The organism is Streptomyces rubellomurinus (assembly GCF_000961885.1).
GTDB classification, from domain to species: Bacteria; Actinomycetota; Actinomycetes; order Streptomycetales; family Streptomycetaceae; genus Kitasatospora; species Kitasatospora rubellomurina.
The window spans coordinates 1-57,671 of the sequence record NZ_JZKH01000041.1 but is presented as its reverse complement, the minus strand read 5'-3'; the positions used below and the strand labels follow the sequence as shown (position 1 = coordinate 57,671).

Genomic DNA, 57,671 nt, shown 5'->3' with positions numbered 1-57,671 from the left:
CCCGCGCGCCGCCGTCGCCGAGGTGCTGCGCGAACTGAAGGCCCTGGTCGAACGCTCCCGCTGGAAGGTCAGCTTCCCCGTCGAGGTGCGCTTCGCCCCCGCCGACGACCTGTGGCTGTCCACCGCCTCCGGCCGGGACACCGCCTACATCGCCGTCCACCTCTACCGGGGCACCGCCGACCAGGGCTACTTCACCGGCGTCGAACAGCTGATGACCGCCCACCAGGGCCGCCCGCACTGGGGCAAGCTGCACACCCGCGACGCCGAGTACCTGGCCGGCGTCTACCCGCACTTCGCCGACTTCACCGCCCTGCGCGACGAGGTCGACCCGCGGCGCGTCTTCGGCAACGACCACCTGCGCCGCGTCCTCGGCGAGTAGTCAGGACGCGGCGGTCGGCGCCGGCGCCACCGTCCGGTCCGCCGGCGCACCGGACGGCACGGGCGGCTGCGGGGTGGCCTCGCCGGTGGGCTTCCCGCCGCCCGCGGACGGGGAGGCGCCGGCGGACGGCGACGCGCTCGGGCTCGGGTTCGGGTTCGGGTTCGGGCTCGCCGTGGGCGACCCGCCGGGGTCGGTGCTCGGGGTGCCGCTCGGCTCCCGGCCCGGCCGCGGGCTCGCCGGGGCCGAGGCGCCGCCGGACGGCGCGTCCGCCGGGCCGCGCCCGCCGCCCCCGGGGGAGGACGGCCGCTCGGCCGGGGCGTCCTGCGGGGTCGAGGACCTGGGCGTCACCGTGCCGCCGAAGGACGTCCCGTTCCCGGACTCGCCCTTCACCGTCGCGGACACCGGCTGCCCGGTGGCCAGTTCGAACGCCGTGATCGGCACCATCGCCAGCACGAACACCAGGCCGGACACCGCGGCGTAGGACTTCCACGTCCACCGCCGCCGGGCCCGCACCACCTGCGGCTCGTTCCACTCCGCCGAGATCGCCGGTGGCACCTCGGGCTCGGCCGGCACCTGGCGCAGCGTGTTCGCGGTCTGGTTCGGCCCCCGGTCCACCGCGTCGCGCAGCTGCTCGCCGGTCCGCCGGAACAGGTGCTGGAACACCGCGCCGCCGGTGGTCGCCCCGACGCTCACCACCGCGGCGCCCATGATCGTGCCGTACACCCCGAGTTCGGAGGCCAGCACCGCCCCCACCACCGCGGCCAACGCGCTCGCCGCGACCTGAGCCACACTCAGATCGATCCGCTTGCGCTCGTCCTTGCCGCCCTCCTCGGCGGGGCTCCGCTCCGGCATCAACATCCCTCGGTCCGTACGACTGTCCCTTCGAACAAGTCACTCCATCTTGCCCAAAGAAGGACACAAGGGGCGAAAATGCGGTTCTCCGCCTCCGGATTGTGTGAAGATGATCACCGTTCATCCGCCGGTGGTACGCCACCGAAGGCGCGCGCTCTTGAGATTCCCGTGAATCGCGGGAGACTTGAGCGGCGAGCCGCCCCTCCGGATGCCACGAATGGAGTACTGTTCGTAAGGCCTGAGCCTTGGATCGACTTGTCGACTGCGCCTACACCGGCAGCTTGACGAAGAGCCACGGAACAGGCACGCACGGCGACGCCGGTCCCGGATCGTCGCGAACACTCCGTGTGCGAGGACGGCCGGGACACCCAGGCGCGACGTCGACGGATGACGTGGCAAAAAGGCAACCGTGCCACAGCGGCATGCGCGGGCGTGAGCCCGACACGCCGGGGAACTCAGCAAGGTTGTGGCCAGTCGCCAACGGGCAGGCCACACTCAGTACGGGAGCAGCGACGCAGGTGACGTCGGCAGGCACCACCCGGGAGGTAACCGTGCCCGAACTGCGGGTTGTGGCCGTCAGCAACGACGGGACACGGCTGGTGCTCAAGGCTGCCGACAGCACGGAGTACACCCTCCCCATCGACGAGCGGCTGCGCGCCGCCATCCGCGGCGACCGGCCGCGCCTCGGCCAGATCGAGATCGAGGTCGAGAGCCACCTGCGCCCCCGGGACATCCAGGCCCGGATACGAGCCGGTGCCTCCGCCGAGGAGGTCGCCCAGGCCGCCGGCATCTCGGTCGACCGGGTCCGCCGCTTCGAAGGCCCGGTCCTCGCCGAGCGCGCCTTCATGGCCGAGCGCGCCCGCAAGACCGCCATCCGCCGGGGCGGCGAGACCACCGGGCCGCAGCTCGGCGAGGCCGTCGCCGAGCGGCTCGCGCTGCGCGGCGCCGAGAAGGACACCGAACGCTGGGACTCCTGGCGGCGCGACGACGGCACCTGGGAGGTCATCCTCTCCTACCGTGCCGACGGCGAGGGCCGCAGCGCCTCCTGGACGTACGACCCGCCCCGCCGCCTGGTCCAGCCCAACGACGACGAGGCCCGCGCGCTGATCGGCGAGAACGTCGAGCGCGAGGAGGAATCGGTCTTCCCGTTCATCCCGCGGATCGCCCGGCTCCCCCAGGACCGGCCGCCCCGCCCGATGATCGACCGGCCCTCCGCCGACCGCATCATGTCGGCCCGCGAGGTCCGCGAGTCGCGCGAGGCCACCGCCGAGTCCCGGGACTCGCTGACCAGCCTGCTCGACGTCGTGCCCGCCTTCCGCGGCGACCTCGCGGTCGGCGGCCCCACCCCGATCGAACCGGTGCCCGCCGAGGTCGCCGAGGAGAACGAGGAACCGGCCGCGGCGGCCGCCGCCCCGGCGGTCGGCGCGGGCTCGGCCTACGCCGACATCCTGATGCCGCGCGCCGTCGCCCCGCACCGCGAGCGACTGGTCGGCACCACCGACCGGCAGGCCGAGGCGGACGGCGTCCGGCCCGGCCGGCGGGCCACCGTGCCCAGCTGGGACGAGATCGTCTTCGGCAGCCGGCGCAAGAAGCAGGAGTAGCAGGACGAACGGTGAAGGGGCGGGAGGCCATCGGCTTCCCGCCCCTTCACCGTTCACCGGTCCCGCCGTTCACCCGTCCCGACGTTCACCGGTCCCGGGGTCAGCCCGGCTGCTCCGTCACCGCCACCGGGCGGCTCTCGTCGCTCGACCACTCGCTCCACGAGCCCGGGTACAGGGTGGCGGACAGGCCCGCCGCCTCCAGCGCCAGGATCTGGTGCGCCGCCGTCACGCCCGAACCGCAGTACACCGCCGTCTCCCGCTCCCCCGCGCCCAGCGCGCGGAACCGGGCCGCCAGCTCGACGGCCGGCCGGAACCGCCCGTCCGGGCCCACGTTCTCGGCGGTCGGCGCCGACACCGCGCCCGGGATGTGCCCGGCCTTCGGATCCACCGGCTCCGTCTCGCCCCGGTAGCGCTCGCCCGACCGCGCGTCCAGCAGCAGACCGGCGCGGGCCCAGGCCGCGGCGCCGTCCGCGTCCACCGTGGGCAGCTGCCCCGGCACCGGCTTGAAGTCGCCCTCGGCCGGCTCCGGCAGTTCGGCCGTCACCGGCAGGCCCGCCGCCCGCCAGGCCGCGAAGCCGCCGTCCAGCACCCGGACGTCCCGGTGCCCCGCCCAGCGCAGCAGCCACCACGCGCGAGCCGCCGCCATCGAGGCCGCGCCGTCGTACACCACGACCGGGCGGTCGCCGCTCACCCCGAAGCGGCGCATCGCCGCGCCGAACTCCTCCGGATCCGGCAGCGGATGCCGCCCGCCCCGGCCGGGGGCACCGGGCGGGGCCGCGAGGTCCCGGTCCAGCTCGACGAAGTGGGCACCGGGCAGGTGCCCGGCGGCGTACTCCTCGGCGGCGGTCGGGCCGCCCGGCACGGCACCGACCAGCTGGTAGCGCACGTCCAGCAGCACCGGCGGGCGGGCCGAGCCGAGCGCCCGCGCCAACTCGGCCGCGGAGATCAGCGGAGAACCGTCGTTGAAGGTGGTCATGCCGGCCATTGTCGCGCAGCACCGGGCCCGGGGCGTGCCGTCCGGACCCCTTCCGGGCGGGGCGCACCCGACGCGCCGCTCTTTGTGCGCTCTTTGCCGGACTTTCCGCGCGGCCCGAGGGTTGGGCGCGCGCCAGGGTGGAAGCATCACCCTCGCGCGCGAGGATTTCCGCGCGCCAACCACCCACGAGGAGGCCCGCATTGCCCGCGGTGGAACTCCGACTGGCCCAGGGCACGCCCTGCTGGGTCAGCCTGCTGACCGACGACCTGCCCGGCGCCCGCGCCTTCTACGGCGACCTGCTCGGCTGGACGTACACCCCCGGCCCCGGCCAACTCGGCGCCTACGTACGGGCCGAGCTGGACGGCGAACCGGTCGCCGGTCTCGGCGTCTCCACCGCCACCGGCTTCCCGGTGCAGTGGACCACCTACTTCGCCGTGGACGACGCCGACCGCACCGCCCAACTCGTCCGGGAATGCGGCGGAACCGTCGCCGTGGGGCCCCTCCAGGCCGAGCGCGCCGGGCGGATGGCCATCGCCGCCGACGTCTCCGGCGCCGTCTTCGGCCTCTGGCAGGGCGAGGAGCACCCCGGCCGGGAGGCCGGCAGCACACCCGGCGAGCCCGCCTGGTCCGAACTGCTCACGCCCGACACCGAAGGCGCCGCCGCCTTCTACGCCACCGTGCTCGACCGGCCCGTCCGGCCCGGCGCCGAGGAGTCCGCGCTGCTCGTCCACGGCCGCCCGGCGGCGGGCCTGCGGCACCACGCCGACCTGCGCGGCCACCCGCCGCGCTGGCGCACCCACTTCGCCGTCTCCGACGCCGCACTGACGGCCCGTCAGGCCGTCGCGCTAGGCGGCCGCGTCCTGGTCGAGCCGCACCGCACCGCGCGCGGCCGCGCGGCCCGACTGGCCGACCCGCAGGGCGGGCACTTCTCCGTCCTGGAGACCGGCTGAGGGCCTGCCTCCTAGACCTGCTGGTCCTCGAAGGGCAGCACGTCCGGGGAGAGCACCGAGGCGCGGGCGGTCGCGGCGGTCAGCCGGCGGCGGTGGTGGCGGCGGCACAGCACCTCGTAGCCGACCTCGTCCTCGCTCACCGAGATGTCGCCGATCACCACCTGGGCGCCCTCGACCACCATCACCCCGCCGACCGTCCGGGCGTTGTGGGTCGCCCGCGCGCCGCACCAGCACAACGCCTCCACCTGCAGCACCTCCACCCGGTCGGCCAGCTCGATGAGCCGCTGCGAACCGGGGAACAGCCGGGTGCGGAAGTCCGTGGTGATGCCGAAGGTGTAGACGTCGATGTCGAGTTCGTCCACCACCCGGGCCAGCTGGTCGACCTGCTCGGCGGCGAAGAACTGCGCCTCGTCGCAGATCAGGTAATCCACCCGGCCGCCCGCCGAGAGCCGGTGCACCACGTGCGCGTGGAAGTCGAAGTCGTCCGTCACCTCGACCGCCTCCGCCCGCAGGCCCAGCCGACTGGAGATGGTCGCGGCACCGGCCCGGTCGTTGCGGGTCAGGATGACCCCCTGCCGGCCGCGCGCCGTGTGGTTGTGGTCCATCTGCAGCGCCAGCGTCGACTTGCCGCAGTCCATCGTGCCCGAGAAGAACACCAGTTCAGCCATGGGTGGAGCAAAGGCCTTTCACATCAAGGGGGTTCGGGCGCAGGGTCGCGGACACGGTCAGCCGCGGACTTCGAGCAGCGGCACGAACTGCTCGACCGGGGTCATCGAGCCGTGCAGGCCGATCATCGCGGACTCGCCGGGCTCGTTGCGGGAGGCGATGATCGCGATGTCGTCGCGCGCCGCGGCGACCACGTCGCCGATCCGCCCGTACACCCGCTCGTCCACCACCGGGCCGAACCAGCCCGCGGCGATCGCCTCGTCCCGGGTGGCCACCCACATCCGGTCGCCCAGCACCTCGCTCCACACCGTGTGCACGTCGGCCGCCGCACCCGGCACCGCGTACACGTGCCGGGCCCGGCCCTCGCCGCCCAGCAGGGCCACGCCGGCGCCGAGCTCCCAGTCCTCGTCGAAGTCGATCCGGTCCTCCGGCGCGATGTCGATCATGCCGTGGTCGGCGGTCACGTACATGGCCGAGCGCGGCGGCAGCTGCTCGGCCAGCCGGCGGGCCAGCCGGTCCACCGCGTCCAGGGTCATCCGCCACTCGTCGGAGTCCACCCCGAAGCGGTGGCCGGCGCCGTCCAGCTCGCTGACGTAGGTGTACACCAGCGCCCGGTCGTGCTCGGCCAGCCAGGAGGCCGCCAGGTCCATCCGCTCCTCGCCGGTGGTCCGGCCCAGGAAGCTGCCGCCGGACAGCGCCACCCTGGTCAGCGGCGTCTGCGCGAACAGCGGGGAGGACACCTGCGCGGTCGCCACCCCGGCCTCGTGCGTGCGCTCGAACACCGTGGGGTACGGCTGCCAGGCCTGCGGATCGGTGTGCGGCTGCCAGCGCAGCTGGTTCATCAGGTAGCCGGCGCCCGGCACCGCCACCGTGTACCCCGCCAGCCCGTGCAGGCCGGGCGGGGTGCCGGTGCCGACCGAGGCCAGCGAGGTCGCCGTGGTCGACGGGAAGCCCGCGGTCAGCGGACGGCCGGTGCCGCCCAGCGAGCTGCCGACCAGCGAGGACAGGAACGGCGCGTACTCCGGGTGGCGCAGCAGCAGCTCCCAGCCCAGGCCGTCCACCAGGAACACCACCGCCCGGTCGGCCGGGGCGATCGGCAGCGTCGCGGTGAACCCCGGCACGCCGAGGCCCGCCGCCACCGAGGGCAGCAGGTCGCACAGCGAACCGCTGCCGTAGGGGGGCGCGGGGGCCGTGGCGGGGTCAAGGATCTCGAAGGCGTCGTAGCCGTCGGCGGAAGCGAAGGACATGGAACCGGATTCGTAGCGGGCGGAAGCTCTGGCGGTACGGCGACCGGGCAGCGCGGCGATCGGACGGGCCGCGACCGGGCGGGCCGCGACGGGCCGATCGGGCGGCGCGGTGGTCAGGCCCGGGGGCCGTTGTCGATCGTCGCGTCGGACAGCGCCCGGGCGAAGGCCAGCGCCTGGGCCACCGTCTCCGGGCCGTCACCGGCCTCGCTCACCCGCAGTGAGAGGTCGTCAGCCGTCGCCGAACCGGTGTAGCCGTGGTCCGCCTCGCAGTTCGGGTCCGAGCAGCCGGCCGGCTCCAGGTCCAGGCGCTGCACCGCTCCCCAGCCGATGGTCAGCACGACCTCGCGCGGCAGCGTCCCCGGCGTGTACGTCTCCGGGTTCGCCACCATCCGGCTCACCACGACCGAACCGATCCGGTCCAGCCGCACACTCTCCGTCGACGTCGTGGCGTACGGCACCGCCGGGCTGCCCTCGGCGCCCGACTGCTCGTCGGTGTGGCTCACCACGAAACGGGTCGGGGTCAGCACCAGCACCGTCACGTGCCGACGCACCTCGTTCGCGTCGAAGGTGGTCTCCTGGTGCACCAGGTAGGAGCTGATCGGCTCGGGGCCCACCGAGGACTCCACCGCCTCGGACACCAGGGCCGGGTAGTAGCCGCTGCGCTCGATCGCCGAGCGCAGGTCCTGAGTGGTGGTGGTACCGGTCTTCGCCATAACTCCATCCTGGCATGGTCCGCCGACGAAGCGGGCGGCACGGCGCCGAGCTTCGGACAACAGGCGCCCGCGAGCGGGGCACAACCAAGGAAGGTTACAGCGTGCTCATCGCGCGCGGGCCCAGATCGCTGCGCACGGGCAGCGGCGCGATGCGCACCCGCGCCCCCAGGATCGCCAGTCCGTGCGGGGCCACGACCACCGGTTCGAGGTCCACCGAGGCGATCTCCGGCACGTCGTCCACCAGCTGCGACACCCGCAGCAGCAGCTCCTCCAGGGCGCCGGTGTCCACCGCCTCGGCCCCGCGCCAGCCGAACAGCAGCGGCGCCGCCCGCACCTCGCGGACCAGCGCGGCCACGTCCTGGTCGGTGGCCGGAACCAGCCGGTGCGCGAGGTCGCCCAACAGTTCGGCGGGGGCGCCGGCCAGGCCGAAGGAGAGGATCGCACCGACCGCCGGGTCGACCGTGGCGCCGATCACGGTGTCCACGCCGCGCGGCGCCATCCGCTGCACCACCAGCTCGGCCTGCGCCGCTCCGCCGAGCAGCGAGTCCAGCTCGCCGTGGGCGCGGCGCAGGCCCGCCTCGTCGGTGAGGTCCAGCCGGACGCTGCCCAGGTCGGGGCGGTGGCGCAGGTGCGGGGCGGTCGCCTTCAGGGCCACCGGGTAGCCGAGCGCGGCCGCCGCCTCGACGGCCGTCCGCTCGTCCGGGGCGGGCAGCGTGGGCGAGACGTCGATGCCGTAGCGGGCCAGCAGCGCGCGGGCCTCGGCGTCCGGCAGGGTGATCCGGGCACCGCCGGGCTGGGTGCGGGCGGCGGTCGCGGCGCGGGTGCTCAGCGCCGCCTCGACCAGGGCGCGGGCGCCCGGCTCGTCGATCCGGTCCAGCTCGGGGACACGCGCCGTCTCCTCCGCCTCGGCGGTGCGGCGGCGCCACTGCGCGTAGTGCACGGCGTTCGCGAGGGCGCGCACCGCGCGCTCGGGCGCCGCGAACGCCGGCACGCCGCCGGGGCGCAGCCGCACCGGCAGATCGGTCAGCGCCAGGTGGGCGAGCACCAGGGGCTTGCCCAACTCCCTTGCGCGGACGCCCGCTTCGAGCAGGGCGGCGGCGATCTCGGGATCGTCCGAGCCCATCTCGGGATCGTCCGGGCCGGTCAGCCGGCCGCCCATGAAGGCGTGCGCGGAGGTGCCGATCGGCGGGATGGCGACGGCGATCACCGCGTCCACGGCGGGGTCGGCGAGCGCGACGTCCAGCGCGATCCGGAAGTTCTCGCCGGTCGCGGCCGTGGTGAGGTCGACGGGCGTGCGGGGGCGCAGGCCGGCGCTCAGGCAGGCGTCGTAGGTGAGCAGGCCCAGCGAGTCCGAGTTGCCGACCACGGCGACCCGGTCCCCGGGCGGCAGCGGCTGCTGGGCCAGCAGCTCGCCGGTGTCGTACAGCTCGGTGATGGTCGCCACCCGGATCACGCCGGCCTGCTCGAACAGCGCGTCGACGGTCGCGTCGCGCAGCCCGCTGGCGGTGACCGGGACGGCGTGCCCGGGCGGCAGGCTGCCGGTGTGCCGGGCGCCCTTGACCACCACGACCGGCTTCGCGGCGGCCAGCCGGCGGGCGATCCGGGTGAACTTGCGCGGGTTGCCGAAGGACTCCAGGTACAGCAGCACCACCTCGGTGGCCTCGTCCTCCGCCCAGTACTGCAGGAAGTCGTTGCCGGAGACGTCCGCCCGGTTGCCGACCGAGGCGAAGGAGGAGACGCCGAGGCCGCGCCGGTGGGCCGCCTCCAGCAGGGCCACGCCGATCGCGCCGGACTGGCAGAAGATGCCGAAGCCCCCGCGCTCCGGCAGGTGCGGGGCGAGCGAGGCGTTCAGCGGGAGGTCCGGGTCGGTGTTGATCAGGCCGAAGGCGTTCGGGCCGATCACCCGCATCCCGGCCGCGCGGGCCTGGCGCACCAGCGCGCGCTGCCGGTCCCGGCCCTCCGGGCCGGTCTCCGCGTACCCGGCGGTCAGCACCACCAGGCCCTGGACGCCGTGCGCGCCGCACTCGGCGACGGCCGCCGGGACGGCGCCCTCCGGGACGGTGATCACGGCCAGGTCGACCGGCCCGGGAATGTCCAGAATCGAGCGGTGCACCGGGATGCCGTCCAGCTCGGTGCCGGGCGGGGCGTTGCGGTTCACCGCGTACACGGCGCGGGGGGCGTCCTTGGGCTCGTAGCGGCTCTCGAACTCGGTGTCGAAGCTGCCCAGCAGGTCCCGCAGGACGGCTCGGCCGACGGTCTGCGGGTTGCGCGAGGCCCCGATCACCGCGACCGAGCGCGGGGTGAGCAGCCGCTGCACCGAGCGGGCCTCGGCGCGGTGCTCGCGGGCGCGCATCACGGCGAGCGAGCGCTCGGTCTGTTCGAGGTCGAACTCCAGGTGCACCACGCCGTCCGCGAAGCTGCGGTGCTGGGTGTAGCCGGCGTCGGTGAAGACCTTCACCATCTTGCGGTTCTCCGGCAGCACCTCCGCCTGGAAGCGCCGGATGCCGCGCTCCTGCGCGACCGCGGCGATGTGCTCCAGCAGGGCGGAGGCGACGCCACGGCCCTGGTGGGCGTCCTGGACGAGGAAGGCCACCTCGGCGTCGGTGCCGGTCTCGGACGGGCGGCCCTCGGCGTCGATCCGGTCGTAGCGGACGGTCGCGATGAAGCGGTCCCGGATCACCACGGCCAGGCCGACCCGGTTCACGAAGTCGTGATGGGTGAAGCGGCGGACGTCCTTGTCGGAGAGCCGGGGGTAGGGGGCGAAGAAGCGGAAGTACTTGGACTGCTCGGAGACGTGGCCGTAGAACTCGACCAGCCGCTCGGCGTCGCCGGGAGTGATCGGCCGGATCCGCGCCGTACCGCCGTCACGCAGCAGGATGTCGGCTTCCCAGTGCTGCGGGTAGTCCGGCTGGTCGGGGGTCGCTGCCGCGGAGTCGTCCACGATCGTCAGGTTATCCGGCGGCGAGCCGAATGGCGCCGGACGCGTGCTCGCGGCAGGGTGGACGAGGCGTGGACAGGGCCTGCGACCGGGCCTTATGCCCCGAAAAGAAACAATCACAACTCCTGAACGCGGCGGCTCACGGGGGCCGCCTGCGTGCAACACTGGTCTAGACAACACGGCCGCTTTCCCCCCGGCTCCCCCCAGAGCACGGCCGTGACCAGCTTCACCGGAAAGGCACGTCTCATGGCTGAGCGCCGCGTCACCATCGGTTGGGCCGAGGGCCTGCACGCCCGTCCCGCCTCCGTCTTCGTCCGGGCCGTCACGGCCACCGGCGTGCCGATCACCATCGCCAAGCCGGGCGGCAACCCCGTCAACGCCGCCTCGATGCTCGGCCTCCTCGGCCTCGGCGCCCAGGGCGGCGAGGAGGTCGTCCTCGCCTCCGACGCCGAGAACGCCGACGACGCCCTCGACCGCCTCGCCAAGCTCGTCCAGGAAGGCCTCGACGAGCTCCCCGCCGCGGCCTGAGGCCCCCAGCACGCACCCGGTCGGGGTGCCGCCACACCGTGGCGGCACCCCGACCGGCTTTCGGTCAGCCCTTCACGCAGACCACCTGCTTGAGGTGGGCGACCACCTCGACCAGGTCCTTCTGCTGCTCGATGACCTTGTCGATGTTCTTGTAGGCGCCCGGGATCTCGTCCACGACGCCACTGTCCTTGCGGCACTCCACGCCCGTGGTCTGCTCGGCCAGGTCACGCGTGGTGAACCGCTTCTTGGCGGCGGTGCGACTCATCTTGCGGCCGGCGCCGTGCGAGGCGGAGTTGAACGCCGCCTTGTTGCCCAGGCCGCGGACGATGTAGGAGCCGGTGCCCATCGAGCCCGGGATGATCCCGTAGTCGCCGCTGCCGGCCCGGATCGCGCCCTTGCGGGTCACCAGCACGTCGACACCGTCGTACCGCTCCTCCGCCACGTAGTTGTGGTGGCAGCTGATGACCTCGTCGAACACGACCTTCGCCTTGGCGAACTCGCGGCGGACGACGTCCTGGAACAGCCCCATCATCAGGGCCCGGTTGTGCTTCGCGTACTCCTGCGCCCAGAAGAGGTCCTGGCGGTAGGCGTTCATCTGCGGGGTGTCCGCGATGAAGACCGCGAGGTCGCGGTCGACCAGGCCCTGGTTGTGCGGCAGCGACCGGGCGACGCCCATGTGGTGCTCCGCCAACTCCTTGCCGATGTTCCTCGACCCGGAGTGCAGCATCAGCCACACCACGCCGGTGGAATCAACACATACTTCTATGAAGTGATTTCCTCCGCCAAGCGTTCCCATCTGCTGCATCGCCCGCTCGCGGCGCCACTTGACCTCGTCCGCCACCCCGTCGAAGCGGTGCCAGAAGTCGTCCCAGCCCGCCGCGCGGAAGCCGTGCAGCTTGGTCGGGTCGACCGGGTCGGTGTGCAGGCCGCGGCCGACCGGGATGGCCTGCTCGATCTTGGAGCGCAGGCGGGACAGGTCGTCCGGAAGGTCCTTGGCGGTGAGGGAGGTCTTCACCGCGCTCATCCCGCAGCCGATGTCGACGCCGACCGCCGCCGGGCAGACCGCGCCCTTCATGGCGATGACGGAGCCGACCGTCGCGCCCTTGCCCAGGTGGACGTCGGGCATCACGGCGAGGCCGTGCAGCCAGGGCAGGGAGCTGATGTTGCGCAGCTGCTGCATGGCCGCGCCCTCGACCGTCGCCGGGTCGGTCCACATCCGGATCGGGACCCGGACGCCGGGTACCTCGGTGTACGTCATGGTCGAACGACCTCCATAGGTCGGGTGGTTCACACGAAGGAGTGCCGCGCGCATCGAATCCCGGTGCGGCTCGGGGAAGTTCAGGGGGTGGGCGCGCTCAGGCGGCCGGGGCGGAGCAGGGGAGGTACGACCGTGGGGAGCGTCGTATGGTTCGCTCGACCCGCATGGTGACCGCCTCCCTTCGCTGCATCCGCGATTCGCACGCTCTGTGCGTCGGGGAACATCTATCCACGGAACGGCTCGCACCCGCAACGGATTTAGCAGCGCTCGTGGTCAGGAATGCGTCCGGCCCGGCGGAGCGGGTGCTCCACCGGGCCGGGAAGAGGGCGCGTCAGCTGACGACGGTGACCTCGCCGATGCCGAGCGCCCGCACGTCGTCGGCGATCTCGGCGGCGTCGCCGACCAGGACGGTGACCAGGCGCTCCGGCGGGAAGGCCGCGACGACGGCCTCGGTGGCGGCGGCGGTGGGCAGTTCGGCGAGCTGCCGGTAGACCTCGGCCTGGTAGTCGTCCGGCAGGTGCTGCTCGACCTGGTCGGCCAGGGTGCCGGCGACCGAGCCCGCGGTCTCGTACTTCAGCGGCGCGACGCCGACCAGGAACTGCACGGCCTCGTCGCGCTCGGCGTCGGTGAGGCCCTCGGCGGCGAGGGTGCGCAGGATCGTCCAGGTGTCCGCCAGCGCCGGGGCGGTGGAGGCGGTGTCGACGGAGCCGCTGATGGCGAGCAGCGCGCGCCCGCTGCCGTCCGCGGCGGAGCGCAGCGGCTGGGCGAAGGCGCGGACGCCGTAGGTGTAGCCCTTCTCCTCGCGCAGGACGCGGTCGAGGCGGGAGGTGAGGGTGCCGCCGAGGCAGTAGGTGCCGAGGATCTGGGCGGCCCAGGCGGGGTCGTGGCGGTCGGGGCCGATGCGGCCGATGAGCAGCTGGGTCTGCACGGAGCCGGGGCGGTCGACGATGAGGACGCGGCCGCGGTCGTCGGCGGTGACGGGGGCGAGTTCGGCGGGCTGGGCGGGGGTGCCGGTCCAGGTGCCGAGGGTGCTCTCCAGCAGGGCGGGCAGGTCGGTGCCGGTGAGGTCGCCGACCACGACGACGGTGGCGGTGGCCGGGCGCACGTGGGCCTGGTAGAAGGCCTGGACGGCGGCGCGGTCGATCGACTTGACGGTGTCGGCGGTGCCGGCGCGGGGCCGGGAGAGCCGGTCGGCGGTGTCGAAGAGTTCGGCGTAGAGGGCCTTGACGGCGCGGCGGGCGGGGTTGGCCTGCTCGTGGACGATCTCGTCGAGGCGGTTGGCGACGAGGCGCTCGATCTCCTCCTCGGGGAGGGCGGGGGCGCGCAGGGCGTCGGCGAGGAGGGTGAGGCCGCGCTGGAGCCGGGAGGCGGGGACCTCCAGGGAGACCCGGATGCAGGGGTGGTCGGCGTGGGCGTCGAGGGTGGCGCCGGCGCGTTCGAGTTCGGCGGCGTACTCCTCGGCGGTGAGGGTGTCGGTGCCTTCGCTGAGGGCGCGGGCGAGGATGGCGGCGACGCCGTCGAGGCCTTCGGGTTCGGCGGCGAGCGGGGCGTCGAGGAGGACCTCGACGGCGACGAGCTGCTGGCCGGGCCGGTGGCAGTGCAGGACGGTGGTGCCGTTGCCGAGGGTGGCGCGCTCGGGGGCGGGGAAGGCCCACGGGCTGGGGGTGCCGGGCTGCGGCTGGGGGTGGAAGGTCATCGCGGGGACGTAGTCGGTGCTCATACGGCGGCACCCTCCTCTTCGGTGGCAGCGGTGTCGTCGGAGGCGTCGGAGTCGTCGGTGGCGTCGGTGCCGACGACGGCGTCGGCGGTCGGCTCGTAGGCGAGGACGGCCCGGTTGTCGGGGTGGAGCCGGGCCTCGGCGACCGCGCGGACCTCTTCGGCGGTGACGTCGAGGACCTTGGGGAGGGCGTCGTTGAGCAGCTTGGGGTCGCCGAACAGGACGGCGTAGCGGCAGAGTTCGTCGGCGCGGCCGGCGACGGTGGTGAGCCGGTCGAGCCATTCGCGCTCGATCTGGGCCTGGGCGCGCTCGAGTTCCTCGGGGGTGGGGCCTTCGGCCGCGAAGCGGGCGAGCTCCTCGTCGACGGCGGCCTCGATCTGGTCGAGGGTGGCGTCGCCGGAGGTCTTGACGTCGAGCCAGCCGAGGCTGGGGGCGCCGGCGAGGCGGAGCAGGCCGAAGCCGGCGGCGACGGCGGTGCGGTCGCGGCGGACGAGCCGGTTGTAGAGGCGGCTGGATTCGCCGCTGCCGAGGATGGTGAGGGCGAGGTCGGCGGCGTCGGCTTCGCGGGTGCCGTCGTGCGGGAGCCGGTAGGCGGCCATGAGGGCGCGGGAGGGGACGTCCTCGTGGAGCTGTTCGCGGATCTCGCGGCCGATGGTGTCGGGGAGTTCGCCGGAGCGCGGGGGCTGCTTGCCGTCGTGGGCGGGGATGCTGCCGAAGTACTTCTCGACCCAGGCGATGGTCTGCTCGGGGTCGATGTCGCCGACGACGGAGAGGACGGCGTTGTTGGGCGCGTAGTAGGTGCGGAAGAACGCGCGGGCGTCGTCGAGGGTGGCGGCGTCGAGGTCGGCCATGGAGCCGATGGGGGTGTGGTGGTACGGGTGGTCGCCGGGGAAGGAGAGCGCGGTGAGCTTCTCGAAGGCGGTGCCGTACGGGACGTTGTCGTAGCGCTGGCGGCGCTCGTTCTTGACGACGTCGCGCTGGTTCTCCATGGAGGTGTCGTCGAGGGCGGCGAGCAGCGAGCCCATGCGGTCGGCCTCCAGCCAGAGGGCGAGCTCCAGCTGGTGGGCGGGCATGGTCTCGAAGTAGTTGGTGCGCTCGAAGCTGGTGGTGCCGTTGAGCGAGCCGCCGGCGCCCTGGACGAGTTCGAAGTGCCCGTTGTTGGAGACGTTGGCGGAGCCCTGGAACATCAGGTGCTCGAAGAGGTGGGCGAGGCCGGTGCGGCCTGCGACCTCGTGGCGGGAGCCGACGTCGTACCAGAGGCAGACCGCGGCGACCGGGGTGAGGTGGTCCTCGGAGAGGACGACGCGCAGGCCGTTGGCCAGGCGGTGCTCGGTGATGGCGATGCCTCGGGGGGAGGCGGGGGCCGGGTTGGCCATGCGCTCGGGTCCTTCCCGTCGTCGATGTCGGGGGTTCGTGTGGCGTCCCCCATTGTGGTGCAACGCGTGAGGGGTGCGTTCGTGTCCGCGCGGACGGGGCGTTCGCCAGGGGCGGAAGAGGGGCGCTGGCCGGGAGTGTCGGTGCGAGGGTCCACAATGGGGGCGCCGCGCCCTGTTGACGGGGCTCGCGGCCGGTTCGGACCGGGTCCGACCGTGACCGACCGATTTTCGATCGAGCACACCGCCAGCGACACGTAAGGGAGCCCCGCCGCGATGGCCCGCCGCAGTTCGCAGACCCCGCCGCCCGGAGACTTCGAGGAGCGGATCCTCGACGTCGACGTCGTGGACGAGATGCAGGGCTCCTTCCTGGAGTACGCCTACTCGGTGATCTACTCGCGTGCGCTGCCGGACGCGCGGGACGGTCTGAAGCCGGTGCACCGGCGGATCCTGTACCAGGCCAACGAGATGGGCCTGCGCCCGGACCGCGCGCACGTGAAGTGCGCCCGCGTGGTGGGCGAGGTGATGGGCCGGCTGCACCCGCACGGCGACCAGTCCATCTACGACTCGGTGGTGCGCATGGCGCAGCCGTTCTCGATGCGGCTGCCGCTGATCGACGGGCACGGCAACTTCGGTTCGCTGGGCAACGACGACCCGCCGGCGGCGATGCGCTACACCGAGTCGCGGCTGACGGCGGCGTCGATGGCGATGGTGGAGTCGATCCACGAGGACACCGTCGACTTCGGCCCGAACTACGACGGCAGCGAGCAGGAGCCGCTGGCGCTGCCGGCCGCGTTCCCGAATCTGCTGGTGAACGGCGCGACGGGCATCGCGGTCGGCATGGCGACGAACATGCCGCCGCACAACCTGTCCGAGGTGGTGGCGGCGGCGCGGCACCTGATCAAGCACCCGGCCGCGGACCTGGACACGCTGATGCGGTTCGTGCCGGGGCCGGACCTGCCGACCGGCGGGCGGATCGTGGGCCTGTCGGGCATCCGGGACGCGTACGAGTCGGGCCGCGGCACGTTCAAGATCCGGGCGACGGCGACGGTGGAGTCGGTGTCGGCCCGCCGCAAGGGCATCGTGGTGACGGAGCTGCCGTTCAACGTCGGCCCGGAGAAGGTCATCTCGAAGATCAAGGACCTGGTCAACGCGAAGAAGCTGCAGGGCATCGCGGACGTCAAGGACCTGACCGACCGCGAGCACGGGCTGCGGCTGGTGATCGAGGTGAAGAACGGCTTCGTGCCGGAGGCGCTGCTGGAGCAGCTGTACAAGCTGACGCCGATGGAGGAGACCTTCGGCATCAACAACGTGGCGCTGGTGGACGGGCAGCCGCTGACGCTGGGTCTGAAGGAGCTGCTGGAGGTCTACGTCGACCACCGGTTCACGGTGGTGCGCCGGCGCAGCGACTTCCGTCGCCGCAAGCGCGAGGAGCGGCTGCACCTGGTCGAGGGCCTGCTGGTGGCGCTGGTCGACATCGACGAGGTCATCGCGATCATCCGGTCGAGTGACAACGCGCAGCAGGCGAAGGAGCGCCTGATGGAGCGTTTCTCGCTGTCGGAGACGCAGACCGGCTACATCCTGGACACGCCGCTGCGCCGGCTGACCCGGTTCGACCGGGTGGAGCTGGAGGCGGAGAAGGCGAAGCTGACGGCGGAGATCGCGGAGCTGACGGAGATCCTGGAGTCGGACGCGCGGCTGCGCAGCGTGGTGTCGTCCGAACTGGGCGCGGTGGCGAAGCAGTTCGGCACCGAGCGGCGCACGGTGCTGCTGGAGGCGGGGGCGGCGCCGGCCGCGGCGCTGACGGTGCCGCTGGAGGTGGCGGACGATCCGTGCCGGGTGCTGCTGTCGTCGACGGGCCTGCTGGCGCGGACGGCGGACGGGGAGCCGTTCGAGGTGTCGGAGAAGCGGGCGAAGCACGACGTGATCGTGTCGGCGGTGCACGCGACGGCGCGGGCGGACGTGGGTGTGGTGACGTCGGCGGGCCGGGTGCTGCGGCTGCCGGTGATCGATCTGCCGGCGCTGCCGCCGACGCCGTCGCCGACGCTGGCGGGCGGTGCCGCGGTGGGCGAGTTCCTGCGGTTGGAGGCCGGGGAGCGGGTGTTGGGGCTGACCACGCTGGACGAGTCCTCGCCGGGTCTGGCGCTGGGCACGGTGCAGGGCGTGGTGAAGCGGGTGGTGCCGGAGTGGCCGGCGAACAAGGACGAGTTCGAGGTGATCGCCCTCAAGGAGGGTGACGAGCTGGTGGGTGCGGTGGAACTGCGCACCGGTGAGGAGGACCTGGTCTTCATCACCTCGGACGCGCAGCTGCTGCGGTACCCGGCGGGCCAGGTCCGTCCGCAGGGCCGTCCGGCGGGCGGCATGGCGGGCATCAAGCTGTCGGACGGCGCGCGGGTGCTGTCGTTCACGGCGGTGGACCCGGCGGCGGACGCGGTGGTGGTCTCGGTGGCGGCGGCTTCGGGGACGCTCGCGGGTGACGAGCAGGTGTCGTGGAAGGTGACGCCGTTCGAGCTGTACCCGCGCAAGGGCCGGGCGACGGGCGGTGTGCGCTGCCAGCGGTTCCTGCGGGGCGAGGACGGTCTGGCGTTCGCCTGGGCGGGTGCGGTGCCGGCGCGGGCGGCGACGGCGAAGGGCGCGCCGGTGGACCTGCCGGAGCGGGACCCGCGCCGGGACGGTTCGGGTACGCCGGTGACGACGCCGATCGCGGTGGTCGCCGGTCCGGCGTGATCGGGCGCCGCCCGTAGCTCCCGGGCTCGAAAGGGGAGGTGTGCCGGAGGTTTCCGGTATACCTCCCCTTTGCGTTCCCAATTGCTTCTCATGTTCCGAGGAATGCCTATCAGTTGATATTGCCGGTGCGAACTCCCTTGGTTTCCGGGTTACTTTGGAGGCTCCGAGCACGAGCGGCACCAGCCTTGAGAGGGCGGGGAGTTGGCCGAGCACTTCACGATCGACCTGGACCGGATGAGATCGGTCTCCAGGCAACTGGGCGAATGCGGCGAGCGCATGGGCTCGGCCGCGAAACGCCTGAAGGACCTCGGCAAGGGGAAGCAGCTGGGGACGGAACGCCTGGACTCCGCCTGCAAGGGCTTCGAGCACCACTGGCACGTCGGCATCGGCCGGACGTCCAAGCTCGCCCACGGCCTGCGCGAGGGCGTGGACGCCGCCCTGGACACGTACGGGAAGAACGAGCAGGGCGTCACCCAGGGCTTCACGTAGGACCCGAACCGACACCACCAACGGGGAACCGATCCATGAGCGACAAGAACTGGCCCGGCCTCGGGTTCTGCCCGGCCCCCGGGGACCTCGAAGCCATCGCCAAGATGTACGCGGACGTCGACGCCGTCGCCAACGAGCTGGCGGAACTGCGGCACGCGCTCGCCGGCATCGGCGCGGGCGGCGGCGCCTGGGAGGGCGAGGCCGCCCGCAACTTCGCGAGCAGGCTCGGGCAGCTGCCCAAGTACCTCACCCAGGGCCACGATTCGATGGCCGCCTGCTCGCGGGCCCTGAAGACCTGGCACACCCAGCTGTCCGCGATGGTCGCCGCCGGCAGGGCGATGGAGTCCGAGGCCGTCGAGCTGCGCTCCCGACTGTCCGGCACGGACGACCAACTCGTCGCCCTCGCCCGCACCCTGGACTCGTACCGGCAGGCCGGCGCGCAGCAGCCCGCCGACAACGTGATGATGCGGACCGAGAAGCAGTGGAAGGCCGCGCTGGAGGCCAGCCAGAGCGGGCACCACCAGCTCGACCAGCTGATCTCCCGCGCGCACAAGCAGCTCGACGACCACCGACACAAGGCCGAGGCCGCCGCCCGGGCGATCACGGAGGCGTCCCGGCACCACCCGCCGGACCCGGGCCTGTTCAAGCGGCTGCTGGACGAGGTGGAGCACGCCTGGCAGAAGTCCAAGGACTTCCTGGCCGACCACGCCGACACCCTGTCCAGGATCTCGGCCGGGCTCGCGATCGCCGCGCTGGCCCTGTCCTGGGTGCCCGGCGCCGCGCCCGTCCTCGGCGGGGCGGCCGCGCTGACCAGCCTGGCCGCCGGCACCGGCCACGGCATCGCCAAGGCCCGCGGCCAGGACGTGTCGTGGCTGTCCATCGGGCTGGACGGGCTCGGGGCGATTCCCGGCTTCGGTGCCGTCAAGGGCTTCGCCACCGCCGGGCGCACGGCCGCCCGGGTCGAGGGCGGCGGCAACGTCGTGACCAAGGTCGCCCGCGACTTCGCCAACGACGTGAAGGCGTCCAAGGGCGCCGGCGGGGTCGAGCGGGCCAAGGGCGCCGGCGCGGGCGTGTTCCAGATGACGGCCAACCCCCTGTCGACCAAGGGCATCATGGCCGGGCTCCGGAAGGCGAACATCGAGGTCGACCCCCGCGCCGTGACCCTGCCGGTCAAGACGGGCGGCCTGGCCTTCGGGCTGGCCGAGGACCGCAAGCGCGGGCAGGAGGTACGGGCCCCGCGCCCGCTGCGCCCCTCCCCCGAACCGTTCCTGAGCGCCGTCTCCTGAGCGCCGCCGCCCGAGTGGAGGACCGATGGCCCGGAACCCGTACGTGACCCTGCCCGTGGCCGGCGGGCAGCTGGCCGCCGTCCCCGAAGTCGCCGAAGCCGCCCGGCAGGCGGACCGGCGGTACGGGGTGAACCTGCTGGACGACGCCGCCGCCCGCGAGGTCGTCGCCCGGCACCTGCGGCTGCGCCAGGACTTCGCGTGGCACACCGAGGTCGGGGCGATGCTCGTCCTCGGCGGGATCGCGGTGGCCGCGATCGTCGGCGCCTCGCTGCACCCGCCGGCCGAGCCGAAGCAGGTGGCCGCCCTGGTCGCGGCGGTCGCCGCCGTCCCGGCCGGGCTCGCGGTCTGGGGCCGGGGCTCGTCCCGGGGCGCGGACAAACAGGCGGCCGCCGTCCGCTACACCCTGTACCTCGGTCTGCTGGACCGGGCGCGCGCCGCCGGGCTGGAGGTCCGCGTCCCCGCCGACTGGCCGGTCGACGCACCGGCCTCCCCGCCACTCCCGACGGCCGACGCCCGCCCGTACGACGGCCCCGCGCTCGACCGGACCCTCCCGGTGCTCCCGGCCGAGCAACTGCACCGCCACCCGGCGCTCGCCGAGCGGGCCCGCGCCCTCGGCGCCCCGCACGGCGTCGACTTCCTCGACGAGCGGGCCGTCCGGGCCCTGCTCACCGCGCAGCGCAGGGCCGTCCGGCGGTGGCACGGGTGGGCCCTGACCGCCGCGCTCGGCGCAGGCCTCGCCTTCGCCCTGGTCTGCGGCCTGCCCCCCGCCGCCGACGCCCACGGCCGCAAGCTGATGCTCACCTGGATCACCGCCCTCGCGGCCCTCGGCGCGCTCGCCACCCCGCCCGCCCTCTGGACGCACCGCGGCTGGCGGCGGTCCGGAGTGCGCGGGCCCGCCGCCGCCTACCTGGAGCTGCTGCGCGACGCGAAGGCGTACGGCGTGCCGGTGCCCCCGCTGCCGTCCTGGCTGACCGTGAACACCAAGACCCGCCCGTCCGACTGAGGGAGCGCCATGCCCGGCACGCCGATCGCGGCAGGCTCCGACGAGACCTCGCAGCTGCAGATCCGGTTCGTCGTCCCGCCCGCCTTCCACGACCTCCCGGTGTTCGGCACCGAGGACCAAGTGGCCGCCGAACTCTGGGAGTTGGCCTGCGAGGTGCTGGCCGCCGACCCGGCGGAGGTGCGGCTGGGCTGGGCCGCCCTGCTCGCCGAGCTGATCCCGCCGATGGGCGCGGCCGGGGTGATCTACGCCGGCGTGTGCCTGGCGGAGGTGGACGGCCGCCCGAGTTCGGCGGCGATCACCGCCTCGGTCTGCCCGCTGGTCGGCACCGACCTCCCGGGCGCGGTGGACTTCCTGCTCGCCCGGCTCGCCCGTGCCCGCCCGGGCGCGGAGGTGACCGCGATCGACCTGCCCGCCGGACGGGCGGTGGCGGTGATCGACGCCCTGCCCGCGAACGCGCCGCTCGACGACGGCCGCGAGCCGACCGTCTCGCTCATCCAGGTACACCTGCCGCTACCGAACGAGACCGAGCTGCTGACGCTGGAGCTGAGCACCCCGTGCCCCGAGGAGTGGGAGCTGTACTCGGAGCTGTTCGCGGGCGTCGTGCGCAACCTGTACCTGGAGTTCGCCGACCTCCCGTACGCGACCGGGCCCGTCGAGCCGCCCGACGAGGAGCTGGCCGCGCGCGTCCGGGCCGCCTTCGGCTGAGGCGGGTCAGGCCCGGCCCGGCCGAGGGCTGCGGGTAGCCTTGCGCCGGTGAGCACCTGTGCGAGCGCGTCGCGCGAACTGTCGGAACCGCTGGCCGCCACGGCGGCAGTGGCCAGCACCTGGCTGCTGATCGAGCAGGACGGCCCGTGGGGCGCGAAGGCGCTCGGCGAGAGCCACCTCGACCGGGCGACCGGGCGCGCGCTGGACGCGGCCGCGGCGGGCACCGGCGTGCGGGTGGGGCTGATCCGGCGGCCGGGCCGGCACGCGGACTGCCTGCCGACCACGCGGCACGAGGTCATCGTGGCGCACACCGTGCCGGGCCGCGGCTGGGTGCGCCGGGCGCAGGTCACCGACCCGGCGGAGCTGCTGGAACTGGACTTCACGGCACTGGGCAGCGGCGACCACACCGGCTTCGGGACCGAGCACGTCGGCGGCCCGGTGGCCCTGGTGTGCACCAACGGCCGCCGGGACCGCTGCTGCGCGCTGCAGGGCCGCCCGCTCGCGGCGGAGCTGGCGGCGGCCGCGCACAGCGAGGTGTGGGAGGTCACCCACCTGGGCGGGCACCGCTTCGCCCCCACCATGCTGGTGCTGCCGTACGGCTACGCGTACGGGCGGCTGACCCCGGTGACCGCGAAGGAGGTGCTGGCCGCGACGGCGGCCGGGCGGATGGTGCCGGAGTGGTCGCGCGGCTGTTCGGGCTGGGGGCGCCCGGGCCAGGCGGCCGAGCACGCGGTGCGGCTGGCGACCGGCGAGACCGCGGTGGACGTGCTGACGGTGACGCAGCGCCCGGACGGCGAGGGCCGCTGGCTGGTCGGGGTGCTGCACCAGGACGGCCGGGCATGGGAGGTGGACGTGATCGAGGCGTTCAGCTCGCCGCCGCGCCCGGAGAGCTGCGGCAAGGCGCCCGTGACGCCGTCCCGGATGGACGTGCTGTCCGTCCGGGGCGTCTGACCAGCGGGGGTGTCCGACCGGCGGGGTCGTCCGAGAGCGGGAGCGGCCCCGCGCCCGTGGGGGTGAGCGCGGGACCGCCGACCGGGCCGGCTCAGCCGGTGGCCTTGCCGACGAACTCGGTGGTGTAGGTCCTGGCCAGGTCGATGTTCCCTTCCTTGCCCTTGACGTCCGGGTGGAAGGCGGCGAGCACCGCGAGCACCGTCTTCGGCCCGTCCGCCGGCATCACGCCGTCCGTGGTGAACATCGGCAGCGTCGCCTTGATCGCGGCCGCGTACTGCTCGGCGCCGCCCTGCGCGTAGTCGGCCGGCATCTTCGCGGCGATCTCCTGGGCGCTGTGGGTGGACATCCACTTGAGGGTCTTGACGAAGGCGTTGGCGAGCTTCTGGGTGGTGTCCTTGTTCTTCTCCACCCAGTCGGTGTTCATGTAGAGCGCCGACGAGGGGTAGAGCCCGCCGAGCGCCTGCCGGGAGCCCTCGGGGGTGCGCAGGTCGTAGAGGATCTTGCCGAGGCCCTTGTCCAGGATGGTGGCGACGGTCGGGTCGGTGGTCATCCCGCCGTCGATGCTGCCCTGCTGGAGTGCGGCGATGAAGGTCTGGCCGGCGCCGACCGCGATCGGGCTGAACTCGTTGACGGCGGTGCCGTTCTTGACCGCGAGGTACTTGGTGAGGAAGTCGGTGGAGGAGCCGAGGCTGGTGACGCCGAGCTTCCTGCCCTTGAAGTCGGCGCTGGACCTGATCGCGTCCGCCTGCTTGGCGGAGACGATCTCGACCTCGCCGGGGGCCTGGGAGAACTGCACCACGGACTCGACGTGCTTGCCCTTGGCCTGCAGGTCGATGGTGTGGTCGTAGAAGCCGACCGCGCCCTGGACGTCGCCGGCCAGCAGCGCGGTGGTGGCGTTGACGCCGGCGGGCTCGCTCATCAGCTCGACGTTGACGCCGGCCTCGGCGAAGAAGCCGAGCCGCTGGGTGAGCATGGCGGGCAGGTAGATGACCTTGTCCAGGCCGCCGACCATGATCTTGACGGTCGGTCCGTCCACCTTCTGCCCGGCCGGGGCGGCGGCGCCGTGGGCGGACCGGGCGGCGTCGTTGGCGCAGGCGGTGAGCGGGAGGAGCAGGGCGGCGGCGAGGGCGGCGGCAGCGACTCTGCCGGTCGGGTTCGGGCGCATGGCGGGGGTGCCTCTCTTCGGTGGAAGGGGTGGTCAGCGGCCGTCGCCCGCGTCGGCGGGCTTCCAGCGGAACAGCTTCTTCTCGGCGAAGGTCAGCAGCCCCTCGGTGAGCAGCGCGACGACGGCGAGGATGGTCATGGCGGCGTACACGCCGGCCGCGTTGAAGGTGCCCTGGGCGGCCGCGACGAGCAGGCCCAGGCCCTTGGTGGCGCCGATGTACTCGCCGACGATGGCGCCGATCAGCGCGAAGCCGAAGCTGACGTGCAGGCTGGTGAAGATCCACGTGGTGGCGGCCGGGATGACCACCTGGAGGGTGACCTTGCGGTTGGAGGCGCCGAGGATGCGGGCGTTGGAGACGAGGTTGCGGTCGACCTCGCGGGCGCCCTGGAAGGCGTTGAAGAACACCGGGAAGAACACCAGCACCACGGCGGAGGCGACCTTGGAGGCCGGCCCGAGGCCGAACCAGATCAGGAAGATCGGGGCGAGCACGATGCGCGGGATGGCGTTGAGCACCTTGATGTAGGGCCCGAACACGTCGGCCAGGAAGCGGATCCGGCCGAGCGTGATGCCGAGCAGCACGCCGCCGATCACGCCGACCACCCAGCCGGCCAGCGCCTCGTACAGGGTGTAGCCGATCTGCTCGCCGAGCGAGCCCTGCGCGGTGCCGTGGGTGGTCCACTGCCAGATCTGGTCCCAGATCTTCGACGGCTGCGAGAAGTTGAACGGGTCGATGACGCCGCCCCGGGCGCACGCCTCCCAGAGCCCGAGGAAGCCGACCAGGACGGCCGCCCGCGCCGCGTAGACGCTCAACTTCCGGTTGCGGGACGCCCGTTGGCGGGCCTCGGTCCTGCTGATCACAGCGGCGGTGCCGGCGGCCGGCGCGGTCTCAAGCGGCACGACCCGCTCCTCTCTCCCGGGTGATGCGCACCTCTTCGCCGAGCGAGGCCCAGATCTCGCGGTACAGCTCGACGAACCTCGGCTCCAGTCGGACGGCCTCCACGGTGCGCGGGCGCGGGAGGTCGACGGTGAAGATCTCCTTGACGGTGGCCGGCCCGGCCGTCATCACGACGACCCGGTCGGCGAGCGCGATGGCCTCGTCCAGGTCGTGGGTGACGAACACGACGGACGCCGCGTTCCTGGAAGAACTCGTCCCGGCCCACAGCTCCAGCAGCTGGTCGGACATCAGGGCGCGGGTCTGCACGTCCAGCGCCGAGAACGGCTCGTCCATCAGCAGGATCGTCGGGTCGTTGACGAAGGTCTGGGCGAGCGCGACGCGCTTGCGCATGCCGCCGGACAGCTGGTGCGGGTAGCGGTCCTCGAAGGCGGCCAGGCCGACCCGGCCGAGCCAGTCCCGGGCCCGCTCCCTGGCCTCGGCGGCGGGCACGCCGCGGAAGCGCGGGCCGGCCATCACGTTGGACAGGACGGTGCGCCACGGGAAGACGGCGTCCTGCTGGAACACGAAGCCGACCTCGGCGCCGATCCCGCGGACCGGCTCGCCGTACACCCGGACGTCCCCCTCGGTGGGCTCCTCCAGGCCGCTGACCAGGGTCAGGGTGGTGGACTTGCCGCAGCCGGTCGGGCCGACGACGGCGACGAACTCGCCCTGGGCGACGGTCAGGTCGAGATCGCGGACGGCGGTGTGCAGGGCGCCGGACGGTGTGCGGAACCGTTTCGTCGCGCCGATCAGTTCGATCGCCGGGGCCGTCCTCACGCCCCCTGCCTCGCTTCGCTCGCTCATGCATTCCTCCGGGGTCGGTGCTTGCCCCGGAACGGTAGGAGCGGCCCCGGCCCCGGCGGGAGCCTTCTTCGCGTAGTGCGACTTCTCCGCATTGAGGGGTGTTCTGCTCGTTTTGCTTGCGCTACAACTGCGGGGACGCGGCTGACAGAAACACGCCGGAAACATAGGGTGTCCCGACCCCGCCCGAACCCACCCGAACCCACCTCCACCAGCCGCCGAGAGGAGGCCCGGATGAAGCTCCCCCGCTGGCCCCGCCGGGTCTTCGCCCAGCTGCTGCTCAGCCAGACCGTCGTCACGGTCGGCGTCACCGCCGTGACCGCCGGCCTGTTCCTGGCCCCGGTGAGCAACGAGCTGGACCACGACGCGATGCAGCGCGCGCTGTCGATCGCCCAGGCCACCGCCACCGACGAGGCGATCGCCCGCGCCGCCGAGGCCCGCGACTCGGCGACGGTGCAGCGCAACGCCGAGCAGATCCGGCTGGCCACCGGCGCCAGCTTCGTCGTGGTCACCGACCTGGCCGGGATCCGGCTCTCGCACACCGACCCGGGCCGGATCGGCCACCGGGTCAGCACCGACCCGGAGCCCGCCCTCAGCGGCCGCAGCGTCACCGCGATCCAGGACGGCACGCTCGGCCGCACCGCGCGCGGCAAGGTGCCGCTGCGCACGGCGGACGGCCGGATCGTCGGCGAGGTGTCGGTCGGCATCAGCGACGACTCGATCCGCCGCCGGCTGCTGAAGATGCTCACCGGCATCCTGCTGTGCGCGGGCGCCGGCCTGGCCGCCGGCACCGTCGCCACGCTCGCGCTGGCCCGCCGGCTGAAGCGCCGCACCCACAACATCGCGCTGGCCGACATCTCGGCGCTGCTGGTCGAGCGGGAGGCGATGCTGCACGGCATCCGCGAGGGCATGGTCGCGCTGGACGAGCACGGCCGGGTCCGGATCGCCAACGACGAGGCCGTCCGGCTGCTCGGTCTGCCCGAGGACAGCACCGGCCGCCCGATCACCGAGGTGCTGCCGCCGGGCCGACTGGCGGACGTACTGACCGGGCGGATCACCGGCACCGACCTGCCGGCCGTCCGGGACGACCGGGTGCTGGTGGTGAACCGGATGGCGACGGCCGGGCACGGCGCCGTCGTCACCCTCCGCGACCGGACGGAACTGGAGTCCCTGGTCCGCGAGTTGGACACCACCCGCAGCCTCACCGAGGCGCTGCGGGCCCAGGACCACGAGCACGCCAACCGGATGCACACCCTGCTCGGGCTGCTGGAGCTGGGCCGGCACGAGCAGGCGGTGGCGTTCATCTCGGAGCAGTCCGGCTCGCACGCCGTGGTGGCCGGTCGGATCGCCGAACAGGTGCGGGACCCGCACGTCGCGGCGCTGCTGGCCGGCAAGACGGCGGTGGCCGCCGAGCGCGGCGTGCGGCTGCTGCTCGCCCCGGCGGCGCACCTGCCGGACGCGGTGGTGGACGCGCGGGCGCTGGTGACGGTGCTCGGCAACCTGATCGACAACGCGGTGGACGCGGTGGAAGGGGGCGGCCGGGTGGAGGTCAGCCTGGCGGCGGCCGGCTCCACCCTGCTGCTGCAGGTCGCGGACAGCGGCCCCGGCGTGCCGGAGGAGCTGCGCGAGCAGGTCTTCGAGGAGGGGTGGACCAGCAAGGACGCGCCCGCGCACCGGCCACGCGGGCTGGGCCTGGCGATGGTGCGGCGGCTGGTCGAACGGACCGGCGGCCGGATCGTGCTCGACGCGGGGCCGCTCGGCGGCGCCCGGTTCACCGTCGAGCTGCCCGAGGCCCTGCTCACCACTCAGCTCGTGGAGGCGTGATGATCGACGTACTCGTGGTGGACGACGACTTCCGGGTCGCCGACGTGCACGCCGCGTACGTGGCCAAGGTGCCGGGCTTCCGGGTGACCGGCACCGCGCACTCGGCCGGGGAGGCGCTGGCCGCGCTGGAGCGCCGCCCGGTGGACCTGCTGCTGCTCGATCACCACCTGCCGGACGAGACCGGCCTGGCGCTGGTGCGCCGGCTGCGGGAGCGGCAGGTGTCCTGCGACGTGATGATGGTGACCGCCGCCCGGGACGTCTCCACGGTGCACGCCGCGATGCAGCACGGCGCGCTGCAGTACCTGGTCAAGCCGTTCACCTTCGCCGGGCTGCGGGAGAAGCTGGTGGCGTACGCGCAGCTGCGGCACGCGCTGGCCGCCCCCGCCCGGGAGGCCGGCCAGGACGAGGTGGACCGGCTGTTCGCTACCCTGCGCAGCGCCGCCGCCCCGGCCGGCCCGCTGCCCAAGGGCCACTCGGCACCCACCACCGACCTGGTGCTCGGGGTGCTGCGGCGGGCGGGCCGGCCGCTGTCCGCCCAGGAGGTCGCCGACGCCACCGGCCTGAGCCGCTCGACGGCGCAGCGCTACCTCAAGCAGCTGGAGCGGGACAGCCGGCTGCGGCTGACCCTGCGCTACGGCGACACCGGCCGCCCGGAGCACCGCTACGGTCTGGCCGTTCGGTGCTAGACACGGGGGAACCCCGGCGGCCCCAGGACCGCCGGGGTTCCCCGAGACGCGGCGCTCAGGCCGCGCCCGCACCGGTGAGGGCCCGCACCTCCAGTTCGGCGAAGCGGTCCGCGTCGGCGGGCTCGGGCGAGGTGACGGTGCCGAGCCAGCCGGCCAGGAAGCCGAGCGGGATGGAGACGATCCCGGGGTTCTCCAGCGGGAACCAGTGGAAGTCGATGCCCGGGAAGAGCGCCACCTTCGTCCCGGAGACGACCGGCGAGAAGAACACCAGCACGATCGCCGGAACGAGCCCGCCGTACACCGACCAGACCGCGCCGCGGGCGGTGAACCGCGACCAGAACAGGCTGTACAGCAGCACCGGCAGGTTCGCGGAGGCGGCCACCGCGAAGGCCAGGCCGACCAGGAAGGCGACGTTCAGCTGCTGGGCGAAGAGGCTGATCGCGATCGCGGCCGCGCCGATCCCGACCGCCGAGATCCGCGCCACCCGGACCTCCTCGCGCTCGCTGACCGCGTCGGCGTCGGCGCTCTCCTCGGCGGCCGGCGCCTCGGCCGAGCGGGTGCCGGGCACCGCGCCGCGCCGCAGCAGCGGGCGGCGGCGGGGGCGGCCGCGCCAGGCCCCGGCCCAGATGTCGTGGGCGAAGGCCGCCGAGGAGGCCAGGGTCAGCCCGGCGACCACGGCGAGGATGGTGGCGAAGGCGATCGCCGAGATCAGGGCGAACAGCACCACGCCGCCGGTGCTGCCGTTGCCGCCGCCGAGCACCAGGGCGAGCAGCGGGACGGCGGTGTTCCCGGCCGAGTTGGCGTGCCGGACCTCGGCCGAGCCGATCAGCGCGGTGGCGCCGAGGCCGAGCACGATGGCCATCAGGTAGAAGCCGCCGACCAGCCCGATCGCCCACATCGTGGAGCGGCGGGCGGCCCGCGCGGTGGGCACGGTGTAGAAGCGGGACAGGATGTGCGGCAGGCCGGCGGTGCCCAGCACCAGGGCGAGGCCCAGGCTGAAGAAGTCCAGCCGGCTGGTGAAGGTGGCGCCGTACTTGAGGCCCGGTTCGAGGTAGCGGTGGCCGGCACCGCTGTGCTGCGCGGCCTGGCGCATCAGCGCGAACAGGTCCCCGTGGAAGCGCGCCACCAGCAGCACGGTCAGCAGCACCGAGCCGGCGATCAGCAGGAAGGCCTTGACGATCTGGATCCAGGTGGTGGCCTTCATCCCGCCGACCGTGACGTAGACGATCATCAGTGCGCCGACCGCGATGATCGCCCAGGTGCGGGCCCCGGAGCTGTTGGTGCCGAGCAGCAGGGCGACCAGCGAGCCGGCGCCGACCATCTGGGCGACCAGGTAGAGCAGGGTCACGACGACGCTGGCACCGCCCGCCGCGGCCCGGACCTTGCGCCGGCGCAGCCGCAGCGCGAGGACGTCGGCGAGGGTGTACCGGCCGGCGTTGCGGACGAGTTCGGCGACCAGCATCAGCACGACCAGCCAGGCGACCAGGAAGCCGATGCTGTAGAGCACGCCGTCGTAGCCGTACAGGGCGATCAGCCCGGCGACGCCGAGGAAGGACGCGGCGGAGAGGTAGTCGCCGGAGAGCGCGAAGCCGTTCTGCAGCGGGGTGAAGCCGCGGCCGCCGGCGTAGAAGTCCTCGGCGGCGTCGCCCCGGCGGCCGACCCACAGGGTGATGCCGAGGGTGACCAGGACGATGACCGCGAACAGGACGATCGCGAGGTCGTGGTGGTCGCCCGTGGGCGCGACGGGCGGCGGGGTGGCGGTGCTGGTCACCGCGGTCGCGGCGCTCACCGGAGCTGGTCCTGGGTGTCCCAGCGCAGGCCGAGCGCGGCGCGGTCGCGCTTGGTCCGGGCGTTGCGGGCGTAGAGCCAGGTGAGCAGGAAGGTGGTGACGAACTGCAGCAGGCCGAGCAGCCAGGCGACGTTGAGCGGGCCGGCCACCGCGGTGCGCATCAGGTCGGGGGCGGCGGCCTGCGCGGCGACGTACAGCAGGAACCAGCCGAGGAAGGCGCCGCTGACCGGGAAGACGAAGGTGCGGTAGCCGCGGCGGATGTCCTGGAAGGCCGCGCTGGCCTGGACGGCCCGGTAGACCTCGGTGCTGTCGGGGCCGGCGGCGGCCGCCGGGGCCGGCTCGACCAGGGGCGCCGACGCGGGCGCGGGCACCGGCGCCGGTACGGGCGCGGTCGCCGGGAGCGGCGCCGACAGCGGCGCGGCCGGGAGCGGTAGGTCCGACAGCGGTACGGCCGGGAGCGGTAGGTCCGACAGCGGTACGGCCGGGAGCGGTAGGTCCGACAGCGGTACGGCCGGCGGCGCGGCGGCGGCCGGCCGGTCGGGTGCCGCCGGACGGGCGGGCGGCTGCTGCGCCGGTACCGCCGTTCGGCGGTGCGCGGCCGAGGGGTCGGACGCGCTGGCGGCGGCCGGAGCGGCCCACCAGTCGAATCGCTGCCCCTGCCCGGGACTGCTCGTCTGCTGCTGTGGCACTGCTGCTCCTGGACCGGCCGGACGTTCTGACCCGAACCATGATGGAGGCCCCCGGAGACCGTCTCCGACCATCGCCGACACCTTCACCCGATGAGGTGGTCGATGATCTGACGGACGCCCATCGGACTACTGCTGCGTACCGGTGATTCCGTGCCGGAACGCGTACGCGACGGCCTGCGCCCGGTCCCGGACGGCGGTCTTGGCGAACAGGTTGTTGATGTGCGTCTTCACGGTCGCCGGGCTGACGAACAGCCGCTGGGCGATCTCGGTGTTGGACAGCCCCTGGGCGATCAGGGCCAGCACCTCGGCCTCCCGCGCGGTCAGCCCGTCCGGCAGCTCCGCCGGCCCGGCGGCGGGCCGCCCGACGGCCGGCGCCGGCTCGGCCGGCTGCTCCGAAAGCCTTTCCAGCAGCCGGAGTTGGATCTGCGGCGAGAGCCCGGCCGCGCCCGCCCGGACGTCGGCGATGGCCTTGGCGATCTCCTCGCCGCCGGCGTCCTTGGTGAGGTAGCCGCGCGCGCCGGCCTGCAGCGCGGGGAACAGCGACTCGTCGTCGGCGTAGGTGGTGAGCACCACGACCTCGGTGCCCGGGTGCGCGGCGCGGATCCGCCGGGTGGCCTCCACGCCGTCGACCCGCGGCATCCGCAGGTCCATCAGCACCACGTCCGGGTGATGCCGCTCCACCAGGGCGACGGCCTCCTCCCCGTCCGCGGCCGCGCCGACCACCTCGATGCCGGGCAGCAGCCCCAGCAGCATCACGATGCCCTCGCGCACCACGGTCTGGTCGTCCGCCACCAGCACCCTGGTGACCGCTCCACCGGTCATGCCGGCACCCGCAGCAGCACGCGCCACCCTCCGTCCTCCGGGCCCGCCAGCAGGGTGCCGCCGAGCAGTTCCGCGCGTTCGCGCATCCCGAGCAGACCGTACCCGCTGCCGCTGGTGGCCAGCTCACCGGACGACTCCCCGCGCGGCGCCCGGCTGTTGCGCACCTCGAGCTCCACCGCGCCGTCCAGGTAGCGCAGTTCGACCGAGCAGCGGGCGCCCGGCGCGTGCTTGCGGACGTTGGTGACCGCCTCCTGCGCGGTGCGCCGCACCGCGAGGGCCGGCTCGGCGGCGAGCGGCCGGGGCGTGCCGGTGACGGTGAGCACGGCCCGCTCCCGGCCGGTCAGTTCGACCAGGAACTCCCCGACCGGTGTGAACTCGCCGCGCAGCGCGGACAGCGCCTGCCGGGTCTCGGCCAGCCCGTCCTGCGCCATCCGCCGCGCGGCGACGACCCGTTCGCGGATCTGCTCGCGGTCCGTCCCGGCGTCCAGCATCAGCCGGGCGGCCTCCAGGTGGACGAGCTGCGCGGAGAGGCTGTGGGCGAGCACGTCGTGGATCTCCCGGGCGATCCGGGCCCGTTCGGCGAGCGCGGCGCTCTCCGCCTCGGCGGCCCGGGCGGCGCGCTCCTGGGCGAGCAGCCGGCGGGCGGTGCCGCGCGCCTCGGTGTCCAGCCGGAGCAGGAAGCCGAGCAGGACGACCCCGCCGATGGTGGCGGCGATGCTGAGCCAACTCGCCCAGGAGGCCGCGGTGTACGAGCCCAGCGCGGCCGTCGCGGTGAGCAGCGCGGGCGCCGGCGGCAGCCGGACGAGGGCGATCACGGCCAGCCCGATCCACAGCAGGTCGGCGAGCGTGTAGGCCCGCCCCCAGTCGGCCACCCCGGCGGCGCCGACCAGGGCGGCGCCCAGCAGGTAGGAAACGGTCGGGCGCTGTGCCCGGGTGGCCCGGAGGTAGAGGGTGCACAGGGCGGCGGACGCGGCCAGTCCGCCCGCCGCGGCCGCCACCGCCCAGCCGGTGTACTTCCCGTTCGCGAAGGTCCCCCAGCCGACGACGGCCAGCAGGACGATCCGCCCGAGCACCGTGAGGACCCGGCGCGGTCGGCTCTCGGCCTCGCGCTCCAGGCCCTCCCGGGACGGCCAGCGGGTCCAGTACCACCCGGCCACGGATGCCTCCTCGGTGCTCACGGCGTCGGATCAGCGCAGGACGGCGGTGGCCTGCGCGGGCTCCAGCGACCGGGCCCTCCAGTTCACCACGAGCGAGCGGACCAGCAGCAGGACCGCCATGCCGAGCATCAGCGAGCTCCCCGCCTGGTGGACGCCCAGGGCCGAGCCGACCGCGTAGATCCCGATCCGGACGGCGATCATCCCACCCCAGGCGGCCAGGGTGGCCTTGGTGCCCTTGACCAGGACGGTGCCGTCCGCGTCCCGCCAGATCCGGACGGTCCAGCCCCAGACCGACCCCATCGCGAGCACGGAGACCAGCCCGGCGGCCAACAACCCGGCCGACAGCGCGGTGTGCTGGTGGTCGATGATCTGCGGGTCGCGCAGCGCGATCACCCCGAGGACCAGCGGCAGCACCCAGAAGCGGCGCTCCCCGTCCAGGCGCTGGACGCGCATCTGCCGCTGGACCACCAGGACCACCACCGCGGCGATCACAACGATGTTGACGAGACCAGTCATCGGATTTCCCCGTCCCGAGGAGAGGCGTGTTGCTGACCTCTCCGACGCTACGGATCCGGCGCTCGCCGCTGATCGGAGCCGGGGTGGACCGCAGGTGGACCCGCGGACGCGAGGGCCCTCCACCCACGGGTGGAGGGCCCTCGAAACGTCGGCGTCAGGCGTCGATGCGCGAACGGTCCAGGGTGGCCGCCGAGTCGACGATGAACTCCTTGCGCGGGGCGACGTCGTTGCCCATCAGCAGGTCGAAGATCCGCTCGGCCTGCTCCAGGTCGCCCAGGTTGATCCGGCGCAGGGTGCGGTGGCGCGGGTCCATGGTGGTCTCGGCCAGCTGGTCGGCGTCCATCTCGCCGAGGCCCTTGTAGCGCTGCACCGGCTCCTTCCAGCGCAGGTTCTTGCGCTGGAACTCCAGCAGGGTGGAGCGCAGTTCGGCGTCGGAGTAGGTGTAGTGGTACTTCTCCTGGCCGCGCTTGGGGCTGGTCAGCTCGATCCGGTGCAGCGGCGGCACCGCGGCGAAGACCCGGCCCTGCTCGACCATCGGCCGCATGTAGCGGTGGAAGAGGGTGAGCAGCAGGGTGCGGATGTGCGAGCCGTCGACGTCGGCGTCGGCCATGAAGATGACCCGGCCGTAGCGGGCCTGGTCGATGTCGAAGGTACGGCCCGAACCGGCCCCTATCACCTGGATGATCGCGGCGCACTCGGCGTTCTTGAGCATGTCGCTCACCGAGGCCTTCTGCACGTTGAGGATCTTGCCGCGGATCGGCAGCAGCGCCTGGAACTCGGAGTTGCGGGCGAGCTTGGCGGTGCCGAGCGCGGAGTCGCCCTCGACGATGAACAGTTCGCTGCGGTCGACGTCGTCGCTGCGGCAGTCGGCCAGCTTGGCGGGCAGCGAGCTGGTCTCCAGCGCGGTCTTGCGGCGCTGGGCCTCCTTGTGCTGCCGGGCGGCGACCCGGGTGCGGGCGGCCGCGACGACCTTCTCCATGACGGCCCGGGCCTGGAGCTTCTGGTCCTTCTTGGCCGAACCGAGGAAGGCCTTCAGCTCCTTGGCGACGACAGCGGCGACGATCCGGTTGGCCGCCGAGGTGCCGAGCACCTCCTTGGTCTGGCCCTCGAACTGCGGCTCGGCGAGCCGGACGGTGACGACGGCGGTGAGGCCCTCGGTGGCGTCGTCCTTGGTGATGTCGTCCTCGGCGACGCGCAGCAGCTTGGCCGCGCGCAGCGCCTCGTTGACGGTCTTGGCCAGCGAGCGCTCGAAGCCGGTGACGTGGGTGCCGCCCTTGGGGGTGGCGATGATGTTGACGAAGGAGCGCAGGGTGGTGTCGTAACCGGTGCCCCAGCGCAGCGCGATGTCCACGCCGAGCTGGCGGGTGACCTCGGTGGGCGTCATGTGGCCGAGCTCGTCGAGGACGGGCACGGTCTCCTTGAAGGTGCCCTCGCCGTGCAGCCGCAGCACGTCGCAGACCGGCTTGTCGGGGGCGAGGAACTCGCAGAACTCGGCGATGCCGCCGTCGTAGTGGAAGACCGACTCCTCGACCTGCTCGCTCTCGGTGAGCCGCTCGTCGCGCACGACGATGGTCAGGCCGGGGACGAGGAAGGCCGTCTGCCGGGCGCGGTTGTGCAGGTTCTCCAGGGAGAGCTTGGCGTCCTTGAGGAAGATCTGCCGGTCGGCCCAGTAGCGGATCCGGGTGCCGGTGCGGGTCTTGGGGACCTTGCGGGCCTTGCCGAGTCCGTTGGCGGGCTCGAACGGCGCGTCCGGGCCGGCCTCGGTGAAGATGCCGGGGGTGCCGCGGCGGAAGCTGATCGCGTGGGTGTGGCCGTTGCGGTCGACCTCGACGTCCAGGCGCGCGGAGAGCGCGTTGACCACCGAGGCGCCCACGCCGTGCAGACCGCCGGAGGCCGCGTACGAGCCGCCGCCGAACTTGCCGCCGGCGTGCAGCTTGGTCATCACGACCTCGACGCCGGAGAGCCCGGTCTTGGGCTCGACGTCGACCGGGATGCCGCGCCCGTTGTCGCGGACCTCGACCGAGGAGTCGGGGTGCAGCAGGACCTCGATGCGGTCGCAGTAGCCGCCGAGCGCCTCGTCGACCGAGTTGTCGATGATCTCCCAGAGGCAGTGCATCAGACCGCGGCTGTCCGTCGAGCCGATGTACATGCCGGGGCGCTTGCGGACCGCCTCCAGACCCTCCAGGACGAGCAGGTGCCGCGCGGTGTAGTTGGAACCGTCGTCGCCGGCCAGCAGCGCGGACGGCACGGTCGTTTCGGCACTCACGCGGCACTCTCCTCGGTGAAGTTCTGTCTCATCGGTCACATCCGGACGCATCCGGACCGTCCGCCAGTGCAGCACGCCGCACCGACATCCGTCGCCCAGTGTGCTCGCACCCCTCCGCTGGGTGCGTGGCACGGCGGGCCGGCCCCGCGCGGCTTGTACGCGCTGCGCGAACAAGGACCGCGCCCGGGTGCGGGCCCCGGGGGCGCCATCTCCTCCCGGTAGCACCGGTCCTGGCGGATCGTGGGGCCCGGCGCAGGCTCCGGAACTGCTGTGATGCAGGCTACCGGGGCCCGGGGCGGGGCTTATGCTCCAACCCGGCAGAGGATTATGCTACGCGGACCTCGCACCCGGTCCCGATCGGGCGTTCGAGCCGCGGTCCGCTCCCGGGATCCGGTACGCATGAACCACCGGCGCCCGGGGCACCTCCTCATCAACACAGCAGAATCCTCAGAGAAGAAAAGCCACGAGCGGGAACGTTTTCGACCTGGTTGGATGTTGACCCTGGTACGACAGCTCGTCGAGCTAGAGAAGAGGCGACGTGACTACTGTTCTGACCCCTGCGAGCCCGCTCACCGCGGCTGACCGCTGCGACCGCTGCGGCGCCCAGGCCTACCTGCGCGTCGTCCTCGCAAGCGGCGGCGAGCTGCTCTTCTGCGCCCACCACGGCCGGAAGTTCGAGCCCGAGCTCAAGAAGATCGCCGTGGAGATACAGGACGAGAGCGGCCGCCTGACCAGCACCACCACCGCGACGGCCGCCGACGACGAGCGCTGATCCCGGGCGCCGCACCAGCAGACAACGTCGAGCTGTGTCCGGTCGCACACCACGTGCGACCGGTGAGCCGGGCGAACGACCCCTCGGGGGCCGTTCGCCCGGCTCCGTCGTTTCCCCCGCGTTCGGCCGGCCCCGCCCGACGCGACGTCAGAACGTGACCGCCCGGTCACGGATCCGGGAGGGGCTCCGGCCCCCGGGCGTCACAGCGCCGAGCGGACCTTGTCCGTGACCGAGGAGATCCGGGTGTAGACGCCGGGGTGGGCCGCCTCGGCGCAGCCCGTCCCCCAGGACACCAGGCCGACCAGCCGGCCCTCGACCACCAGCGGGCCGCCGCTGTCGCCCTGGCAGGCGTCCTTCCCGCCCTTCTCCTCGCCCGCGCAGACCATCCCCCGGGCGTCGAACTTGCCGTCCGGCCCGCCCGGGTAGGCGTGCGCGCAGGTCTGGTCGGCGATCATCGACACCTCGACACCGCGCAGCACCGGAGAGTAGTCCCCCCGCCCGGTGGTGTCGCCCCAGCCGTAGACCTGCGCCCGCGTCCCGGGCGCGTACGGCGCGCTCTCCCCCTGGCCGATCAGATCGATCACCGGCCGGTCGCCCTGCGACTCGGTGAGCGTGAGCACCGCGACGTCGTTCATGTTCGCGGAGAACGAGTAGTCGGGGTGGACCCACACCGACCGCACCGAGACCTCCCGGCCGGCCGAGCCGCGCATGTCGTCCCGGCCGACGATCACCTGCAGGCCGGGCCGGTCCACCCGGGTGCCCCGGGATTCGTCGTAGAAGCAGTGCGCGGCCGTCACCACCTTGGTCGGGGTGACCAGCACTCCCCCGCAGAACTGGCCGGAGTGACCGCTGCCGAACTGCTGGCGGCTGGAGAGCGCCACCATCCACGGGTGGTCGGCGGTGCTCACGGCGTCGCCCCCGACCACCCGGCGCTGCGCCTCGGCCGGGCCGGCCGTGCCGAGCGCGAGCAGCGGGACGGGCACGGCGGCCAGCAGCGCCAGCACGGCGGCCCGGCGGCGCCGCCGCCCGTCACGGGCCGTGCCCCCGTCCGGGCGGGTCGGGGCGGGGGTCGGCAGGTCAGCGCGGTCCACGTCGGGCAGCACCGTGAGGCTCCAGTCGCTCGGCAGCAGGCAACCGGCACAGCGTAGGTGATCGACTACGCTGGGCGACCGCTTACCGGCACGCCTCCACCCGGACGGGCGACAAGCGCCACTCGGACGCTGACGAACCGGGCCGTCCGGGCCCGTCCGGCAGATCCCCCGGACGGGCCCGGACAGCCCGAGGGCCCGGAACCGTACGGTTCCGGGCCCTCGGGTGACGCTGTGCGGCCGATCAGTCCAGGTAGTCGCGCAGCACCTGGGAGCGCGACGGGTGGCGCAGCTTCGACATGGTCTTCGACTCGATCTGGCGGATGCGCTCACGGGTGACCCCGTACACCTTGCCGATCTCGTCGAGCGTCTTCGGCTGACCGTCGGTCAGGCCGAAGCGCATCGAGACCACGCCGGCCTCGCGCTCGGAGAGGGTGTCCAGCACCGAGTGCAGCTGCTCCTGGAGCAGGGTGAAGGAGACCGCGTCGGCCGGGACGACCGCCTCGGAGTCCTCGATCAGGTCACCGAACTCGCTGTCGCCGTCCTCGCCCAGCGGGGTGTGCAGCGAGATCGGCTCGCGGCCGTACTTCTGGACCTCGATGACCTTCTCGGGGGTCATGTCGAGTTCCTTGGCCAGCTCCTCCGGGGTGGGCTCGCGGCCCAGGTCCTGGAGCATCTGGCGCTGGACGCGGGCCAGCTTGTTGATGACCTCGACCATGTGCACCGGGATGCGGATGGTGCGGGCCTGGTCGGCCATGGCGCGGGTGATCGCCTGCCGGATCCACCAGGTCGCGTAGGTCGAGAACTTGTAGCCCTTGGTGTAGTCGAACTTCTCGACCGCACGGATCAGACCGAGGTTGCCCTCCTGGATCAGGTCCAGGAACAGCATGCCGCGGCCGGTGTAGCGCTTGGCCAGCGAGACCACCAGGCGGAGGTTGGCCTCCAGCAGGTGGTTCTTGGCCCGGCGGCCGTCCTCGGCGATGATCTCCAGCTCGCGCTTGAGCTTGGGGGCGAGCTTGTCGGCGGCCGAGAGCTTGTCCTCGGCGAACAGGCCGGCCTCGATGCGCTTGGCGAGCTCGACCTCCTGCTCGGCGTTGAGCAGCGGGACCTTGCCGATCTGCTTCAGGTAGTCCTTGACCGGGTCGGCGGTGGCACCGGCGACGGCGACCTGCTGGGCCGGCGCGTCGTCCTCGTCGTCGTCGGAGAGGACGAAGCCCTGCGATTCCTCCTCGGGCTCCGCCTCCTCGCCCGCCTTGTCGCCGGGCAGCGCGACGTCCTCGAGCAGCTCGTCCTCGCCGATGAGCTCCTCGTCGCCCTTGGCGGCCTTGCCGGCGGCGGTCTTCTTGGCGGCGGTCTTCTTGGCCGGCGCGGCGGTCTTCTTGGCGGCGGCCTTCTTGGCCGGGGCGGCCTTCTTCGCCACGGTCGCCTTCACCTCGGTGACGACGGTGGCCGTCGCCTCGGTGGTGATCTCGGCGGAGACCGTGGGGGCCGGCGCGGCGGCGGCCGCGACGGCCGGAGCCGCGACGGGCGCGCCGGGCGCGATGCGCACGGGCGGCTTGGTCGGGGCCGCGGGGGCGGCCGGGGTCCGGGTGGTGACAGCCTTGGTGGCGGTGCGCTTGGTGGGGCTCTTGGCAGCAACGCTCTTGCGCTTGGCGCCGGCCGGCTCGGCCGCGCTGACCATGAGGTCCACCCCCTCCTCAATCAGCACCTGGTTGAGGCTGCGCATGACGTTCTTCCACTTGGTGACCGGGATCTGGTCCGCCTCGAACGCCTGGCGCACGTCGTCACCGGCGATCTGCCCCTGGGCCTTGCCCCGCTCGATGAGCGCCAGCAGAGCTGCGGACTCGGCGATCTCGGGGGGAAGCGAACGGGATGTGCTGGCCGACACGAACAACCTCTCGGACGATGAGTGGACTCGAACCCGTACCGGCCGCCCGAGCGGGCGGGGAAGGAGATCGCGTGCCTGGGCGCGCGCTGTCGATTCCGACCGACTCGGGCTTGAGGACTGGGGTCTACGGGACGGCAGCAGCGCCGCGGACCAACACAGCGTTCTGACGTGTTGGCGTTATTCCGGAGCTGCTTCCGCTCAGGACACATCGCTGCTACTCGTCAAGTGTTACGCATGGCCTTCGTGTCGCGGGTCACACCCCTCGGGTGCCCGCGGCCACGGGGCCGGAGTCCATCATCGCGCACTCGCGCCGGAAGCCGTCGGTACGGACGCCACCGCACGCGCCGCCGACCGCCGCGGCCGTTCCGACCGGGTCCGCGCCCCCGCCCGCACAGGGGCCCTCCGGCGGCACCGCGCGGGCGACCGGAGGGCCCCGGGGCACGCCCCGCCTCGCGGCGGGGCCATCGGGACGGCGACGGGGAGCAGGGGTGGGGACGGACGGGGCGGGCTGCACACGGCGCCTCCGCGCACCGGACCGGCCCGCTCAGTGCTCCCGGGGGGCGGGGACGGACGGCTCGATCTCCGGGTGGACGGTGAGCAGCGCCCGCATCGCGGCCTCACCGGCGGTGCCGTCGCCGGCGCCCAGCGCGTCCACCAGCCGGGCGTGCAGGCCGACCGAGGACTCGGAGGGCCGCTCGCAGGAGATCGCCGGGCCGCCGGACACCTGCAGCGCGCAGGAGACGATCCCGGACAGGTGCTCCAGCATCCGGTTGCCGGCCATCTGCAGGATCAGCCCGTGCAGCTCGGCGTCGGCCCGGGTGTAGGTGGACAGGTCGGCCTGGGCGGCGGCGTGGCCCATGATCTCGACCAGCTCGACCAGCCGCTGCTGGACGTCCTCCCGGCCGTGGCCGGCGGCGAGCCGGGCGGCCAGCGGCTCGATCGCCCAGCGCAGCTCGAACAGCTCCCGGCGCTGCTCGTCCCGCTGCGGGCCGAAGGCGCGCCACTCGATGATGTCCGGGTCCAGCAGGTTCCAGTCGCCGACCGGGCGGACCCGGGTGCCGACGTTCGGGCGGGCGCTGACCAGGCCCTTGGCCTCCAGCACCCGCAGCGACTCGCGGACGACGGTGCGGGAGACCTCGAAGCGCTGGCCGATCTCCTCGGGGACCAGCGGGCGGTCGGCGCCCAGGTCACCGGAGACGATCATCTGGCCGAGCTGCTGGACCAGCTGGCCGTGCAGGCCGCGGCCGCGGCTGCTGGTGGTCTTGCGGCCGACCCGGGAGAGCTCGGACTCGGCGCCCTCCCAGCGGGGCGCCGGCGGGGTCGGCCGGTCGGCGTAGGAGAAGCGGTCCAGCTCGCCGGAGCCGATCGGCCCTTCGGCGGAACGGGCGGGGGTCATGGTGGGGTGCGCAAGGGTGTTCACGCCTCCTTTGTCGGCGATCGGCGGGCGCAGCTTGAGAATTCTCGTGAAAAGCACACGAAAGGGTGATCGACCGTGACTGGATCATTGACTTCTTATCGGGAAGAACCGCGCATTGCGGTCACTGCTGGTCGATCTTGCTAGTTCGGGGTGCCGAAGGCCCCCGGCGGGCCGGCCCACGGGTCGGCCCACGGGCCGGGTCAGAGTGCCCGGCGGCGGGCCTGCACCAGCAGGGCGGCGAGCAGCAGCAGGGCGGCCGGCGCCGCCACCGCCGCGAGCAGCGCCGGATCGGTCAGCGCCGCGCCCCCGGCCGCCGCCCCGCGCGTGCCGCCGTACACCCAGCCGTACGCCCACTCGATGCCGGACTGGAACGGCAGCAGCTCGGCTGCCCGCCCCGGCCACGGCCGGCCCGTCCGGCGCAGCAGCAGGGCCACGCCGGACTCCAGCAGCGGCGGCAGCGCGCACAGCAGCAGGACCCCGGCCGCGGCGCTGCGGGTCAGCGAGGCGGTCAGCACCCCGGTCCAGGCCGCCACCACGGTCAGCAGGACGAAGGCCAGCAGGGCGGCCGGCACGCCGTGCCCGGCCACCAGCGCCACCGGGGCGAAGGCCCCCGGCAGGTCGTCCAGCCCGGACAGGCCGGCGCCGCCCAGCGCCTCGGAGACCCGGGCCGACAGCGCGCCGGGCTCCGCCCGGGCCGCCACCGTCACGCCGGCCGGCAGCGCCAGGTGCACGGCCACCGTGTCCAGCAGCAGCGTGGCCAGCGCCAGCAGCGCCGCCACCGGGCCGACCACCAGCAGCTTGGCCAGCAGCAGCCGCACCCGGCGCGGGTACGCCACCTGCGAAGCCGGCAGCCCCGGGTGGCGCACCTCGTGCCCGTACGACAGCGCGCCCAGCACGCCCGTCCCGAGCGCCGCGAACGGCAGCGGGATCAGCGGGACGGCGGCGGTCAGCAGCCGCACCCCGGCCGGGGCGGCCAACGGGCCGGACGGCGTCTGGCTCGCCAGCACGGCGGCCACGGCGGCGTCGCCGACCAGCACGGCGGCGAGCAGCAGCCAGGTGGAACGCAGGCCGCGCAGCCGGCGCAGCTCGTAGGCCAGGACACGCACGGTTCACTCGCTCCGGTGGTCGTCGGGGGTGGTGGGCAGGGCGGGGCGGGCCGGACGGCTCAGCCGGACGGTGTCGTCGGTGAGCAGGTCGGCCGCGCTGGTCCGGCGGCCGACCGCCCCGGACCGGACGGGGTGCGGCCGCTCGCCGGGGCCGTCGCGGAAGAGCCGCTCCACGCCGACCGCGGGGGCGGCCGGCTCCTCCCGGCGCGGGGTGGCGCCGAGCAGCGCGCGGGCACCGCCGACGGCCGCCACCGGAACGACGGGCAGGGCGGGGGCGGACGGCCGGCCCGGTTCCCGCCGCGGCTCCTCGGACGGCTGCCCGGGCTGCTCCTCGGGCTGTTCCCCGGACTGTTCCTTGGACGGGGCCGCGTGCTGGACCCGCAGGTGCCCGGAGCGGCCCGAGGCGACCGGCAGGGCGGCCCGGGGCACCGGCTGCTCGACCACCCGGTCGGCCAGCTCGTGCAGCAGGATGCCGTTGCGGTAGGCGAGCTCACCGATCTCGGTGCGGTCGAGGCCCGCCACCGCGAGACCCACGCTGCCGTCCCGGCGCACCTCGGCGCCCTGGCTGACCAGCAGGTCCGCCAGCCGGGCCATCTGCGGCCCCCGAACGGCCACCTCGGGGCTGAGCCTGGTCCGGCGGAACTCGGTCACCGGCTGGTCGGCCACCAGCCGGCCCCGGTCCAGGGTGATCACCCGGTCCGCGAGCTGCGCGGCCTCCTGCGGGGTGCGGGTGGTCGCCAGGACCGTCCCGCCGGCGACGGCGAACGAGCGCAGGAAGGAGTGGAACCACTCGACGTTGCGCGGGGACAGCCCCTCGGTCGGCGCGTCGAGCAGCAGCGTGGACGGGTCCCCGAGCAGGGCGGCCGCCAGGGCCAGCCGGCGGTGCATGCCCGGGGAGAAGGTGCGCAGCCGCTGCCCGGCGACGGCGGCGAGCCGGGTCTGCTCCAGCAGTTCGTCGGCCCGCCGGGCGGGGACGCCGACCGCCGCCGCGAGCATCCGCAGGTGGCCGCGCGCCGTGCGCCCCGGGTGCCCGGCGACCGCCACGGCGCCCTCCCCCGGCCCCGGCAGCAGCACGCCGACCTCGCGCTCGGGCCGCCGCAGCCGGCGGTAGGTGCGGCCGCCGAAGAGCGTGACGCCCTGGCCGCGTTCGAGTTCGAGCATCAGCCGCAGGGCGGTGGTCTTGCCCGCCTCCTCGGCGCCGAGCAGGGCCGTGACCATGCCGGGCCGGACGTCGAAGGTCAGGTCGAGCACGGCGGGCGGGGCGCCCTTGCGGTAGACCTTGGTCAGTCCGGTGCTCTGGATCATCGCTGGCTGCTCCCATGCCCTCGGCCGGTCCGCTGGACGCGCGGCGCCCCCTGGCGGGCCGGCGTGCCCGCACGGCCTCGCGCCAGCACATTAGGGGTCGGCGGGGGCTATTCCGGGCATTACGGCGACGGCGCGGGCCGGGCGGCCGTCCGGCTCACCCGATCAGGGGACAATCCGATCCTGCGATTCCCGCCCGGGGTAGGGGGTTCGGCGACGCCGGCCGGGCGCGGGCGCCCGATCAGCCGGGCTCAGGACTCCGGGCGCAGCATGGGCGGGTTGAGCACGGTCGCGCCGCCGGCGGTGAACAGCTGGGCCGGGCGGCCGCCCTGACGGGTCGTGGTGCCACCGGAGGGCAGCAGGAAGCCGGGGGTGCCGGTCACCTTGCGGTGGAAGTTCCGCGGGTCCAGCACGACGCCCCAGACCGCCTCGTAGACCCGGCGCAGCTCGCCGACGGTGAATTCGGTCGGGCAGAAGGCGGTGGCCAGCGAGGAGTACTCGATCTTGGAGCGGGCGCGTTCGACGCCGTCCGCGAGGATCAGGCCGTGGTCGAAGGCGAGCGGGACGCCGTCGGCCGGGCCCTGGCCGAGGAGCTCGCCGACCGGGGCCCAGCGGGCGCTGCTGGCGTCGCCGCCGGCCCGCGGCGTCGGCAGGTCGGGGGCGAGCACCAGGTAGGCGACGCTGACCACGCGCATCCGGGGGTCGCGCTGCGGGTGCCCGTAGGTGGCCAGCTGCTCCAGGTGGGCGCCCGCGGTGGCCGGGCCGACCGCCTCGTGGCCGGGGGCGGAGTGGGCGCGCAGGCCGGTCTCCTCGGCGAGCTCCCGGGAGGCGGCCTCGGCCAGGCCCTCGTCCGGGCGGACGAAGCCGCCGGGCAGCGCCCAGTACCCCTGGAACGGCGGCTCGCCCCGTCTGACCAGCAGGGCGCAGAGCGAGTGGTCGCGCACCGTCAGCACCACCAGGTCAACCGTGACAGCGAAGGGGGGGAAGGCCGACGGATCGTAGCGCGACATGGCGACGATCATAGTCGTCTCTCTGACGATAAGGACAGGCCCGCGAACGGGCCGCGCGGCACCGGCGCCCCGCTCGCCCCGCCCGGGGCGCGGGCACGGTTCGCGCACGGCCCGTGGACGGCGCGGGGGCCGGCTCGGGCACGGCGCGGGGGCCGGCGCGCACGGGCACGGCGCGGCCGGGCGCGGCTCAGCGGGCGACGAGCTGCAGCTCCGCGGGCGCCTCCTCCACCATCGCCACCCCGATCCGGCTCACCCGGACCGAGAAGGGCTCCCCCGCCACGCGCAGCCCGGTCAGCTCCAGCTCGCCGAGCGGCGCGGTGCTCGCCGGACGGACCAGCACCCGGCCGCCCGGGACGTCGGGCCGCACCCCGGCGAGGGCGAACACCGCGTGCGCGGCGGCCGCCGCCGAGACCGCCGCCGGGCGGCAGGCGGCCGGGTGCGGCACGGGCGGGCAGCCGGGGGTGCGCTGCTCCCCCGCGTACATCTCGGGCAGCCGCCCGTCGAAGTGGGCCGCCGCGGCGAGCAGGCCCTCCAGCAGGGCGCCGGCCTCGTTCTCGTGGCCGGCCTCGGCGAGCCCGGCGATCGCCAGCGCGGTCTCGTGCACCCGCACCGCTCCGCCGCGGTGGCCGAGCGGGTTGAACCGGGGGGACTTGGCGCTGAGCGTGCGCAGGCCCCAGCCGCTGTCCAGCTCGGGCGCGGCCAGACGCTGGGCGAGCAGCCGGGTCTGCTCGCGGTCCAGCAGGCTCTCGTGGCGGCCGCCGTCCACGGCGAGCCCGGTGTCGAGCAGGTGCACCAGGGAGGAGGCCAGGGCGGGCAACGGCCGACCGCCGGGGGCGAGCCCGGCGGCCGGCCGGCCGCCGGAGAGGTCGTCGATCCAGAACCGCTCGCGGAAGCGGCCGCGCAGCTCGGCGGCCCAGCCGCGCCACTGCTCGGCACCCGGGCGGCCGAAGGCCTCCAGCAGTTCGGCGCCGTGCAGGGCGGCCCGGTGGGCCTGCGCCTGGACCTCGGCGCGGGCGGGCACCGGCTGGGCGGAACGGTCCTCCGCCGGGCGGCTCAGGTCGGTGACGAAGCCGTCGACCAGGCCCTCGCGCAGGGCGGCCAGGGCACGCTCGGCGGTCGGCAGCAGTTCGGCCGCCTCCGCCCGGGGCAGGCCCCAGCGCCAGGCCTCGGCCAGCACGGTGACGAAGAGCAGGGTGGCCTCGGTGGCCGTGCAGGAGGGGGGCAGCTCCGGGCCCCCGTGCCGCAGGGCGCCGGGGAGCAGCCCCTCGGTGCGGCCGGGGGCGGCGGTGAGCTGCTGCCGGCGGGCCAGCGCCCGGAGGGTGCCGGCGGCGAGCCGGGTGCCGAGCGGCAGGGTTAGCCGGGCGGCCCAGAGCGCGTCGGCCGGGGCGAGGCCGAAGCGCCAGGGCGCGCCGGAGGCCGGGTAGAGGTCGGTCGGCCGGTCCGGGTCGGCGAGCAGCAGCCCGCCGAGGGCGTCCAGGGAGCGGGTGACCAGCGGGACGGCGCGGGGGTCGTCGCTGCGGACCTCCGGTTCGGCCCAGGGCAGCGGGACGCCGGCGCCGCGCCCGCCGGGCGGGCGCGGCCCCGCCGCGGCGGCGCTCTCCAGCTCGACGCGCAGTTCCACCGACCAGCGGGCGCCGGGCTGGACCTCCAGGTCCCAGCGGAGCACCCCCGCACCGGCCAGGACGGCGTGCGGGGAGGGCTTGGCGCCGACCACGGCGCTGTGCGCCGCGCCGGTCCAGCGCAGCCCGGCGGACTGCACCTGGCCCGGAAGGTCGGGCGGACGGTGGCCGGCGGCGATCTCGGCGACCGGGCCGAGGTCGGTGCCGAGCGCGATCTCCAGCGGCAGCCGGGCCGGGCGGGCGCCGGTGTTGCGCACGGTGACGGTCTCCACGCCGTCCGCGTGGCGCAGCCGCTCGACGGTGAGCGCCGGATCCGGGTCGAGGTCCCCGGGGAGGCGGACGGCGCCGAGGAAGCGGGCCTGGGCGGCGCTGGTCAGGGTGCCCAGGAGCGGCAGCGGTTCCATGCCGCCCAGCCGCAGCTCCATCCGGGCGAGCACCCGGACGCCGTGGCGGTAGAAACCGTGCAGGCCGTGGCCGCGCAGCTGGCCGTCCGGACCGGAGGCAGCCATCCCGGGGGCGTTGACGCAGAGCACCGCGTGGTGGGCGGCGGGGGGCTGGGGGCGCAGCGGGGCCATCGGGCGGCCCGGGCCCACGGGTGCGCCGACCGGTGCCCCACCGGGCATGGCGGGCCCGGCGGGCTGGGCGGGCGGGGCCTGGTCGGGCCGGCCGGCCGGTCTCGGCCCGCCGGCCACGCTCTCGGCCGGCATGGCCTGTGGTGGCCTCATGGCGGTCACCGGACTCTCCTCCCCTCGGCGGTCCGGTGGCCGGGTCTGGCCGGTGGGCCGCGCGCATGCTCGATCGCCTGCTGATGGTGCCGGGCCGGCAGGCTGCCCCGCCGGCGGTGTGCCGTGCCGTGCCGGGCGCGATGCCGTGCCGGAACCGACGCCGCGCCGACCTTACGGGTCGCCGACACGGGCCCGCCGGGCGGCCCGGGCCTCCGTCCGGTCCGGCACCCCGGGGCACCTGCGGCCCGACGACGCCCACCGGGCGCGGCCCCGAGGGACCACGGCGCGTACGGCACCCGGGCCTGCCGACCCGGGCCGCCGGTCGCACCGCCGATGGCACCGCCGGTCGGCGGCCCGTCCACCCGGGGAGCGGTGTCCGGACGGGCGCCGCCCGGACGCGCGGCCCCCGGGGTGAACGCCGCGGGCAGCCTCCAGGTCACGCCGCGCGGCCGCCACGGCCCGGTCGGACCGTGCCCGTCGCCCGGGTGCCGCACCCGCCGGCCACCGGCCGGAGGCTCAGCACCGCCCGGTCCGTTCGCATGCGGATCGGATGGCCCTACCGGCGCCCGGAGTGGGTGGCGATGGTCGAACCGCCGCTCGATCGCGGTCAGGGTACGGTGCGGGAGTCGCGGCGCCCGCACCCGGTGATCCCGTGAATCGCGACACGACCGCTGTGACCAGCAGAGATCGAGGAGTTGCATGTCCACCGTCAGCCGGCTGCCCGGGATTGTCACGACCGACCACGTCTTCCAGCTGCCCCTCGACCACGCCGCCCCGGAGGGCGAGCAGATAGCGGTGTACGCCCGCGAGGTGGTCGCCGCCGGCCGCGAGCGGGACGACCTGCCCTGGCTGCTCTTCCTCCAGGGCGGGCCCGGCGGCAAGGCCGCCCGCCCGCTCGGCCGGGACTCCTGGCTGGACCGCGCCCTGGACGACTACCGGGTGCTCCTGCTCGACCAGCGCGGCACCGGGCGGTCCACGCCCGCGACCCGGCAGTCGCTCGCCCGACGCGGCGGCCCCCAGGAGCAGGCCGACTACCTGGCGCACTTCCGCGCCGACTCGATCGTGCGCGACGCCGAGCTGATCCGGCACCGGCTGCTCGGCGCGGACCGGCGCTGGAGCGTGCTCGGCCAGAGCTTCGGCGGCTTCTGCACCCTCACCTACCTCTCCATCGCCCCCGAAGGCCTGACCGAGGCCTTCATCACCGGCGGCCTCGCGGGCCTCACCACCTCCGCCGACGAGGTCTACCGGACCGCCTACCCGCGAGTGGTCGACAAGAACGAGGACCACTACGCCCGCTTCCCGCAGGACGTCGAGGCGGTGCGGCGGATCGCCGCGCACCTCGCCGCCGAGCCCGCGACCCTGCCGGACGGCGGGCTGCTCACCGTCGAGGCCTTTCAGGCGCTCGGCCTGATGCTGGGCGGCGGCAACGGCTCCGGCACCCTGCACTACCTGCTGGAGGAGGCCTGGGTGGAGGGCGCGGCCGGGCCCGAGCTCTCCGACACCTTCCTGGCCGGCGCCCAGGCCCAGCTGTCCTTCGCGGGCGGCCCGCTCTACGCCGTCCTGCACGAGTCGATCTACGGCCAGCGGTCGGTGGACCAAGGCGGCACGGCCTGGTCGGCCGAGCGGGTCCGCAAGGAGTTCCCGCAGTTCGACGCCCGGGCCGCGCTGGACTCGGACGCCCCGGTGCTGTTCACCGGGGAGATGATCTACCCCTGGATGTTCGACACCGATCCGGCGCTGCGCCCGCTGAAGGAGACCGCGGAGCTGCTGGCCGCCCGCACCGACTGGCCCGACCTGTACGACCCGGAGCGGCTGGCCGCCAACACGGTGCCCGTCGTGGCGGCCGTCTACCACGACGACATGTACGTGGACACCGCCGCCTCGCTGGAGACCGCCCGCGCCGTGCGGGGCCTGCGGGCCTGGATCACCAACGAGTGGGAGCACGACGGCCTGCGGCTGAGCGGCGGCAAGGTGCTGGACCGCCTGATCAAGCTGGCCCACGGCGAGGCGTAGCGCCCACCGCCCCGGCGGGGGCGCGAGGAGGTCAGCGCGCATGGCGGCCCCCTCTCGCGTCCCGCCGGGAGCCACGGCACCGGGGCAGGCCGGTACCGGACCCGGTCGCGGCGGCCGGGTGCTCGGCGGCGGACGTGCAGGCGGCCGACCGGCCGAGCCGAACGCCCCGGGTGAGCCGCCGTTCGGCCACCCTCGCCTCCCCGGCCAGCGGCCCGGGCTCCGGGAGCAGGGCGACCGGCCCCGCCCCGCCGGCCTCCGGAGCCGGCCCGGCGGGCCCCTCGGTCACGGGCGCACCCGGGCCCGGCCGAGGCGCTGCCGCCGCCCCCTTCCGCCGGGCGCCCCGCCGGCGCCGGTGCCCGCCCGGCGCCGGATCGGGCGGCCCGGTGGGCGCGTCACCCGGCTCCGGTGCCTCCGACGCCTCGGGCGCTTCGGGCACCTCGGGCACCTCGGGCGGCTGCGGCCGGTCGGCGGGCCGCGGCGGACCGGGCGGGCGCTCCTCCCGCCGGCGCCGCTGGGCCTCCACGGCGGTCATCAGCGCCTCGGGTGCCAGACCGTCGTTCAGCGACTCGTACAGCAGCTCCGCCAGCAGGTAGCCGGGGGCGAGCCGCAGGACGTGGCCGAGCACGACGCGGGCCGTCGCCGAGTCCCCGGCGACCCAGGAGGCCCAGGCCAGCAAGGTCAGCGGGGCGGCCGCGCACTCCTCGTACGGCGGCACGGCACGCCGGGCGAGGAACCGCCAGAGCCGCTCGGCGGGAGCCAGTTCGGCGGGCCTGGCGTACTCGACGCCGCGGTCCCGCGTCCGGCGGTCCCGCAGGGCGACCAGCAACCGGGCCGCCCGCTCCTCGTCGACCTCCCGGGCACCGGCCGCGAACTCGGCGAAGACCTGGTCGAGCAGAGCGGCACCCTGCTCGGGGGTGATGGCGCGCGCGGCGGCCGCCACCCGGTCCAGGGCCTCGCGCTGGGCGCTCGCCCCCGGCGGGCCGATCGGGGCCAGCCCGGCGACGATCGCCTTCCGGCTGCCCCGCGGCACCAGCCCGGCGACGGTCGCGGCGGCGGCCGCCGGGCCCGGGTCGGGGCCGCTGCGCACCGGGTTGCCGGCCGGATCGCAGCAGCCCTCGCCGCGGCAGAGGAAGGACCACCAGCGGCCGTCCGAGACGCAGAGCGACTCCTTGACCGCCACTCCCCTGCGCCCGAAGGCGGCGCGGAGGTGGTCCGACAGCGGCCGCAGGTCGTCCACCGCCGGCGGGGAGTGCGGAGCGGCCGAGTCCCGGCAGAGGTAGACGAGCACCTGCAGCGGGCGGCTGCCGTGCCGCTCGGAGAGCGCGACCAGCAGGGCGGCCGTCTCGTCCGCCGCGGTGGGCCACAGCGCGGGGGCGTCCGGGAGGTCGGCCCGGATCACCCCGCCCTGGTGCAGGTCGGGGCCCTGGAGCCCGACCGCGACGATGCTGTCGTCGGGGTAGAAGCCCAGGAAGTAGGGCAGCAGCTCGGCCATGTCGGCCGGGCCCCGCATGATCACCGGCCGGTGGCCGGAGGCCGGGCCGAGGGACAGGATGACGTGTTCGTTGTTCATCGCGTTCATGGCCGCAAGAGTGCGCGGGATCCGACGCCGCCGCCGAAGCATTCGTTTTCCTGTGGATAACTCCGGCCCCGAATTCCTCTTCGCTCGTTCGGAGTACACCAAACCCGCTCCGTCGAATGAATTTTGACAGGCGTTCAGCGGATGAACGGATTGCCTCCACCCCACATTCCACTCCCCACCGCGATCGGCATTCGCCCCCTGTCGGGGGCTAGGGGTTACATGGACGCCATGCAGCAGCCCGAGATCCACACCACCGCCACCGCCGACCGCGCCGAGGTCAGGGCGCGGGCCGAGGCCGTCCTGCGCGAGCTGGCCGGCCCCGGCGCCGCCCTGCGCGAGGACCAGTGGACGGCCATCGAAGCCCTCGTGGTCGACCACCGCCGCGCCCTGGTCGTCCAACGCACCGGCTGGGGGAAGTCCGCCGTCTACTTCATCGCCACCGCCCTGCTCCGGGCCGCCGGCGCGGGCCCGACGGTGATCGTCTCCCCGCTGCTCGCGCTGATGCGCAACCAGGTCGAGTCGGCCGGCCGGGCCGGCATCCACGCCCGCACCATCAACTCGGCCAACACCGAGGAGTGGGCCGAGATCCAGGCCGAGGTCGCCGCCGGGAAGGTCGACATCCTGCTGGTCAGCCCCGAGCGCCTGAACAACCCGGACTTCCGCGACCAGGTGCTGCCCGAGCTGGCCGCCTCCACCGGCCTGCTGGTCGTCGACGAGGCGCACTGCATCTCGGACTGGGGCCACGACTTCCGCCCCGACTACCGCCGGCTGCGCACCATGCTCGCCGACCTGCCGGCCGGCGTCCCGGTGCTGGCCACCACCGCGACCGCCAACGCCCGGGTGACGGCGGACGTCGCCGAGCAACTCGGCACCGGCGCCGGCGACGCGCACGCCCTCGTGCTGCGCGGGCCGCTGGAGCGGGAGAGCCTCACCCTGGGCGTGCTGGCCCTGCCCGACCCGGCGCACCGGCTCGCCTGGCTCGCCGACCACCTCGACCGGCTCCCCGGCTCGGGCATCGTCTACACCCTGACGGTCGCCGCCGCCGAGGAGGTGACGGCCTTCCTGCGCGAGCGCGGCTTCGCGGTGGCCTCCTACTCCGGCCGCACCGAGGACGCCGAGCGCCGCACCGCCGAGGCCGACCTGCTGGCCAACCGGGTCAAGGCGCTGGTCGCCACCTCCGCACTGGGCATGGGCTTCGACAAGCCCGACCTCGGCTTCGTGGTGCACCTGGGCTCGCCCAGCTCGCCGATCGCCTACTACCAGCAGGTCGGCCGGGCCGGGCGCGGCGTCGACCGGGCCGAGGTGCTGCTGCTGCCCGGGCGCGAGGACGAGGCGATCTGGCGCTACTTCGCCTCGCTGGCCTTCCCGCCGGAGGAGCAGGTGCGCCGCACCATCGACGCGCTGGCCGAGGCCGGCCGCCCGCTCTCCACCGCCGCCCTGGAGCCCCGGGTGGACCTGCGCCGGGCCCGGCTGGAGACCATGCTCAAGGTGCTCGACGTGGACGGCGCCGTCCGCCGGGTCAAGGGCGGCTGGACGGCCACCGGGCAGAGCTGGGCGTACGACACCGAGCGCTACGCCAAGGTCGCGGCCTCCCGGGAGGCCGAGCAGCGGGCGATGCGCGAGTACGCGACGACCACCGGCTGCCGGATGGAGTTCCTGCGCCGGCAGCTGGACGACGAGCAGGCCGCGCCGTGCGGGCGGTGCGACAACTGCGCGGGCCCGCTGCACACCCCGGAGGTCTCCGCCGACACCCTGGCGGCGGCCCGGGCCGCCCTCGGCCGCCCCGGGGTGAGCTTCGAGCCGCGCCGGCTCTGGCCCACCGGGATGGACGCGCTCGGCGTGCCGCTCAAGGGCCGGATCCCGGCGGGCGAGCAGGCCGAGACCGGCCGGGCGCTCGGCCGGCTGTCCGACATCGGCTGGGGCAACCGGCTTCGCGCCCTGCTCGCCGAGCAGGCGCCGGACGTCCCGGTGCCCGGCGAGGCCGTGGAAGCGCTGGTCGCGGTGCTCGCGGACTGGGCCCGCGGCCCGGGCGGCTGGGCCGGGCCGGCCACCGCTGAGGGCACCCGGCTGGAGCGGCCGGTCGGCGTGGTGACGATGGCCTCCTCCACCCGCCCGCAGCTGGTCGGCACCCTCGGCGCGCGGATCGCCGAGATCGGGCGGATGCCGCTGCTCGGCCGGATCGAGTACGCGGACGGGCGGCCGCCGCACGGGGCCCGCAGCAACAGCGCCCAGCGGCTGCACTCGCTGGCCGGGGCGCTGGTCCTGCCGCCCGGGCTGGAGCAGGCGGTGGCGGCCGCCGGCGGGCCGGTGCTGCTGGTGGACGACCTGGTCGACTCGGGCTGGACGGTCACCGTGGCGGCCCGGCTGCTGCGCCGGGCGGGGGCGAGCGCCGTGCTGCCCCTGGTGCTGGCCGTGCAGGGGTGACCGGGAGGGAGTGAGCGGGCGGGAGTGACAGAACAGGAGGTACCGGAGGGCAACCCTCACTCGAACGGCCTAGGAGAGAGGCGCAGGCCGAGCGATTTCGATCACACAGGGCACTCGGACGGAAGGGAGCAGTCACCATGCGACAGGCGGTTCAGCGTGTGCTCCGAGCGGCCCGGATCAAGGTCGACTCCTGGGCGCGCGCCACACGGAGGGTGGCGGCCCGGATGTGCCGGACACAGAGCCATCTGATGGCGTTCATCATTTCGTCATTGCCGCTTCACCCCCGATGCCGCGAGAATCGGAGAGTACCCAAAGCCCGGTCCGCAGGACCTGTCCTTCGGCGTACCCGGACACCCGCCTGCCCTCGGGCCAGGAAGGAGGATCGTGATCAACGGCATCGACCGAGGTCCACATCCCCTCGCCCGGAGTTCGGCGCCCAGACGGCTGCTGGACCTGGAGACCTGGACCGCCTCGGGGATTCCGTTGCTGCGCGATCCGCGCGAGTTCGTCCTGGAGCTGCACCAGCGGCACCTCCCCCAACCGGGCACGGTCGTGGTCGCCGTCCTGGACGCGCTCCACCACCTCGCCGCCTCGGCCTCCTTCGCTCCCTGGCCGCACGACAGCGACGGCTGGCAGCACCGCAACACCCTGCTCGCCCACCTGCGCCGGATCATCCCGCACGACCTGCGGCTCGCCCGGCCGACCCGCACCGCCGTCGTGCTGCGCTGCCGCGAGGGCGCGCCCGGCTGGACGGAACAGGACGGCGCCTGGATGTGGGCGCTGCGGGACGCCTCGGTGCTGCACGGCCTGCGCTGCGGCGCGTACATCGGGCTCACCCCGGCGGGGTGGCAGATCCTCGGGGACGGGCGGAGCGGACGCAATCCGCACGCGGGTTCGTGGGCGGACGGGCCGGTGCACACCGTGACGGAGCTGCCGCCGCGCTCGGCGCTCGACGACTCCCCGCGCAGCCACCGCGCCCGGCAGCAGGCCGCCGGGCAGGTCAGGCGCGCGGACGGGCCGCAGCGCGCCCGCCCGTCCGAGCGTCCCGCCGAACTGCCCTGGGCCCCGGCCCGGGTGGCGGCCGTCGAGCCGGCCCGGCGCACGGGCACCCGCTGAGCCGGGACCGCGCCGAGCGGCCCGCGCGCACACCCGGGAAGCCCGTCCGCCCGTCCCGCGGGCGCGGCGGGACGGCCAGCGGGCCCGGTGCCGTGGCGGCCCCGGGCCCGGGTGGTCGGCTGCGGCCGACCGGTCAGGCGATCGGCCGGTCGGGCCTCAGGCGGTCGGCCGGTCGGGCCTCAGACGGTCAGGCGTTGACCCGGCGCCCCGGTGCGGCTGCGGCCTTACCGGTGGCGGCCGGGCCGGCGTCCCCGCAGACCACGAGCAGCGCGGTCGCGTGGCCGAGCGCCTTGGCGTACGCCTCGGCGGACCGGGCGGCCGGGCCTCCGTTGGCCACCAGGACGACCGCCTCGCGGCGGGCCGGGCGGTCCAGCGCGGCGTCCGCGTAGAAGACGTCCCCGCCCTCGGCGAGCTGCGCCCAGTAGCGCTCCTCGCCGAAGGAGAGCTCGTGCTGCTGCCAGGGGTGGGCCTCGCCGACCGTCAGGACCAGGATCTGGCCCGGGTCGCGGCCGGCGTCCAGCAGGTGGTCGACCGCCTCGTCGGCGCGGTCGAGCGCCTGCGCCGGGGTGGCGGCGATCCGCTGGACCTCGACCTGCGGTGCGGCCGGGGTCTGGCGGCGCGGCGCCGGGCCGGGCTTCGGGATCCGCGGCGGCGCGCCGGAGCCGGCGGCCCGCGGCGGGGCCGGGCGCGGGGGTGCCGGGCGGGGGCCGGGCACCATGGCCGGCGCGGCGACGGTGGTGGTTGCGGGGGCGGGCGCGCCGCCGGTGGCGGGCGTGTGGAGGGCTTGTGCGTCCGACTCGCGGGGGAAGGGAACGCCGGGGCCCGGGAGGCTCTCGTGAATCTCCGGCTCCTCGGGGAAGACAGGCATACCCGGATATCTATCAAATGCCGGTCGGACGCGCACGGGCGCCCCACCCATTGGGCACCGGGGAGTTGCTCGGCCCACCCGGGGCAATTCCCGACGCAACGTCAGAAACCGAGCGTCAACTGTTCGTCGGCGCACGCCTGATCCGCGCCGCCGACGTCCCGGACGCGCTTGAGATGACGCCACCGGGGCAGCGCGTCCAAGTACGCCCAGGAGAGCCGGTGGTGCTCGGTGGGGCCGTACTCCTCCAGCGCGGCGCGGTGCACCGGGGACGGGTAGCCGGCGTTGTCGGCGAAGCCGTACGCGGGGTGCCCCTCGCCCAACTCGGCCATCATGGTGTCGCGGTGGACCTTGGCGAGGACCGAGGCCGCGGAGACGCAGATGCAGGACTGGTCGCCCTTGATCACCGTGCGCACCCGCCAGGGGCCGCCGAGGTAGTCGTGCTTGCCGTCCAGGATCACCGCGTCGGGTTCGACCGGCAGCGCCTCCAGGGCGCGGACGGCCGCCAGCCGCAGGGCGGCCGTCATGCCGAGCTCGTCGCACTCCTGCGGGGACGCGTGCCCGAGCGCGTACGCGGTGACCCAGTCGGCGAGGACGGCGGCGAGCGCCTTGCGGCGCAGCTCGGTGAGCAGCTTGGAGTCGGTCAGCCCCTCGGGCGCCCGGCGCAGGCCGGTCACGGCCGCGCCCACGGTGACCGGGCCGGCCCAGGCTCCGCGCCCGACCTCGTCCAGACCGACCACGATCCTGGCGCCGGCCCGGCGGAGCGAGCGTTCGACGGAGTGCGTCGGGGGGACGATGGGCATGGCGGTTTCCGTTCAGCTGGACAGCCTCCAGCCTAAGCCCGTCGCGCCGAAGGCCGGTTCGCCGGACGGCCGGCCCCCGCGCGGACGCACCCGGGCGAGCCCACCCCAGGCGGACGCGCCCCCGGCCGGCGAACCGGAGAGCCGACGAACCGGAGAGCCGGCGCACGGGGGGCCGACAGACCGGGAAACCGGTACCGGCGCCGCCCCGCTACGGGTTCCGGATCAGCGGCACCATCACGTCGTCGACCAGCCGGATCGCGAAGTCCGGCGCCATGTGCTCATGGCCGCCGACTTTCACCTGGTACATCAGCATCGCGGGCACCACGTCCGCCACCATCGGGTTGGCCGCACCCGGCCGGGCGTCGCCGCGCTCGGCGCCGCGGCGGAGGATGTCCAGGATGGTGTCCTTGGTCGGCTCGATCACCCGCTGGACGATGAAGTCCTTGAACACCTGGGCCTGTTGCTGGGACAGCTCCCCCATGAGCGCGTGCATGGCGCTGCCCACCCGGGAGTTCAGCGCGTCCGCGAACACCTCGATGAGCTGCAGCAATTCGGCGCGGGCGGACCCGAGGTCGGGGACCCCGTGAGGGCGTGGGAGAGTGGAGTCCAGGGCGTCGATGACGAGTTCGACCTTGGACGCCCAGCGCCGGTACAGCGCGGCCTTCCCGGTCCGCGCCGCTGCGGCGACCCCTTCCATCGTCAGCCGCGCGTAACCGCCGGAGGTGAGTTGATCGAGCGTCGCGTCGAAGATCGCGTTCTCCAACTCCTTGCCCCGGCGCCGCATCGGCCGGGCCAGCGCCTCACGGGCCGCCCGCACCGGACAGAGGGCCGCCGGGGCCGGTCTCGCGCCCACTGACACCTCAGACCCCTCCGACTGCACGTCCGACTGCATGCCCAACGGCACGCCCGACGACGCCTCCGGCGACGCTTCCGACACCGCCGCCGTCTCCGCCGGTCCGGCGGCCGCCCGACCGGACTTCCGGCCGGACGCCCGGCCGGACGCCCGGTCCGCCGTCAGGCGCCGCACCAGTCTTTCCGTCGCCACCGTTCAACACTCCTAAGGAACGCTTGCGTTCACAATCACGACCAAGCTATCGTCCCAGATTAGTGAACGATCCCGTTCTCTCCCAGCCCCTCCGGCACGGGGCAGCACACCAGGGCCGGCGGGTGCGCTGAACACCAGCACCGAGCACGTAGCCAGCAGGGGGCTCATTCGTGGCTATCACCGACACGCTCAAGAAGACCTCACCACCGCAGGGCCGCCAGTCGCGCGGCAAGGGCATCACCCTGGCCGTCATCGCGGCCACCCAGCTGATGGTGGTGCTCGACGCCACCATCGTGAACATCGCGCTCCCGCACATCAAGGACGCGCTCAACTTCTCGACCACCAACCTGTCGTGGGTGATCAACGCCTACACGCTGACCTTCGGCGGACTGCTGCTGCTCGGCGGCCGGGTGGGCGACATCCTCGGCCGCCGCAGAATGTTCATCCTCGGCACCCTGCTGTTCGGCCTGGCCTCGCTGCTCGGCGGCTTCGCCCAGGACAGCAACCTCCTGCTGGCCGCCCGCGCCCTGCAGGGCATCGGCGGCGCGATCTGCTCGCCGACCGCCTTCGCGCTGATCGCCACCAACTTCGAGGAGGGGCCGGAGCGCAACAAGGCGTTCGGCGTCTTCTCCGCGGTGGCCGGTTCGGGTGCGGCGATCGGTCTGCTGGCCGGCGGCGTGCTCACCGAGTACCTCAACTGGCGCTGGGTGTTCTTCGTCAACGTGCCGATCGCGATCCTGATCGCGATCGCCGCGCCGCGCTACATCACCGAGTCCGAGCGCCAGGACGGCAAGTTCGACCTGCCCGGCGCGCTCACCTCGACGCTCGGCCTGGTCGGCCTGGTGTACGGCTTCATCCGGGCCGCCTCGGACGGCTGGTCGGACCCGATCACCCTCGGCTCCTTCGCGGCCGGCGCCGTCCTGATGGCCGCGTTCATCGTGGTCGAGAAGCGCACCGCCCAGCCGATCACCCCGCTGCACCTGTTCGCCGACCGCAACCGCACCGGCGGCCTGGTGATGATGCTCTGCATCGCCGCGGCCATGTTCGGCATCTTCTTCTACGTCGTCCTGTTCGTGCAGGGCCCGCTCAACTACAGCCCGGTGCGGGCCGGCGTGGCCTTCCTGCCGATCAGCGTGGCGATCATCACCGCCGCGCAGCTCGCCTCCCGCTTCCAGACCACCTGGGGGCCGAAGCCGTTCATGGCGGGCGGCGCGCTGCTGGTCACCATCGGGCTCAGCTGGCTGACCCAGATGAACAAGGACAGCGGCTACCTGGACGGTGTCCTCGGCCCCACGGTGGTCTTCGGCCTCGGTATGGGCATGATCTTCGTCCCGGTGATGCTGCTCTCGGTCGCCGGCGTGCCCGGCGAGGAGACCGGCGCCGCCTCCGGCCTGCTCAACTCGATGCAGCAGATCGGCGGTTCGCTCGGCCTCTCGATCCTGACCACGGTCTTCGCGCACTACGCCAAGGCCGAGGGCCAGGCCCAGGCCCCCGGGTTCCTGAAGTCCGCCACCCCGGAACAGATGGCCTACTTCCAGGAGAAGGGCGAGTTCCCGCCGCACACCGACGCGGCCAACTCGGTGCTCGCCCACGGCATCTCGCACGGGTTCGTGGTCGGCGCGGCGCTCGCCGCCGTGGCCGTGCTGGTCGCGCTCTTCGTGGTCAAGGCCAAGCCCGGCGACCTGCCGTCCGAGACCTCCGGCGTCGCGATGCACTGAGCCGGCGCCGGACCGGCACAGCGCGTCCGGCACGCACCACAGGAACCACAGGCACCACACGCACCACCCGTACGGCCGGTCGGGGAGCAGCCCGCTCCCCGGCCGGCCGTACGCCGTTCACGCCCCGACGCCCCGCCCCACCCCCACGCCCCACCCCCCCCCCCCCCTCCCCC

General features: G+C 74.4%; 45 protein-coding genes and 1 pseudogene (1 of these 46 running past the window's edge). 17 read left to right on the top strand and 29 right to left on the bottom strand.

Features of this window, described 5'->3' with window-relative positions; genetic code table 11:
- A protein-coding gene (locus tag VM95_RS20570) for a D-arabinono-1,4-lactone oxidase (RefSeq protein ID WP_045698959.1) crosses the window boundary here: on the top strand, positions 1 to 379 show its 3' portion. The gene continues 944 nt to the left of window position 1, outside the view; the window shows 379 of its 1,323 coding nt (coding positions 945-1,323); its start codon lies off the left edge, out of view; its stop codon occupies positions 377 to 379.
- Here the strand turns inward: VM95_RS20570 and VM95_RS20565 are convergent, their stop codons facing one another.
- On the bottom strand, positions 380 to 1,231 hold the full coding sequence (locus VM95_RS20565; protein WP_208615495.1) for a hypothetical protein: 852 nt from the start codon (positions 1,229 to 1,231) through the stop codon (positions 380 to 382).
- A 518-nt stretch (positions 1,232 to 1,749) separates the two neighbouring features.
- On the opposite strand from VM95_RS20565, the gene sepH reads away from it, so the two are divergent.
- Positions 1,750 to 2,832, top strand: coding sequence for a septation protein SepH (gene sepH, locus VM95_RS20560; RefSeq protein WP_078860244.1), 1,083 nt, complete (start codon positions 1,750 to 1,752; stop codon positions 2,830 to 2,832).
- A gap of 100 nt (positions 2,833 to 2,932) precedes the next feature.
- On the opposite strand, the gene VM95_RS20555 is transcribed toward sepH, so the two are convergent.
- Positions 2,933 to 3,808, bottom strand: coding sequence for a sulfurtransferase (locus tag VM95_RS20555; RefSeq protein ID WP_107073026.1), 876 nt, complete (start codon positions 3,806 to 3,808; stop codon positions 2,933 to 2,935).
- A 209-nt stretch (positions 3,809 to 4,017) separates the two neighbouring features.
- On the opposite strand from VM95_RS20555, the gene VM95_RS20550 reads away from it, so the two are divergent.
- Complete coding sequence (locus tag VM95_RS20550) at positions 4,018 to 4,758, top strand: VOC family protein (RefSeq protein WP_341846023.1); 741 nt, start codon at positions 4,018 to 4,020, stop codon at positions 4,756 to 4,758.
- A gap of 11 nt (positions 4,759 to 4,769) precedes the next feature.
- On the opposite strand, the gene VM95_RS20545 is transcribed toward VM95_RS20550, so the two are convergent.
- From VM95_RS20545 to VM95_RS20530, 4 genes are all read right to left on the bottom strand, one after another.
- A complete protein-coding gene (locus VM95_RS20545) occupies positions 4,770 to 5,426 on the bottom strand; it encodes a thymidine kinase (RefSeq protein ID WP_045698952.1) in 657 nt (218 codons plus the stop codon).
- A gap of 57 nt (positions 5,427 to 5,483) precedes the next feature.
- Positions 5,484 to 6,671, bottom strand: coding sequence for an alkaline phosphatase family protein (locus VM95_RS20540; RefSeq protein ID WP_045698950.1), 1,188 nt, complete (start codon positions 6,669 to 6,671; stop codon positions 5,484 to 5,486).
- A 113-nt stretch (positions 6,672 to 6,784) separates the two neighbouring features.
- Entirely contained in the window at positions 6,785 to 7,384 is a 600-nt protein-coding gene (locus VM95_RS20535; protein WP_045698948.1) for a DUF5998 family protein, read from the bottom strand.
- Positions 7,385 to 7,478: 94 nt separating this feature from the next.
- A complete protein-coding gene (locus VM95_RS20530; RefSeq protein ID WP_063773533.1) occupies positions 7,479 to 10,325 on the bottom strand; it encodes a bifunctional acetate--CoA ligase family protein/GNAT family N-acetyltransferase in 2,847 nt (948 codons plus the stop codon).
- Positions 10,326 to 10,568: 243 nt separating this feature from the next.
- Here VM95_RS20530 and VM95_RS20525 point away from each other — a divergent pair, with 243 nt between their 5' ends.
- A complete protein-coding gene (locus tag VM95_RS20525) occupies positions 10,569 to 10,850 on the top strand; it encodes an HPr family phosphocarrier protein (RefSeq protein ID WP_045698946.1) in 282 nt (93 codons plus the stop codon).
- 64 nt (positions 10,851 to 10,914) lie between these two features.
- Here the strand turns inward: VM95_RS20525 and VM95_RS20520 are convergent, their stop codons facing one another.
- The 3 genes from VM95_RS20520 to VM95_RS20510 form a co-directional block, all read right to left on the bottom strand.
- Positions 10,915 to 12,108: an RtcB family protein gene (locus VM95_RS20520; protein WP_045698944.1), complete on the bottom strand. Its 1,194-nt coding sequence runs from the start codon at positions 12,106 to 12,108 to the stop codon at positions 10,915 to 10,917.
- Between the two features lie 331 nt (positions 12,109 to 12,439).
- On the bottom strand, positions 12,440 to 13,804 hold the full coding sequence (locus VM95_RS20515) for a M16 family metallopeptidase (RefSeq protein ID WP_107073025.1): 1,365 nt from the start codon (positions 13,802 to 13,804) through the stop codon (positions 12,440 to 12,442).
- Between the two features lie 20 nt (positions 13,805 to 13,824).
- A complete protein-coding gene (locus VM95_RS20510; protein WP_045698941.1) occupies positions 13,825 to 15,201 on the bottom strand; it encodes a M16 family metallopeptidase in 1,377 nt (458 codons plus the stop codon).
- 273 nt (positions 15,202 to 15,474) lie between these two features.
- Between VM95_RS20510 and VM95_RS20505 the strand changes: the two genes are divergently transcribed.
- From VM95_RS20505 to VM95_RS20480, 6 genes are all read left to right on the top strand, one after another.
- Complete coding sequence (locus VM95_RS20505; protein WP_045698939.1) at positions 15,475 to 17,925, top strand: DNA gyrase/topoisomerase IV subunit A; 2,451 nt, start codon at positions 15,475 to 15,477, stop codon at positions 17,923 to 17,925.
- A 201-nt stretch (positions 17,926 to 18,126) separates the two neighbouring features.
- Entirely contained in the window at positions 18,127 to 18,414 is a 288-nt protein-coding gene (locus tag VM95_RS20500; protein ID WP_045698937.1) for a hypothetical protein, read from the top strand.
- 35 nt (positions 18,415 to 18,449) lie between these two features.
- Positions 18,450 to 19,700: a hypothetical protein gene (locus tag VM95_RS20495; RefSeq protein ID WP_052707471.1), complete on the top strand. Its 1,251-nt coding sequence runs from the start codon at positions 18,450 to 18,452 to the stop codon at positions 19,698 to 19,700.
- Positions 19,701 to 19,725: 25 nt separating this feature from the next.
- A complete protein-coding gene (locus VM95_RS20490) occupies positions 19,726 to 20,703 on the top strand; it encodes a hypothetical protein (protein ID WP_045698934.1) in 978 nt (325 codons plus the stop codon).
- A 9-nt stretch (positions 20,704 to 20,712) separates the two neighbouring features.
- Entirely contained in the window at positions 20,713 to 21,408 is a 696-nt protein-coding gene (locus VM95_RS20485; RefSeq protein WP_045698932.1) for a hypothetical protein, read from the top strand.
- 48 nt (positions 21,409 to 21,456) lie between these two features.
- Entirely contained in the window at positions 21,457 to 22,359 is a 903-nt protein-coding gene (locus VM95_RS20480; protein WP_045698930.1) for a sucrase ferredoxin, read from the top strand.
- 91 nt (positions 22,360 to 22,450) lie between these two features.
- Here VM95_RS20480 and VM95_RS20475 read toward each other — a convergent pair whose 3' ends face one another.
- The 3 genes from VM95_RS20475 to VM95_RS20465 are packed head-to-tail and all read right to left on the bottom strand — an operon-like array spanning position 22,451 to position 25,262.
- Positions 22,451 to 23,524 (bottom strand): ABC transporter substrate-binding protein, encoded by a 1,074-nt coding sequence (locus tag VM95_RS20475; protein ID WP_045698928.1) that lies wholly within the window; start codon positions 23,522 to 23,524, stop codon positions 22,451 to 22,453.
- A gap of 33 nt (positions 23,525 to 23,557) precedes the next feature.
- Positions 23,558 to 24,421: an ABC transporter permease gene (locus VM95_RS20470; protein ID WP_045698926.1), complete on the bottom strand. Its 864-nt coding sequence runs from the start codon at positions 24,419 to 24,421 to the stop codon at positions 23,558 to 23,560.
- Positions 24,411 to 25,262: an ABC transporter ATP-binding protein gene (locus tag VM95_RS20465; protein WP_045698924.1), complete on the bottom strand. Its 852-nt coding sequence runs from the start codon at positions 25,260 to 25,262 to the stop codon at positions 24,411 to 24,413. The genes VM95_RS20470 and VM95_RS20465 overlap by 11 nt, the downstream gene beginning before the upstream one ends.
- A 231-nt stretch (positions 25,263 to 25,493) precedes the next feature.
- Between VM95_RS20465 and VM95_RS20460 the strand changes: the two genes are divergently transcribed.
- Together VM95_RS20460 and VM95_RS20455 are read left to right on the top strand one after the other, a co-directional pair.
- Positions 25,494 to 27,083, top strand: coding sequence for a sensor histidine kinase (locus tag VM95_RS20460; protein WP_045698922.1), 1,590 nt, complete (start codon positions 25,494 to 25,496; stop codon positions 27,081 to 27,083).
- Positions 27,083 to 27,769, top strand: coding sequence for a response regulator (locus tag VM95_RS20455; protein WP_045698920.1), 687 nt, complete (start codon positions 27,083 to 27,085; stop codon positions 27,767 to 27,769). Before VM95_RS20460 ends, VM95_RS20455 begins: the two co-directional genes overlap by 1 nt.
- Before the next feature lie 55 nt (positions 27,770 to 27,824).
- Here VM95_RS20455 and VM95_RS20450 read toward each other — a convergent pair whose 3' ends face one another.
- The 6 genes from VM95_RS20450 to VM95_RS20425 all read right to left on the bottom strand — a co-directional run bounded on the left by VM95_RS20450 (position 27,825) and on the right by VM95_RS20425 (position 35,008).
- A complete protein-coding gene (locus VM95_RS20450; protein ID WP_244178863.1) occupies positions 27,825 to 29,558 on the bottom strand; it encodes a solute symporter family protein in 1,734 nt (577 codons plus the stop codon).
- The gene (locus VM95_RS45515; protein ID WP_341846021.1) at positions 29,555 to 30,247 is read right to left on the bottom strand and encodes a DUF485 domain-containing protein; all 693 of its coding nucleotides are present in this window, start codon (positions 30,245 to 30,247) and stop codon (positions 29,555 to 29,557) included. The genes VM95_RS20450 and VM95_RS45515 overlap by 4 nt, the downstream gene beginning before the upstream one ends.
- Before the next feature lie 126 nt (positions 30,248 to 30,373).
- Positions 30,374 to 31,069, bottom strand: a complete 696-nt coding sequence (locus VM95_RS20440) for a response regulator transcription factor (protein ID WP_045698918.1) — start codon at positions 31,067 to 31,069, stop codon at positions 30,374 to 30,376.
- Entirely contained in the window at positions 31,066 to 32,226 is a 1,161-nt protein-coding gene (locus VM95_RS20435; protein ID WP_045698916.1) for a sensor histidine kinase, read from the bottom strand. Before VM95_RS20435 ends, VM95_RS20440 begins: the two co-directional genes overlap by 4 nt.
- Positions 32,227 to 32,256: 30 nt before the next feature.
- Positions 32,257 to 32,742, bottom strand: coding sequence for a DUF1453 family protein (locus VM95_RS20430; protein WP_045698914.1), 486 nt, complete (start codon positions 32,740 to 32,742; stop codon positions 32,257 to 32,259).
- Between the two features lie 154 nt (positions 32,743 to 32,896).
- Entirely contained in the window at positions 32,897 to 35,008 is a 2,112-nt protein-coding gene (locus tag VM95_RS20425) for a DNA gyrase/topoisomerase IV subunit B (RefSeq protein ID WP_045698913.1), read from the bottom strand.
- 538 nt (positions 35,009 to 35,546) lie between these two features.
- On the opposite strand from VM95_RS20425, the gene VM95_RS20420 reads away from it, so the two are divergent.
- Positions 35,547 to 35,780: a DUF7455 domain-containing protein gene (locus VM95_RS20420; protein WP_045698911.1), complete on the top strand. Its 234-nt coding sequence runs from the start codon at positions 35,547 to 35,549 to the stop codon at positions 35,778 to 35,780.
- 200 nt (positions 35,781 to 35,980) lie between these two features.
- On the opposite strand, the gene VM95_RS20415 is transcribed toward VM95_RS20420, so the two are convergent.
- The 7 genes from VM95_RS20415 to VM95_RS20385 form a co-directional block, all read right to left on the bottom strand.
- Positions 35,981 to 36,871, bottom strand: a complete 891-nt coding sequence (locus VM95_RS20415; protein ID WP_244178862.1) for a S1 family peptidase — start codon at positions 36,869 to 36,871, stop codon at positions 35,981 to 35,983.
- A gap of 241 nt (positions 36,872 to 37,112) precedes the next feature.
- Positions 37,113 to 38,756, bottom strand: a complete 1,644-nt coding sequence (locus tag VM95_RS20410; protein WP_063773532.1) for an RNA polymerase sigma factor — start codon at positions 38,754 to 38,756, stop codon at positions 37,113 to 37,115.
- 544 nt (positions 38,757 to 39,300) lie between these two features.
- Positions 39,301 to 40,230 (bottom strand): FadR/GntR family transcriptional regulator, encoded by a 930-nt coding sequence (locus tag VM95_RS20405; RefSeq protein WP_045698907.1) that lies wholly within the window; start codon positions 40,228 to 40,230, stop codon positions 39,301 to 39,303.
- Between the two features lie 143 nt (positions 40,231 to 40,373).
- Positions 40,374 to 41,279, bottom strand: a complete 906-nt coding sequence (locus VM95_RS20400) for an ABC transporter permease (protein ID WP_045698905.1) — start codon at positions 41,277 to 41,279, stop codon at positions 40,374 to 40,376.
- Between the two features lie 3 nt (positions 41,280 to 41,282).
- Positions 41,283 to 42,584 carry an ATP-binding cassette domain-containing protein gene (locus VM95_RS20395; RefSeq protein WP_052707470.1) on the bottom strand — a complete coding sequence of 434 codons (1,302 nt, stop codon included), beginning with the start codon at positions 42,582 to 42,584 and terminating at the stop codon, positions 41,283 to 41,285.
- 248 nt (positions 42,585 to 42,832) lie between these two features.
- A complete protein-coding gene (locus VM95_RS20390; RefSeq protein WP_045698903.1) occupies positions 42,833 to 43,591 on the bottom strand; it encodes an NUDIX hydrolase in 759 nt (252 codons plus the stop codon).
- Positions 43,592 to 43,778: 187 nt separating this feature from the next.
- Positions 43,779 to 45,935 (bottom strand): amylo-alpha-1,6-glucosidase, encoded by a 2,157-nt coding sequence (locus VM95_RS20385; protein WP_341846022.1) that lies wholly within the window; start codon positions 45,933 to 45,935, stop codon positions 43,779 to 43,781.
- Positions 45,936 to 46,634: 699 nt separating this feature from the next.
- Here VM95_RS20385 and VM95_RS20375 point away from each other — a divergent pair.
- Complete coding sequence (locus tag VM95_RS20375) at positions 46,635 to 47,948, top strand: alpha/beta fold hydrolase (RefSeq protein ID WP_045698898.1); 1,314 nt, start codon at positions 46,635 to 46,637, stop codon at positions 47,946 to 47,948.
- Between the two features lie 31 nt (positions 47,949 to 47,979).
- Here the strand turns inward: VM95_RS20375 and VM95_RS20370 are convergent, their stop codons facing one another.
- Positions 47,980 to 49,527 (bottom strand): DUF4192 domain-containing protein, encoded by a 1,548-nt coding sequence (locus tag VM95_RS20370; protein ID WP_052707469.1) that lies wholly within the window; start codon positions 49,525 to 49,527, stop codon positions 47,980 to 47,982.
- Positions 49,528 to 49,755: 228 nt separating this feature from the next.
- Here VM95_RS20370 and VM95_RS20365 point away from each other — a divergent pair, with 228 nt between their 5' ends.
- Positions 49,756 to 51,951: a RecQ family ATP-dependent DNA helicase gene (locus VM95_RS20365; RefSeq protein ID WP_045698980.1), complete on the top strand. Its 2,196-nt coding sequence runs from the start codon at positions 49,756 to 49,758 to the stop codon at positions 51,949 to 51,951.
- Positions 51,952 to 52,335: 384 nt separating this feature from the next.
- Positions 52,336 to 52,890, top strand: a pseudogene (locus VM95_RS20360) (hypothetical protein); the annotation flags it as partial.
- A 364-nt stretch (positions 52,891 to 53,254) separates the two neighbouring features.
- On the opposite strand, the gene VM95_RS20355 reads toward VM95_RS20360, so the two are convergent.
- From VM95_RS20355 to VM95_RS20345, 3 genes are all read right to left on the bottom strand, one after another.
- Positions 53,255 to 53,935 (bottom strand): hypothetical protein, encoded by a 681-nt coding sequence (locus tag VM95_RS20355; protein WP_045698896.1) that lies wholly within the window; start codon positions 53,933 to 53,935, stop codon positions 53,255 to 53,257.
- 101 nt (positions 53,936 to 54,036) lie between these two features.
- A complete protein-coding gene (locus tag VM95_RS20350) occupies positions 54,037 to 54,735 on the bottom strand; it encodes a ribonuclease HII (RefSeq protein WP_045698894.1) in 699 nt (232 codons plus the stop codon).
- A 208-nt stretch (positions 54,736 to 54,943) separates the two neighbouring features.
- Positions 54,944 to 55,552 (bottom strand): TetR-like C-terminal domain-containing protein, encoded by a 609-nt coding sequence (locus VM95_RS20345; protein WP_244178861.1) that lies wholly within the window; start codon positions 55,550 to 55,552, stop codon positions 54,944 to 54,946.
- Between the two features lie 398 nt (positions 55,553 to 55,950).
- Between VM95_RS20345 and VM95_RS20340 the strand changes: the two genes are divergently transcribed.
- A complete protein-coding gene (locus VM95_RS20340; RefSeq protein WP_045698892.1) occupies positions 55,951 to 57,498 on the top strand; it encodes an MFS transporter in 1,548 nt (515 codons plus the stop codon).
- Positions 57,499 to 57,671: the final 173 nt, after the last annotated feature.

Excerpts from the sequence above, each read along its gene's own strand:
- VM95_RS20565 (WP_208615495.1), bottom strand. The coding sequence starts at position 1,231 with ATGCCGGAGCGGAGCCCCGCCGAGGAGGGCGGCAAGGACGAGCGCAAG.
- VM95_RS20555 (WP_107073026.1), bottom strand. The coding sequence starts at position 3,808 with ATGACCACCTTCAACGACGGTTCTCCGCTGATCTCCGCGGCCGAGTTG.
- VM95_RS20545 (WP_045698952.1), bottom strand. The coding sequence starts at position 5,426 with ATGGCTGAACTGGTGTTCTTCTCGGGCACGATGGACTGCGGCAAGTCG.
- VM95_RS20540 (WP_045698950.1), bottom strand. The coding sequence starts at position 6,671 with ATGTCCTTCGCTTCCGCCGACGGCTACGACGCCTTCGAGATCCTTGAC.
- VM95_RS20535 (WP_045698948.1), bottom strand. The coding sequence starts at position 7,384 with ATGGCGAAGACCGGTACCACCACCACTCAGGACCTGCGCTCGGCGATC.
- VM95_RS20525 (WP_045698946.1), top strand. The coding sequence starts at position 10,569 with ATGGCTGAGCGCCGCGTCACCATCGGTTGGGCCGAGGGCCTGCACGCC.
- VM95_RS20520 (WP_045698944.1), bottom strand. The coding sequence starts at position 12,108 with ATGACGTACACCGAGGTACCCGGCGTCCGGGTCCCGATCCGGATGTGG.
- VM95_RS20515 (WP_107073025.1), bottom strand. The coding sequence starts at position 13,804 with ATGACCTTCCACCCCCAGCCGCAGCCCGGCACCCCCAGCCCGTGGGCC.
- VM95_RS20510 (WP_045698941.1), bottom strand. The coding sequence starts at position 15,201 with ATGGCCAACCCGGCCCCCGCCTCCCCCCGAGGCATCGCCATCACCGAG.
- VM95_RS20505 (WP_045698939.1), top strand. The coding sequence starts at position 15,475 with ATGGCCCGCCGCAGTTCGCAGACCCCGCCGCCCGGAGACTTCGAGGAG.
- VM95_RS20495 (WP_052707471.1), top strand. The coding sequence starts at position 18,450 with ATGAGCGACAAGAACTGGCCCGGCCTCGGGTTCTGCCCGGCCCCCGGG.
- VM95_RS20490 (WP_045698934.1), top strand. The coding sequence starts at position 19,726 with ATGGCCCGGAACCCGTACGTGACCCTGCCCGTGGCCGGCGGGCAGCTG.
- VM95_RS20485 (WP_045698932.1), top strand. The coding sequence starts at position 20,713 with ATGCCCGGCACGCCGATCGCGGCAGGCTCCGACGAGACCTCGCAGCTG.
- VM95_RS20475 (WP_045698928.1), bottom strand. The coding sequence starts at position 23,524 with ATGCGCCCGAACCCGACCGGCAGAGTCGCTGCCGCCGCCCTCGCCGCC.
- VM95_RS20465 (WP_045698924.1), bottom strand. The coding sequence starts at position 25,262 with ATGAGCGAGCGAAGCGAGGCAGGGGGCGTGAGGACGGCCCCGGCGATC.
- VM95_RS20460 (WP_045698922.1), top strand. The coding sequence starts at position 25,494 with ATGAAGCTCCCCCGCTGGCCCCGCCGGGTCTTCGCCCAGCTGCTGCTC.
- VM95_RS20455 (WP_045698920.1), top strand. The coding sequence starts at position 27,083 with ATGATCGACGTACTCGTGGTGGACGACGACTTCCGGGTCGCCGACGTG.
- VM95_RS20440 (WP_045698918.1), bottom strand. The coding sequence starts at position 31,069 with ATGACCGGTGGAGCGGTCACCAGGGTGCTGGTGGCGGACGACCAGACC.
- VM95_RS20430 (WP_045698914.1), bottom strand. The coding sequence starts at position 32,742 with ATGACTGGTCTCGTCAACATCGTTGTGATCGCCGCGGTGGTGGTCCTG.
- VM95_RS20395 (WP_052707470.1), bottom strand. The coding sequence starts at position 42,584 with ATGATCCAGAGCACCGGACTGACCAAGGTCTACCGCAAGGGCGCCCCG.
- VM95_RS20390 (WP_045698903.1), bottom strand. The coding sequence starts at position 43,591 with ATGTCGCGCTACGATCCGTCGGCCTTCCCCCCCTTCGCTGTCACGGTT.
- VM95_RS20385 (WP_341846022.1), bottom strand. The coding sequence starts at position 45,935 with ATGAGGCCACCACAGGCCATGCCGGCCGAGAGCGTGGCCGGCGGGCCG.
- VM95_RS20375 (WP_045698898.1), top strand. The coding sequence starts at position 46,635 with ATGTCCACCGTCAGCCGGCTGCCCGGGATTGTCACGACCGACCACGTC.
- VM95_RS20370 (WP_052707469.1), bottom strand. The coding sequence starts at position 49,527 with ATGAACGCGATGAACAACGAACACGTCATCCTGTCCCTCGGCCCGGCC.
- VM95_RS20365 (WP_045698980.1), top strand. The coding sequence starts at position 49,756 with ATGCAGCAGCCCGAGATCCACACCACCGCCACCGCCGACCGCGCCGAG.
- VM95_RS20355 (WP_045698896.1), bottom strand. The coding sequence starts at position 53,935 with ATGCCTGTCTTCCCCGAGGAGCCGGAGATTCACGAGAGCCTCCCGGGC.
- VM95_RS20350 (WP_045698894.1), bottom strand. The coding sequence starts at position 54,735 with ATGCCCATCGTCCCCCCGACGCACTCCGTCGAACGCTCGCTCCGCCGG.